53 protein-coding genes (2 of these 53 cut by a window edge) are annotated in these 55,853 nt (G+C 63.1%); 25 read left to right on the top strand and 28 right to left on the bottom strand.

What is annotated here, in order from left to right:
• The 4 genes from KDB76_RS07445 to pcaQ form a co-directional block, all read left to right on the top strand.
• Nucleotides 1-552: the final stretch of a bifunctional nitrate reductase/sulfite reductase flavoprotein subunit alpha gene (locus tag KDB76_RS07445; RefSeq protein WP_038408904.1), read on the top strand. The gene continues 3,474 nt to the left of window position 1, outside the view; 552 of the gene's 4,026 nt are visible here — the last part of the coding sequence; the start codon falls outside the window, past its left edge; it ends in the stop codon at nt 550-552.
• Nucleotides 553-857: 305 nt separating this feature from the next.
• Nucleotides 858-3,410 carry a nitrite reductase large subunit NirB gene (gene nirB, locus KDB76_RS07450; RefSeq protein WP_024086425.1) on the top strand — a complete coding sequence of 851 codons (2,553 nt, stop codon included), beginning with the start codon at nt 858-860 and terminating at the stop codon, nt 3,408-3,410.
• Nucleotides 3,410-3,772 carry a nitrite reductase small subunit NirD gene (gene nirD / locus KDB76_RS07455; protein ID WP_013971405.1) on the top strand — a complete coding sequence of 121 codons (363 nt, stop codon included), beginning with the start codon at nt 3,410-3,412 and terminating at the stop codon, nt 3,770-3,772. The genes nirB and nirD overlap by 1 nt, the downstream gene beginning before the upstream one ends.
• A gap of 151 nt (nt 3,773-3,923) precedes the next feature.
• Nucleotides 3,924-4,856 (top strand): pca operon transcription factor PcaQ, encoded by a 933-nt coding sequence (pcaQ, locus tag KDB76_RS07460; RefSeq protein WP_013971406.1) that lies wholly within the window; start codon nt 3,924-3,926, stop codon nt 4,854-4,856.
• 107 nt (nt 4,857-4,963) lie between these two features.
• Here the strand turns inward: pcaQ and KDB76_RS07465 are convergent, their stop codons facing one another.
• Nucleotides 4,964-5,911, bottom strand: a complete 948-nt coding sequence (locus KDB76_RS07465; RefSeq protein WP_041506185.1) for an IS110 family transposase — start codon at nt 5,909-5,911, stop codon at nt 4,964-4,966.
• A gap of 459 nt (nt 5,912-6,370) precedes the next feature.
• On the opposite strand from KDB76_RS07465, the gene KDB76_RS07470 reads away from it, so the two are divergent.
• The 4 genes from KDB76_RS07470 to KDB76_RS07485 all read left to right on the top strand — a co-directional run bounded on the left by KDB76_RS07470 (nt 6,371) and on the right by KDB76_RS07485 (nt 8,683).
• Nucleotides 6,371-7,135 (top strand): FKBP-type peptidyl-prolyl cis-trans isomerase, encoded by a 765-nt coding sequence (locus tag KDB76_RS07470; RefSeq protein WP_003257347.1) that lies wholly within the window; start codon nt 6,371-6,373, stop codon nt 7,133-7,135.
• A 292-nt stretch (nt 7,136-7,427) separates the two neighbouring features.
• Nucleotides 7,428-7,868 carry a YkvA family protein gene (locus KDB76_RS07475; protein ID WP_015269270.1) on the top strand — a complete coding sequence of 147 codons (441 nt, stop codon included), beginning with the start codon at nt 7,428-7,430 and terminating at the stop codon, nt 7,866-7,868.
• Nucleotides 7,869-7,979: 111 nt separating this feature from the next.
• Nucleotides 7,980-8,318, top strand: coding sequence for a helix-turn-helix transcriptional regulator (locus KDB76_RS07480; RefSeq protein WP_023661508.1), 339 nt, complete (start codon nt 7,980-7,982; stop codon nt 8,316-8,318).
• The gene (locus KDB76_RS07485) at nt 8,315-8,683 is read left to right on the top strand and encodes a hypothetical protein (protein ID WP_013971408.1); all 369 of its coding nucleotides are present in this window, start codon (nt 8,315-8,317) and stop codon (nt 8,681-8,683) included. The genes KDB76_RS07480 and KDB76_RS07485 overlap by 4 nt, the downstream gene beginning before the upstream one ends.
• 48 nt (nt 8,684-8,731) lie before the next feature.
• Here the strand turns inward: KDB76_RS07485 and KDB76_RS07490 are convergent, their stop codons facing one another.
• Nucleotides 8,732-9,712 (bottom strand): EAL domain-containing protein, encoded by a 981-nt coding sequence (locus KDB76_RS07490; protein ID WP_038408906.1) that lies wholly within the window; start codon nt 9,710-9,712, stop codon nt 8,732-8,734.
• A gap of 116 nt (nt 9,713-9,828) precedes the next feature.
• Complete coding sequence (locus KDB76_RS07495) at nt 9,829-11,910, bottom strand: carboxy terminal-processing peptidase (RefSeq protein WP_031324292.1); 2,082 nt, start codon at nt 11,908-11,910, stop codon at nt 9,829-9,831.
• Nucleotides 11,911-12,054: 144 nt separating this feature from the next.
• On the opposite strand from KDB76_RS07495, the gene KDB76_RS07500 reads away from it, so the two are divergent.
• Nucleotides 12,055-13,017 carry an NAD(P)H-quinone oxidoreductase gene (locus tag KDB76_RS07500; protein WP_023660768.1) on the top strand — a complete coding sequence of 321 codons (963 nt, stop codon included), beginning with the start codon at nt 12,055-12,057 and terminating at the stop codon, nt 13,015-13,017.
• 123 nt (nt 13,018-13,140) lie between these two features.
• On the opposite strand, the gene KDB76_RS07505 is transcribed toward KDB76_RS07500, so the two are convergent.
• The 6 genes from KDB76_RS07505 to KDB76_RS07530 form a co-directional block, all read right to left on the bottom strand.
• Entirely contained in the window at nt 13,141-13,794 is a 654-nt protein-coding gene (locus KDB76_RS07505; RefSeq protein ID WP_013971412.1) for an HAD family hydrolase, read from the bottom strand.
• Between the two features lie 14 nt (nt 13,795-13,808).
• Nucleotides 13,809-14,798, bottom strand: a complete 990-nt coding sequence (locus KDB76_RS07510) for an ABC transporter ATP-binding protein (protein ID WP_013971413.1) — start codon at nt 14,796-14,798, stop codon at nt 13,809-13,811.
• A 1-nt stretch (nt 14,799) separates the two neighbouring features.
• A complete protein-coding gene (locus KDB76_RS07515; RefSeq protein ID WP_013971414.1) occupies nt 14,800-15,594 on the bottom strand; it encodes an ABC transporter permease in 795 nt (264 codons plus the stop codon).
• Nucleotides 15,584-16,435: an ABC transporter permease subunit gene (locus KDB76_RS07520; RefSeq protein ID WP_013971415.1), complete on the bottom strand. Its 852-nt coding sequence runs from the start codon at nt 16,433-16,435 to the stop codon at nt 15,584-15,586. Before KDB76_RS07520 ends, KDB76_RS07515 begins: the two co-directional genes overlap by 11 nt.
• Nucleotides 16,432-17,238 carry an alkaline phosphatase family protein gene (locus KDB76_RS07525; RefSeq protein WP_013971416.1) on the bottom strand — a complete coding sequence of 269 codons (807 nt, stop codon included), beginning with the start codon at nt 17,236-17,238 and terminating at the stop codon, nt 16,432-16,434. Before KDB76_RS07525 ends, KDB76_RS07520 begins: the two co-directional genes overlap by 4 nt.
• Nucleotides 17,239-17,385: 147 nt before the next feature.
• Entirely contained in the window at nt 17,386-18,450 is a 1,065-nt protein-coding gene (locus KDB76_RS07530) for an ABC transporter substrate-binding protein (RefSeq protein WP_013971417.1), read from the bottom strand.
• A gap of 315 nt (nt 18,451-18,765) precedes the next feature.
• Here KDB76_RS07530 and phnR point away from each other — a divergent pair, with 315 nt between their 5' ends.
• A complete protein-coding gene (gene phnR, locus KDB76_RS07535; RefSeq protein ID WP_013971418.1) occupies nt 18,766-19,479 on the top strand; it encodes a phosphonate utilization transcriptional regulator PhnR in 714 nt (237 codons plus the stop codon).
• A gap of 100 nt (nt 19,480-19,579) precedes the next feature.
• On the opposite strand, the gene KDB76_RS07540 is transcribed toward phnR, so the two are convergent.
• The 7 genes from KDB76_RS07540 to minC all read right to left on the bottom strand — a co-directional run bounded on the left by KDB76_RS07540 (nt 19,580) and on the right by minC (nt 26,295).
• Nucleotides 19,580-21,709: a mechanosensitive ion channel domain-containing protein gene (locus tag KDB76_RS07540; protein ID WP_013971419.1), complete on the bottom strand. Its 2,130-nt coding sequence runs from the start codon at nt 21,707-21,709 to the stop codon at nt 19,580-19,582.
• A 44-nt stretch (nt 21,710-21,753) separates the two neighbouring features.
• Nucleotides 21,754-21,921, bottom strand: a complete 168-nt coding sequence (locus tag KDB76_RS07545; RefSeq protein ID WP_003260099.1) for a hypothetical protein — start codon at nt 21,919-21,921, stop codon at nt 21,754-21,756.
• Nucleotides 21,922-22,109: 188 nt separating this feature from the next.
• Nucleotides 22,110-23,399, bottom strand: coding sequence for a M18 family aminopeptidase (locus KDB76_RS07550; protein WP_013971420.1), 1,290 nt, complete (start codon nt 23,397-23,399; stop codon nt 22,110-22,112).
• Between the two features lie 169 nt (nt 23,400-23,568).
• Nucleotides 23,569-24,204, bottom strand: a complete 636-nt coding sequence (locus KDB76_RS07555; protein WP_011532730.1) for an RluA family pseudouridine synthase — start codon at nt 24,202-24,204, stop codon at nt 23,569-23,571.
• 160 nt (nt 24,205-24,364) lie between these two features.
• Nucleotides 24,365-24,619, bottom strand: a complete 255-nt coding sequence (gene minE / locus KDB76_RS07560; RefSeq protein ID WP_003252572.1) for a cell division topological specificity factor MinE — start codon at nt 24,617-24,619, stop codon at nt 24,365-24,367.
• A gap of 3 nt (nt 24,620-24,622) precedes the next feature.
• Nucleotides 24,623-25,435: a septum site-determining protein MinD gene (minD, locus tag KDB76_RS07565; RefSeq protein WP_013971423.1), complete on the bottom strand. Its 813-nt coding sequence runs from the start codon at nt 25,433-25,435 to the stop codon at nt 24,623-24,625.
• 101 nt (nt 25,436-25,536) lie between these two features.
• Nucleotides 25,537-26,295, bottom strand: a complete 759-nt coding sequence (gene minC / locus KDB76_RS07570) for a septum site-determining protein MinC (protein WP_023660587.1) — start codon at nt 26,293-26,295, stop codon at nt 25,537-25,539.
• Nucleotides 26,296-26,406: 111 nt separating this feature from the next.
• Here minC and KDB76_RS07575 point away from each other — a divergent pair, with 111 nt between their 5' ends.
• Both KDB76_RS07575 and KDB76_RS07580 read left to right on the top strand, forming a co-directional pair.
• Nucleotides 26,407-27,342: a lipid A biosynthesis lauroyl acyltransferase gene (locus KDB76_RS07575; RefSeq protein ID WP_023660588.1), complete on the top strand. Its 936-nt coding sequence runs from the start codon at nt 26,407-26,409 to the stop codon at nt 27,340-27,342.
• Nucleotides 27,343-27,491: 149 nt separating this feature from the next.
• Nucleotides 27,492-28,640, top strand: a complete 1,149-nt coding sequence (locus KDB76_RS07580) for a patatin-like phospholipase family protein (RefSeq protein ID WP_038408909.1) — start codon at nt 27,492-27,494, stop codon at nt 28,638-28,640.
• A 79-nt stretch (nt 28,641-28,719) separates the two neighbouring features.
• On the opposite strand, the gene KDB76_RS07585 is transcribed toward KDB76_RS07580, so the two are convergent.
• On the bottom strand, nt 28,720-29,544 hold the full coding sequence (locus KDB76_RS07585; protein ID WP_013971427.1) for a VacJ family lipoprotein: 825 nt from the start codon (nt 29,542-29,544) through the stop codon (nt 28,720-28,722).
• Entirely contained in the window at nt 29,537-30,835 is a 1,299-nt protein-coding gene (locus tag KDB76_RS07590; RefSeq protein WP_003260096.1) for a hypothetical protein, read from the bottom strand. Before KDB76_RS07590 ends, KDB76_RS07585 begins: the two co-directional genes overlap by 8 nt.
• Before the next feature lie 190 nt (nt 30,836-31,025).
• Here KDB76_RS07590 and KDB76_RS07595 point away from each other — a divergent pair, with 190 nt between their 5' ends.
• Together KDB76_RS07595 and KDB76_RS07600 are read left to right on the top strand one after the other, a co-directional pair.
• On the top strand, nt 31,026-31,388 hold the full coding sequence (locus tag KDB76_RS07595) for a hypothetical protein (RefSeq protein ID WP_023663555.1): 363 nt from the start codon (nt 31,026-31,028) through the stop codon (nt 31,386-31,388).
• A gap of 249 nt (nt 31,389-31,637) precedes the next feature.
• Entirely contained in the window at nt 31,638-32,585 is a 948-nt protein-coding gene (locus tag KDB76_RS07600) for an IS110 family transposase (RefSeq protein WP_038408539.1), read from the top strand.
• 63 nt (nt 32,586-32,648) lie between these two features.
• Here the strand turns inward: KDB76_RS07600 and KDB76_RS07605 are convergent.
• The 3 genes from KDB76_RS07605 to KDB76_RS07615 form a co-directional block, all read right to left on the bottom strand.
• A protein-coding gene (locus KDB76_RS07605; protein WP_249206221.1) for an IS3 family transposase occupies nt 32,649-34,000 on the bottom strand; the annotation gives its coding sequence in 2 pieces (ribosomal slippage) (nt 32,649-33,523 and nt 33,523-34,000; 1,353 coding nt in all).
• A 114-nt stretch (nt 34,001-34,114) separates the two neighbouring features.
• The gene (locus KDB76_RS07610) at nt 34,115-35,062 is read right to left on the bottom strand and encodes an IS110 family transposase (protein WP_038408539.1); all 948 of its coding nucleotides are present in this window, start codon (nt 35,060-35,062) and stop codon (nt 34,115-34,117) included.
• 248 nt (nt 35,063-35,310) lie between these two features.
• The gene (locus KDB76_RS07615) at nt 35,311-36,876 is read right to left on the bottom strand and encodes a beta-1,6-glucan synthase (RefSeq protein WP_038409022.1); all 1,566 of its coding nucleotides are present in this window, start codon (nt 36,874-36,876) and stop codon (nt 35,311-35,313) included.
• Between the two features lie 197 nt (nt 36,877-37,073).
• Between KDB76_RS07615 and KDB76_RS07620 the strand changes: the two genes are divergently transcribed.
• From KDB76_RS07620 to KDB76_RS07630, 3 genes are all read left to right on the top strand, one after another.
• Nucleotides 37,074-37,934, top strand: a complete 861-nt coding sequence (locus KDB76_RS07620; RefSeq protein ID WP_013971431.1) for a glycine betaine ABC transporter substrate-binding protein — start codon at nt 37,074-37,076, stop codon at nt 37,932-37,934.
• A 242-nt stretch (nt 37,935-38,176) separates the two neighbouring features.
• Nucleotides 38,177-38,488 (top strand): DUF485 domain-containing protein, encoded by a 312-nt coding sequence (locus KDB76_RS07625; protein ID WP_003260090.1) that lies wholly within the window; start codon nt 38,177-38,179, stop codon nt 38,486-38,488.
• Nucleotides 38,485-40,149, top strand: coding sequence for a cation acetate symporter (locus KDB76_RS07630; RefSeq protein WP_013971432.1), 1,665 nt, complete (start codon nt 38,485-38,487; stop codon nt 40,147-40,149). The genes KDB76_RS07625 and KDB76_RS07630 overlap by 4 nt, the downstream gene beginning before the upstream one ends.
• Before the next feature lie 56 nt (nt 40,150-40,205).
• On the opposite strand, the gene KDB76_RS07635 is transcribed toward KDB76_RS07630, so the two are convergent.
• The gene (locus KDB76_RS07635; RefSeq protein ID WP_013971433.1) at nt 40,206-40,358 is read right to left on the bottom strand and encodes a DUF3309 family protein; all 153 of its coding nucleotides are present in this window, start codon (nt 40,356-40,358) and stop codon (nt 40,206-40,208) included.
• 312 nt (nt 40,359-40,670) lie between these two features.
• Between KDB76_RS07635 and KDB76_RS07640 the strand changes: the two genes are divergently transcribed.
• Both KDB76_RS07640 and csrA read left to right on the top strand, forming a co-directional pair.
• Nucleotides 40,671-41,480: an SDR family oxidoreductase gene (locus KDB76_RS07640; RefSeq protein WP_038409024.1), complete on the top strand. Its 810-nt coding sequence runs from the start codon at nt 40,671-40,673 to the stop codon at nt 41,478-41,480.
• Between the two features lie 120 nt (nt 41,481-41,600).
• A complete protein-coding gene (csrA, locus tag KDB76_RS07645; protein ID WP_023662751.1) occupies nt 41,601-41,789 on the top strand; it encodes a carbon storage regulator CsrA in 189 nt (62 codons plus the stop codon).
• 114 nt (nt 41,790-41,903) lie between these two features.
• Here csrA and KDB76_RS07650 read toward each other — a convergent pair whose 3' ends face one another.
• From KDB76_RS07650 to mnmC, 5 genes are all read right to left on the bottom strand, one after another.
• A complete protein-coding gene (locus KDB76_RS07650; RefSeq protein WP_013971435.1) occupies nt 41,904-42,131 on the bottom strand; it encodes a YheU family protein in 228 nt (75 codons plus the stop codon).
• Nucleotides 42,132-42,213: 82 nt separating this feature from the next.
• The gene (locus tag KDB76_RS07655; RefSeq protein WP_013971436.1) at nt 42,214-43,398 is read right to left on the bottom strand and encodes an osmoprotectant NAGGN system M42 family peptidase; all 1,185 of its coding nucleotides are present in this window, start codon (nt 43,396-43,398) and stop codon (nt 42,214-42,216) included.
• A 128-nt stretch (nt 43,399-43,526) separates the two neighbouring features.
• Nucleotides 43,527-45,272, bottom strand: a complete 1,746-nt coding sequence (gene ngg / locus KDB76_RS07660) for an N-acetylglutaminylglutamine synthetase (RefSeq protein ID WP_013971437.1) — start codon at nt 45,270-45,272, stop codon at nt 43,527-43,529.
• Nucleotides 45,273-45,275: 3 nt separating this feature from the next.
• The gene (locus KDB76_RS07665) at nt 45,276-47,063 is read right to left on the bottom strand and encodes an N-acetylglutaminylglutamine amidotransferase (RefSeq protein ID WP_023663291.1); all 1,788 of its coding nucleotides are present in this window, start codon (nt 47,061-47,063) and stop codon (nt 45,276-45,278) included.
• 165 nt (nt 47,064-47,228) lie between these two features.
• Nucleotides 47,229-49,193 carry a bifunctional tRNA (5-methylaminomethyl-2-thiouridine)(34)-methyltransferase MnmD/FAD-dependent 5-carboxymethylaminomethyl-2-thiouridine(34) oxidoreductase MnmC gene (gene mnmC, locus KDB76_RS07670; protein WP_038409027.1) on the bottom strand — a complete coding sequence of 655 codons (1,965 nt, stop codon included), beginning with the start codon at nt 49,191-49,193 and terminating at the stop codon, nt 47,229-47,231.
• A gap of 153 nt (nt 49,194-49,346) precedes the next feature.
• Here mnmC and pap point away from each other — a divergent pair, with 153 nt between their 5' ends.
• Nucleotides 49,347-50,840 carry a polyphosphate:AMP phosphotransferase gene (pap, locus tag KDB76_RS07675; RefSeq protein ID WP_013971440.1) on the top strand — a complete coding sequence of 498 codons (1,494 nt, stop codon included), beginning with the start codon at nt 49,347-49,349 and terminating at the stop codon, nt 50,838-50,840.
• A 254-nt stretch (nt 50,841-51,094) separates the two neighbouring features.
• Nucleotides 51,095-52,057, top strand: coding sequence for a DMT family transporter (locus KDB76_RS07680; RefSeq protein ID WP_038409029.1), 963 nt, complete (start codon nt 51,095-51,097; stop codon nt 52,055-52,057).
• Nucleotides 52,058-52,180: 123 nt separating this feature from the next.
• Here KDB76_RS07680 and KDB76_RS07685 read toward each other — a convergent pair whose 3' ends face one another.
• Nucleotides 52,181-53,575: a class II fumarate hydratase gene (locus tag KDB76_RS07685; protein WP_013971442.1), complete on the bottom strand. Its 1,395-nt coding sequence runs from the start codon at nt 53,573-53,575 to the stop codon at nt 52,181-52,183.
• Between the two features lie 155 nt (nt 53,576-53,730).
• On the opposite strand from KDB76_RS07685, the gene KDB76_RS07690 reads away from it, so the two are divergent.
• The 4 genes from KDB76_RS07690 to KDB76_RS07705 form a co-directional block, all read left to right on the top strand.
• Nucleotides 53,731-54,255: a DUF2059 domain-containing protein gene (locus tag KDB76_RS07690; protein WP_003259051.1), complete on the top strand. Its 525-nt coding sequence runs from the start codon at nt 53,731-53,733 to the stop codon at nt 54,253-54,255.
• Nucleotides 54,256-54,265: 10 nt separating this feature from the next.
• Complete coding sequence (locus tag KDB76_RS07695; RefSeq protein WP_003252644.1) at nt 54,266-54,562, top strand: BolA family protein; 297 nt, start codon at nt 54,266-54,268, stop codon at nt 54,560-54,562.
• Between the two features lie 219 nt (nt 54,563-54,781).
• Entirely contained in the window at nt 54,782-55,714 is a 933-nt protein-coding gene (locus tag KDB76_RS07700; protein WP_038409031.1) for a rhodanese-related sulfurtransferase, read from the top strand.
• A 3-nt stretch (nt 55,715-55,717) separates the two neighbouring features.
• A protein-coding gene (locus KDB76_RS07705; RefSeq protein WP_013971444.1) for a DsbA family protein crosses the window boundary here: on the top strand, nt 55,718-55,853 show its start. 497 nt of this gene lie beyond the right edge of the window; the window shows 136 of its 633 coding nt (coding positions 1-136); it begins with the start codon at nt 55,718-55,720; its stop codon lies off the right edge, out of view.

The raw sequence follows: 55,853 nt of genomic DNA on the forward strand, positions 1-55,853 counted from the left end.
GGCGCGCGCAAAGGGGTGTGTTCAAGCTTCCTTGCCGACCGTGCGCAGGCGCTGAAGGTAGCCATCTTCCCGCAAGTGTCGAAGCACTTTCGCCTGCCCGAGGACGACAGCGTGCCGGTGATCATGGTCGGTCCCGGCACCGGCATTGCGCCGTTCAGGGCCTTCCTCGAAGAACGAGAGGCACGTGGGGCGAAAGGGGCTAACTGGCTGTTCTTTGGCGAGCAGTATGCGGCCACCGATTTCTATTACCAGGAGCAGCTACAGGCTTGGCAGGCTGCAGGGCACTTGCGTCTGGACACGGCGTTTTCACGCGACCAGGCCGAGAAGGTCTATGTGCAGCAGCGCATGCTCGAACAGGGCGCGCAGTTGTGGCAGTGGCTGGAGGCGGGCGCGTACTTCTATATGTGTGGCGATGCGCAGCGCATGGCCAAGGATGTGGATGCGGCGTTGCGGGCGATCGTGGCCGAGCATGGCGGCATGGATGCCGCGGTGGCTGCGGCTTATGTCGAAGCGCTGGGCAGGGCCAAGCGGTATCGGCGGGATGTTTATTGATGTGCACCGGGATGGGGTGTTGTGCACTGCGAATGTGCATGACCTGTGCCGGCCTCTTCGCGGGTAAACCCGCTCCCACAGGTACTGCACCGGTCTGAAAATTGTGGAGATCCCTGTGGGAGCGGGTTTACCCGCGAAGAGGCCGGCACAGGCAACCCAGTTGGCACACTCCCTGCTTTACCCTAGTTACAACAAAGCCCACTGATCAACGGCGATCAACCCGGGCCCCCTACCGTGATGAATACAGGCAAAGGCGCCTGGAGCTTCGGCTCCAGGCGCTTTTTTTTTTGATCGAGGATCGGCTTATGAAGGCAACAGCGAGCAGCGGGCAACGAGAGCGACTGGTCATCGTCGGCAACGGCATGGTCGGCCACCATTGCGTCGAACAACTGGTCAGCCGCGGCGCCTTGCAGCGCTTCGAAGTGCATGTGTTCGGCGAAGAGCGCCAGCGTGCCTACGACCGCGTGCACCTGTCCGAGTACTTCGGCGGCAGCTGTGCCGAAACCCTGGCTCTGTGCGGGCAGGACTTCTACGGCGCCAACGGTGTGCACCTGCACCTCGGTGAAGCGGTGCTGGAAATCGACCGTGAGCACGCCGAAGTGGTTACTGCCGAGGGCCGTTACGGCTACGACCAATTGGTGCTGGCCACGGGTTCCTATCCCTTCGTGCCACCGATCGAAGGTTCCAGCGGCAATGCCCGCCTGGTCTACCGCACCCTTGACGACCTCGACGGCATCCGCGCTGCCGCAGCCAGTGCCCGACGTGGCGTGGTAGTGGGCGGTGGCTTGCTTGGCCTGGAAGCAGCCAACGCTCTCAAGTCGCTGGGCCTGGAAGCCCACGTGGTGGAATTCGCCCCACGGCTGATGCCGGTGCAGCTGGACGGCGAGGGCGGTGCCGCGCTCAAGGCACAGATCGAAGCGCTGGGTGTTGGCGTGCATCTGTCGCGGGCCACCCAGTCGATCAGTGCGGGTGAAGACTACCGCTACCGCATGAACTTCGATGGCGGCGAGCATCTGGAAACCGATCTGATCGTGTTCTCCGCAGGTATCCGCCCGCAGGATGCCCTGGGCCGTGCCTGTGGCCTGGACATCGCCGCGCGTGGTGGCGTGGTGATCGACAACCACTGCCGCAGCAGCGACCCACGCATCTTTGCCATCGGCGAGTGCGCCTCGTGGAACGGCAGCGTGTTCGGCCTGGTCGCCCCGGGCTACAGCATGGCGCGCAACCTGGCGGCATTGCTGATGGGTGAAGCCGCTGGCGAATTCACCGGTGCCGACATGTCGACCAAGCTCAAGTTGCTGGGCGTGGATGTCGGCTCTATCGGCGATGCCCATGGCGCCACCCCGGGCGCACGCAGCTACCGATTCATCGACGAAGCCAACAGCGCCTATCGCCGGCTGGTGGTGGATGCCAGCGGCAAGCACGTGCTCGGTGCGGTGCTGGTGGGCGACAACAGCTACTACGACACCCTTCTGCAATACGCCCAGAACGGCATCGCCCTGCCAGCCGACCCCGCGGCACTGATCCTGCCGCAAGGCGGCGGCGCACCGGCCCTGGGCGCCGATGCGCTGCCCGACAGCGCGACCATCTGCTCGTGCCACAACGTCAGCAAGGGCGCGGTCTGCGCCGCCATAGACAGCGGCTGCGGCGACCTTGCCGCAGTCAAGGGCTGCACCAAGGCCGCCACCGGTTGTGGTGGTTGCGCGGCACTGCTCAAGCAGGTGTTCGAGCACGAGCTGACCGCCCGCGGCGTGGCGGTGGACAAGAGCCTGTGCGAGCACTTCGCCTACACCCGTCAGGAGCTGTACGGGCTGGTGCGGGTAGAGGGTATCCGTACCTTCAACGAACTGCTCGAACGCCACGGCAAGGGCCACGTTGGCTGCGACATCTGCAAGCCGGCGGTGGGCAGTATTCTCGCCTCGTGCTGGAACCAGCCGATCATGGACCCGGCGCTGGTGCCGCTGCAGGACACCAACGACACCTTCATGGCCAACATGCAGAAGAACGGCACCTACTCGGTGGTGCCGCGCATCCCCGGTGGTGAAATCACCCCCGACAAGCTCATCGTGATCGGCCAGGTGGCGAAAAAGTACGACCTGTACACCAAGATCACCGGCGGCCAGCGCATCGACCTGTTCGGCGCCCAGTTGCACGAGCTGCCGCTGATCTGGGGCGAGCTGATCGAGGCCGGCTTCGAAACCGGCCACGCCTACGGCAAGTCGACCCGCACGGTAAAGTCGTGCGTCGGCAGCACCTGGTGCCGTTATGGCGTGCAGGATAGCGTCGGCATGGCCCTGCGCCTGGAAGACCGCTACAAAGGCCTGCGCAGCCCGCACAAGCTAAAGTTCGCGGTGTCCGGCTGCACTCGCGAATGCGCCGAGGCACAAAGCAAGGACATCGGCGTGATCGCCACCGACAAGGGCTGGAACCTTTACGTATGCGGCAACGGCGGCATGCGCCCGCGGCACGCCGAACTGTTCGCCACCGACCTCGACGACGAAACCCTGGTGCGCCTGATCGACCGCGTGCTGATGTTCTACATCCGCACCGCCGACAAACTGCAGCGCACCTCGGTGTGGCGCGAGAACCTGGAAGGTGGGCTGGACTACCTGAAGCAGGTGATCCTCGACGACAGCCTGGGCCTGGCCAGCGAGCTGGAGGCGCAGATGCAGCATGTGGTCGACCAGTATGAATGCGAATGGGCCAACGCCCTCAACGACCCCGAGAAGCTCAAGCGCTTCCGTACTTTCGTCAACGACCGCCGCGCCGACCCGGACGTGCACTTCGTGCGCGAACGCGAACAGCGCCGGCCTGCTGCGCCACTGCACCTGATCCCAACCGTCGAGGAGGCTGTCTGATGAACTTGTCCAATGCTGCTGTGAAAACCCACGAGAACTGGCAGGTGGTGTGCCAGGCCGATGACCTGGTGGCTGATTCCGGGGTGGTGGTCTGGCTCGACGGGGCCCAGGTGGCGCTGTTCTACCTGCCGGGGCAGGCGCAGCCGCTGTACGCGGTGGACAACCGTGACCCGCGATCCGGCGCCAACATCATCGGCCGCGGCCTGGTTGGCAGTGTGCAGGGCGAGCTGGTGGTGGCCGCGCCGTTGTACAAGCAGCACTTCAGCCTGGAGAGCGGGGAGTGCCTGGAGGATAGCGGGCAGCGCCTGCGGGTGTGGCCGGTGCGGTTGAACGGGGAGGCGGTGGAGTTGGCTGTGGCCTGATATTCATCTGCCGCCTGCACCGGCCTCTTCGCGGGCACGCCCGCTCCCACAGGTACTGCACAGGTCTGGAGAACTGCGGAGATCCCTGTGGGAGCGGGTTCACCCGCGAAAGGGCCGGTACAGGCTATCTGCATGCGGTAAGCTTGAGCCCATGAACCTCGACACCCGCATCAAGTACCGCCACCTGCTGTGCTTCCTGGAGATTGCCCGGCAGGGCAGCCTGGCCAGGGCTGCCGACATCCTGGCAATCAGCCAGCCAGCCATCTCCAAGACCCTCAAGGAACTCGAAGACCTGCTGGAAACGCGCCTGTTCGCGCGCAGCCGTCAGGGCGTCGAGCTGACCCCGGCCGGCACGCGTTTCATGCGCTACGCCGGGCCCAGCGTGCAGGCCCTGCGCGATGGCGTCAGCAGCCTGCGTGGCGAGGCGCGGGCGCCGTCGCAGGTGCGTATCGGTGTGCTGTCCACGGTCGAAGGCCTGCTCATGCCCGAAGTGCTGTGCCGCCTGCACCAGCGGCATGAGGCGCTGGTAATCAGTGTGGTCACCGGGGTCAGCGCGCAGCTGCTCGGCCAGTTGCGCCTCGGCGAACTGGAACTGGTGGTCGGGCGCATGACCGACAGCCCGCAGATCCAAGGCCTGTCGTTCGAGCACCTGTACAGCGAGTCGATGAGCCTGGTGGTGCGGCCAGGCCACCCGCTGCTGGCCTGCAAGCCAGTAGAGCGCGGGGAGGTTGGACATTACCCGCTGGTGCTGCCGCCAGCCGGCACCACCATCCGCCAGCATGCCGACAGCCTGTTCGTGCAATGTGGCATCCAGATGCCCGCCCAGCGCCTGGAAACCCTGTCGCTGGCGCTGAGCCGGCGCTACCTGCTGGGCAGTGATGCAGTGTGGGTTGCGCCGCGCGATGCGGTGTTGCTCGACCTGCGCCGGGGCGAGCTGGTCGAGCTCGACCTGGGTGTGCGCGAGCCGGGCGGCTCGGTCGGCATCTGTCGCAATGCTGCCTTGCCGCAGAGCCTGCCTGGGCAGTGGGTATGCGAGGTGTTGCGCGAGGTAGCGGGGCAGTACCGAGAGGGCAGCTACCCCTGAACGCAGGTATTTTTGGCCCTTTCGCCGGCAAGCCACACACAGGGATAGCAACTGCTTCCGGGCCTGTGGTGAACCTGTGGGAGATTCTATGGTTTTAGGGAAGTTTTTTAAGCGGCTTTTGACCGATACTCATCTCCGCTTTTCAGTAGGGCAAATACTACTCGCGCCAATTTGCGTGCGAGCATGACAAGCGATGCTGTCGTGCTAAAACCACGTGCCAGGCGCTCTTCGTAGTACGATTTCCATACTGCCGTGCGGCATGCCGACATGGCTGCGTTGTGAAGGAGGCGTCGAGCTTCGGGGTCTCCTCGCTTCGTGAGCTTGGATTGCCCTTTTTTCTGCCCCGACTGCGCAATCCTCAGATCCATACCCAAAAAGGCGATAAACGCATCACCCCCGCTGAAGTTGCCACGCTGAAACGTCGCAGTCAGGCGTGCAGCCGTTAGAAAACCAATCCCCTCGACCTTCATGCAGCGCTTTACCTGAGGCATCAGTCCGGCCTTTTCCAGCAGACCCTTGATCATCTTCTCCACCAGCAGCTCAAGCCGCTGCATCGCACGCAGATGTGTCTTGAAGGCGGCTCTAAGTAGCGGTTCATTAGCCCATCCCTGAGACAGGCTGGTTCGTGCCTGGACCAGTCCCGCACGTCGCCGAAACAGGCTCAGAAGTTGTCGATAGATAGCCGGTGGCGGCGCCCAAGGCGTAAGGTCCTGTCCTTCGTTCTTCAGATAGCGGGCCAACAGCTGGGCATCAATTGCATCTGTCTTAGCGCGTACGTTGACGCCTTTGCGGTAATGGCTCAGGGCGTAACCATCTACCACGTAGATCGTATGCCCAAACTCAAAGGCCAGATCCGTAAACAGAACGTGATAAATGTTGGTCGCCTCGATGGCCACGGACATCGCACCCGAGAAGCCTTTGAGCCATTTCTTAATAGCTGCTTTGGTATTGGGGATTGCTATGAGCTCTGCTGATTCATCGTCCCAGATGACCAGTTCCGCTTTGGCCACATCCACGCCAATCAGCCGCTTTGAATCAGCAACCACCATTGCCATGAGCAACTCTCCTCGATAGTGTTGAAGCACTTGAAGGGTCACCCAGAGGCGCTGGCTTGTGTCTTTCGTCGGTCTGAGCCCGGAAGCATTCTTTATCGGCGCTTGGGTGAAAAGGGAGGAGGGGCGAGATCTCCCACGGTCTGTACTGCGCTAACAGTCAGAAGCTGGCTTTGTCCCTCCTCCTCCCTTCAAGTCTAACCATACAAGCTGGCTTGCCGGCGATAGGGCCAGTGCAGGCTTTTCAGCATTCAGCTAAATAAATCCGCCGCAAAACCGGGCAAAGGCGCCGCAACCGATCAATACTGGCCAGTGGCTGCACATCCTTTGATGAATAAGCGTTTAACTACTGAACTTCCTTACCAAAACCCGCTCCTATGCCGGTAGCCATTGGTCATGGCCGCCTGCTAAGCTCGCGGCTTTACCCTGATTGCCCTTTTGGCGCATGAACAAGGAAATAGCATGAAACAGCATCGTTTGGCGGCTGCGGTTGCCCTGGTAGGCCTGGTACTGGCTGGCTGTGATCAACAGACCAGCAGCCCCGAGCTGAAGACTCCGGCACAGAAAGCCTCCTACGGTATCGGCCTGAACATGGGCAAGAGCCTGGCTCAGGAAGGCATGGAAGACCTTGATTCGAAAGCAGTAGCCCTCGGCATCGAAGACGCCGTTGGCAAGAAGGAACAGCGCATCAAGGACGAAGAGCTGGTAGAGGCCTTCACCGCGCTGCAGAAGCGTGCCGAAGAGCGCCTGGCCAAGGCCAGCGAAGAAGCCGCCTCCGCCGGCAAGAAGTTCCTCGAGGAAAACGCCAAGAAGCCAGGCGTGGTCACCACTGCCTCGGGCCTGCAGTACGAAGTGGTCAAAAAGGCCGACGGCCCGCAGCCCAAGGCGACTGATGTGGTCACCGTCCACTACGAAGGCAAGCTGATCGATGGCAAGGTGTTCGACAGCTCCGTCGAGCGCGGCAGCCCGATCGACCTGCCGGTCAGCGGCGTGATCCCGGGGTGGGTCGAAGGCCTGCAGCTGATGCACGTCGGCGAGAAGTACAAGCTGTTCATCCCGGCTGAACTGGCCTACGGTGCGCAGAGCCCAAGCCCGCTGATCCCGGCCAACTCGGTACTGGTATTCGACCTGGAACTGATCGCCATCAAGGATCCGGCCCAGCTGCAAGGCGCCGAGCCAGAAGCGGAAGCTCCTGCCGAGGCCCCGGCCGAAGCGCCTGCCAAGTAACACTGGCTGGCCCACGCAAAACGCCCCGTCCCGACGGGGCGTTTTCGTTTGTGCCGGGTAGTTGGACGAACCTGCAACTGCTGATACTGTCCGAGGAAATGCAGCGTGAAGCAGCAGGATGCTTCTGACGCAAATCGTTTGCGGCGTACGCACCCACGGTGTGAAACGACTGTGTAAAAAACGCCCGATCTGACCGAGGCCCTTGCCTGGCAGGCACCTGGGGTCAGAAACGTCGCCCTGTTCACAAGGTTATCCACAATAAATGTGGATAACCTTTTCCTCTGGAGGCTCCATGAGCGCACCCTGGAATTTTGCCCGTTTCCTGCCGTTGGCCGAGCGCCTGCTCAGCCGCGGCCGGTTGCCCGCCTTGCTGTTCGCGGTAGCTCGCAAAGGCCCGCGCATCGGCCAGCTGCGCGAAGACGTGAAGCTGCTGCAGTCGTTGTGCCTGGCCTGGTGGCGCGGCGAGTACCGTGCCATCAGCCCCAAGGCGCTGGTCACCATCGTCGCCGGGCTGCTGTATTTCGTCAGCCCCATCGACGCCATCCCCGACTGGCTGCTGGGCGTGGGTTTCCTCGACGACATCGCGGTCCTGGGCTGGGTACTGAAGACCGTGGCTGACGAACTGGCGCGCTTCAAGGCCTGGCGCGACAGCCAGGCGCCCGAACGGCTGCGCGTGGTCGAGCGCCTGCCGGCTACCCCCGAAGCGCTGCGGTTGGAACGCAACACGCAGTGAAACTGGCCGCAACCGCAGCGCAACTGCACAGACCCCAGAGTTGGTAATATAATTGGCATAAGGGTTATGCCTACGGATTACATGCTGTAATCCTTTTTAAAGGGGTTTGTAATGGGTATTCAGGTCATCAGCCGGGACGGTCAACCCGAGTACGCCGTCGTTCCCTGGGAACAGTACCAGGCACTGCTCAGGGCCGCTGGGCAGGCACCAGCCGAGGTGCTTGCCAGTGAAGTGCAGGGCGATGTGGCCAGTGCGCCATTGCCGGCCTTCAGCGAAGTGGCACAGATTCGCCAGGCCAAGGGCATTGCCCCTGAGCAACTGGCGCGCAATGTCGGGGTAAGCCCGGCATACCTGGCCATGATCGAATCAGGTGAACGCCAGCCGGATGCTGCTATCCGCCGTGCTCTGGCCTGGCATCTGGGGGTGGCTGGCTGGAGCGAACCATCATGAGCCAGGTCAGGATCAGCCGTCAGCACTGGGATAACCTGCTGGGCGAGCTTGACCTGGCCCGTCGTCAACGTCACTTGCTGACCTATCGAGCGCTGATCGAGCGTTTGCAGTTGCCCAGCCCGGCCATGCAGACGCTGACAGCCGCGCTGGAGTACCTGGCGGTGCTGGATGCCCGCGCAGAGCAGCCATTGCGCAGCTCGCTGGTGATCAGCCAGGGTGCCAGCCGTTTGCCGCGTACCGGGTTTTTTGAGTGCGTTGAACGGTTGGGCCGATTTTCCGGGCCGGTCGACGGCATGGAAGCGGCCTCATGGCATGCCTCCGAGGTGGTCAGGGTGTTCGAGTACAGCTATCCCGAAACGGCCTGATTCGTTGCCTGTCCCGGCCTCTTCGCGGGTAAACCCGCTCCCACAGGTTCACCACAGGTCTTGAGCCTTGTGTTGTACCTGTGGGAGCGGGTTTACCCGCGAAGAGGCCGGAACAGGCAAAGCATCTCTGTGGATCAGCCCACAAGCCCTGCCATCGGCATCTACCACCTCCAATACCTCCAGGTGCCGGTGCCGGCCAAACAACTCCAGCAACTGCCCAATCGTCGCGTTGAGCCGCACCGTCGGCTGTTCGGCCTGCGGAACGTTCATCAGCGCCGGTAGTGGCCGGCTTTCGCGCGCCCCCAGCTCCTGCGGCCGCCCCAGCAGGTAGCCCTGCACCAAGTCCACCCCCATCTCCACCAGCACCGCCAGCTCCTCCGCCATCTCGATGCCTTCGGCAATTACCTGCGCCTTCGACGCCCGGGCAATCTGCAATATCGAACCGACGAACTCACGCTTGAGCGGGTCGCGGTGGATGCCGTCGATGAAGTGGCGATCGATTTTCACATATTCGGGGCGCAGCTCCGACCACAGGCGCAGGCTCGAATAACCCGCTCCCAGATCGTCGATGGCAATCGAGAAGCCCATGTCCCGGTAGTGGTGCAGCGCATTGGACAGCAGCTGAAAGTCGTCGGTCGGGGTATGTTCGGTCAGCTCGATCACCACCCGGCTGGGTGGCAGGCCGACTTGTTCGAGCAGTTTCAGGGTCTGCCCGGAGGGGTAGTGCAGCTCCAGCAGCGATTCAGGCGAGATGTTGAGAAACAGCTTGCCCTGCAACTGCTGTTCGCTGAAACGCCGGCAGGCGCTTTCCCGGCAGGCAGCCTCCAGTTCGGTCAGGCGGCCGGCCTGGCGGGCGATGGTAAACAGGTTCAGCGGTGCGTGCAGCGGGCTGTTGGACGGCCCGCGGCTCAACGCCTCATGGCCGAAAACCCGTTGCTCGCTCAGGCACATGATCGGCTGGAACAGACTGTGGATGCTGCGTTGAGCCAGGATGGCACTCAAGGCACTGAGCTGTTCGGCGACGGTCATGGCGTATTCCTGAAAATGAAAGGGCCGGGCGATTCCGCGCCCGGCCCCTCTATTTCACGACAGCGCGATGACTGTTTGATGACAAGTAAAGCTAATTTGCCATCATTGCCACAGTCTTACTTCTTGGCCACCTTGGTGCTTGCACTCAGGTAGTCGATAAGGATGCGGCCGGTTTCCGACAGGTAGGCATCGTCTTCCGGCTTGGTGTTTTCATCCTCGGTCGGCAGCGCGTCCTCGTCCTCTTTCTTCAGCTCCTTCAGCGGCTCTTCACCCTTGGCCTTGCGGCGGATGTTCTCCAGTGCCAGCTGCTTGGCCTCGATTGCATCGTGGCGTGCACGACGGTCCTGCTCGTTGAGGCTGACGGTCTTTTCGTTCATCAGCTTCTGGGTCAGGGCCAGGCGGTCGCGGATGTAGGTGAACTCTGCATCCTTGTCGCTGCGCGCTTCATGCTGCGCCTTGAGTTGGGCCAGGAACGGCTTGAACGGGTCGGCCGCCGGCTTGACCACCGGGCGAATGGTGTCCCACGGCATGGCCTCGGGCAGGGCGCTCTCGCCGATCTCCTTGGTATCGATGATCGACGGGTAGTCGATGTCCGGCAGCACGCCCTGATGCTGGGTGCTCTGCCCGGAAACCCGGTAGAACTTGGCCAGGGTAAGCTTCAGCTCGCCATGGTTGAGTGGCTGGATGGTCTGCACGGTGCCTTTGCCGAAGGTCTGGCCGCCGATGATCAGCGCACGGTGGTAGTCCTGCATGGCACCGGCGAAGATCTCCGAAGCCGAGGCCGACAGGCGGTTGACCAGCAGTGCCAGTGGGCCCTTGTAGAAGGCACCGGGGTTTTCGTCTTCCAGCACGTCGACACGGCCGTCGCTGTTGCGCACCAGCACGGTCGGGCCTTTCTCGATGAACAGGCTGGTCAGCTCGGTGGCTTCCTGCAGCGAGCCGCCGCCGTTGTTGCGCAGGTCGATGACCACGCCGTCGACTTTTTCTTTCTGCAGCTCGGTCAGCAGCTTCTTCACGTCACGCGTGGTGCTCTTGTACTCCGGGTCACCGGCGCGATAGGCCTTGAAGTCGAGGTAGAAGGCCGGGATCTCGATGATGCCCAGCTTGTAGTCACGCCCGTCCTGCTTGAGCTTGAGCACCGACTTCTTCGCTGCCTGCTCCTCGAGCTTCACCGCCTCGCGGGTGATCGACACGATCTTGCTGGTCTGGTCGCTAGGCGCGTTACTGGCGGGGATGATCTCCAGGCGCACCACCGAGCCTTTCGGGCCGCGGATCAGCTTGACCACTTCGTCCAGGCGCCAGCCGACCACGTCGACCATCTCCTTGTTGCCCTGGGCCACACCGATGATCTTGTCGGCCGGTGCCACCTGCTTGGTCTTGGCCGCCGGGCCTGCCGGCACCAGACGCACGATCTTGACCTGGTCGTTGTCGCTTTGCAGTACTGCGCCGATGCCTTCCAGCGACAGGCTCATGTTGATGTCGAAGTTTTCTGCGTTGTCCGGCGACAGGTAGTTGGTGTGCGGGTCGTAGGACTGGGCGAAGGTGTTGATGTAGGCCTGGAAGATGTCCTCGGCACGGGTCTGGTCCAGGCGCGACAGTTGGTTCTTGTAGCGCTTGGTCAGGGTTTCCTGGATCTGCTTGGGTTCCTTGCCGGCGATCTTCTGGCGCAGCACTTCGTCCTTGACGCGTTTGCGCCACAAATCGTCGAGCTCGGCCTGGTCCTTCATCCACGGGGCGTCCTTGCGGTCGATCAGCAAGGTTTCCTTGGCGTTGAAGTCGATCTTGTCCACGCCCTTGTTCAGCTCGGCCAGGGCGAAGTCCAGACGTTGCTTGACGCGGTCCAGGTAGCGTTTGTAGATGGTGAAGCCCGGGTCCAGGTTACCGCTCTTGAGGAAATCGTCGAATTGCGTTTTCCATTTGTCGAATTCGGCGATGTCGGCAGCGGTGAAGTAGCTGCGCGCCGGGTCCAGCAGCTTGATGTAGCTGTCATAGATGATGACCGAACGGGCGTCGTCCAGCGGCGGCTTGCTGTAGTGGTGGCGCTTGAGCAATTCCACCACGTTGAGGCTGGCGACGATCTCGTCGCGGTCCGGCTGCAGGTTGTCCCATTTGTTGGCGGCCGCCGCATTGCCGCCGAGCGTGAGGCTGCCCAGGCCGATCATCAGCGCCAGGGCGGTGCTTGGGAGGAAATGCTTCATGCTGATTCGACGTGGAGACAATTGATCACGCATAGTAGGCCGTCTTTTCTGTTCACCGGTTGCAAAAAACCGGATGCATACTGCAAAAAGCCTGGGGACTTGGCGTTCCCAGGCTCGGTCATATGATTCAACTATGGAGGCACTGTGAAGGCATTGCAAGGCGTTGACGGACATGTGGCTTGGGTCGAGGCCGAGCGCCCGGCCTGCGACGCGGGTCAAGTGCGCATTCGCGTGGCTGCTGCGGGGCTGAACCGCGCCGATCTGCTGCAGATGAAAGGTTTGTACCCACCACCGCCAGGCGCCAGCCCGTACATGGGCCTGGAGTGCTCCGGGGTGATCGAGGAAGTGGGGGCCGGTGCCGACTGGCGGGTGGGTGACCGGGTGTGCGCACTGCTGGCCAGCGGCGCCATGGCCGAGGAAGTGGTGGTGGATGCCCGCCACGTGCTGCCGGTGCCCGAAGGCCTGAGCCTGCACGAAGCGGCGGCGTTGCCGGAGGTATATGCCACTGCCTGGCTGAACATCTTCCAGCTGGGTGGCGTGAAAGCTGGCGAGAAGGTGCTGGTGCACGCTGGCGCCAGCGGCGTTGGCTCGGCCGCCATCCAGCTGTGCAAGGCGTTCGGCAGCCCGGTATGGGTAAGCGTCGGTTCCCAGGACCGCCTGGCCTACTGCGAGGCGCTGGGCGCCGCCGGTGGTGTGGTACGTAACGAAAACCTGGAAGCGCTGGAAGGTTTTGGCCCGTTCGACGTGATTCTCGACCCGGTGGGCGCCAGCTACGGCGAGCTCAACCTCAAGTTGCTGGCGCGTGACGGGCGCTGGGTGATCATCGGTCTGATGGGCGGGCGCAAGTTCGAGCTGGACCTGGCACAGGTACTGGGCAAGCGCCTGGAGATTACCGGTTCCACGCTGCGTAACCGCGATGACGGCTTCAAGGCCGAACTGCTGCGCGAGTTGCAGCAGCAGGTGTGGCCGCTGTTTGCCGAAGGGCGCCTGTCGCCGCAGTTGGTGGACACCTACCCGGTGGAGTTTGCCCAGGCGGCGTATGCCGAGCTTGAGACCAACCAGGTGTCGGGCAAGCTGGTGATGGTGATAGACCCTAGCCTGATGTAAGCAGGCCTGGCCTCTTCGCGGGTGAACCCGCTCCCACAGGGATTACCACAGGCTTGAAAACTGTGTGGTCCCTGTGGGAGCGGGTTTACCCGCGAAAGGGCCGGTGCAGGCAATGCGATTACCTCAGGCCCAGCTCAGGATCGGCCACTTGTTGATCTCGGCATGCTCCCGCAACACCGCATCCGGGTTCACCACATGCGGATGATCCACCTTCAGCAACAGCGGCAAATCGTTGCGCGAGTCGGAATAGAAAGTCGCTCCTTCCAGGTTCTCCTGCTCCTGGTCCAGCCATTCCAGCAACCGCGTGATCTTCCCTTCGCGGTAGGTCAGCACCCCGTGGGTCTTGCCGGTATAAACCCCGTTCACCGCCTCCAGTTCGATCGCCAGGTATTCGTCCACCCCCAGCCGCGCCGCAATCGGCCCGACCAGGTGCGTACCCGACGCCGAAATGATCAGGATGCGATCCCCGCGCTTGCGGTGCTCGGCAATGCAGCGGCAGGCGTCGCCGTAGATGATTGGCTCGATCACCTCTTCGACCCACGGTGCTACCAGGTGCTCGACCTCTTCCAGGGTGCGCCCGGCAATCGGCTCCAGGCTGAAGGCCATGTAGTCCTCCATCCGCAGGTGGCCCTTGCCATAGGCTTCCATCAACTCATGGTCGCGGCGCAGGAAGGCTTTACCGTCGACCCAGCCTAGCCGGGCCATCTGCTCGCTCCACAGTGAGGCGCAGTCGCCGTGGATCAGGGTTTCGTCCAGATCGAAAATTGCCAGTGCCATGGTGTTGATTCTCCTTAGGCCACTTCCCGTAGCGCCGTGGGGTCGATCGACAAGCTTACCCGTTGCCCGTCCGCGTGCAGGTCGGACGGTGAGCGGTTGAGCACGTCGACCACCAGTTCCACCTCGCGCACCCGCACCCGGTAGCGGATCACGTTGCCCAGCAGGCTGTGGCTGCGCACTTCGGCGTCCAGTTCACCGTTGATGCCCAAGGTAATCGACTCGGGGCGTATCGCCAGGCGGCTGGCCACCGGGCGCTGCAACAGGCGGCTGGCGCTGTCGGCGTCGAGCAGGTTGTAGTTGCCGATGAAGCCGGCGGCAAACAGGTCCACCGGCGCGGTGTAGAGGGTTTCGGCATCGCCGCTCTGGACGATGCGCCCCTGGTTCATCAGGAAGATGCGATCGGACATGGTCAGCGCCTCCTCCTGGTCGTGGGTGACGAAGATGGTGGTCAGCCCCAGCTCGCGCTGGATGGCGCGGATCTGCTCGCGCAGGTGCTTGCGGATGCGCGCATCCAGCGCCGACAGCGGCTCGTCGAGCAGCAGCAGGCGCGGGCGGGTGACCAGCGAGCGGGCCAGGGCAACGCGCTGGCACTGGCCGCCGGACAACTGGTGCGGGTAGCGCCCGGCGAAGTTGCCCAGTTCCACCAGTTCCAGCGCCTCGCGTACCCGGGCCTGGCTTTCGTCGGCCTTGACCTTCTGCATGCGCAGGCCGAAGGCGACGTTCTGCTCCACGGTCATGTTGGGGAACAGCGCATAGCTTTGAAACACCATGCCGATGCCACGCTTTTGCGGGCTCAGCGGTACGATGTCATGGCCGTCGAGCAGGATCTGCCCGCTGTCCACCGGGGTCAGCCCGGCGATGCAGCGCAGCAGCGTGGACTTGCCGCAACCGGACGGGCCAAGCAGGGTGACGAACTCACCGCGTTCGATATGGCAGTCGATGTTCTCGAACACCGGGCTGCCGGCGTAGCTTTTTTGCAGTTTCTGTACGCTGACGAAGCTCATGTCAGGTCTTGTCCTTGTTCAGGCGGTTGGCGACCCAGGTCAGTACCAGCACGAAGGCGAAATACGAGATCACCAGCGCGCTGTTGAAGTGGCCGCTGCTGTTGCGCATGTTGTTCAGGTACACCTGCAGGGTCTCGTAGCGGGTGCCGACCAGCAGGTTGGCGAACACGAACTCGCCGAACAGGAACGAGAACGACAGCAGCAGTGCCACCATCAGGCCCTTGCGCAGGTTCGGCAGCACCACCAGCAGCGCCGCCTGCCAGGTGCTGGCGCCCAGCAGCTGGGCGGCGTCCATCAGGTCGCGCAGGTTGATCGCCTGCAGGTTGTTGGTAATGGCCCGGTACATGAACGGCAAGGCGATGGTGAAATAGCAGCCGATCAGGATCCACGGTGTACCGACCATGGCCATGGGCCCGCTGCCATACAGCTGCAGCAGCCCCACCGACGACACCACCGGCGGCACCGCGAACGGCAGCAGGATGAGGATGTTCATCAGCGCATCGAGCCTCGGGAAGTGGTAGTGCACCACGAACAGCAGCGGCAGGATCAGTACCACCGACAGCAGCAGCGCGCCCACGCACACCAGCAGCGACTGGCCGAAGGCGGCCAGGAAGCGCGGCTCGCTCCACAGCGCGATGTACCACTTGAAGGTCAGGCCGCTGGGCAGCAGGCTGGCCGACCAGCTGGTGGCCAGCGAGTAGAGCAGGGTGCCGGCCAGCGGCAGCAGCAGGATGAGGAACAGCAGGTAGACCACGGCGCGGTGGTACCAGCCGCCGGAACGGGCGTCAGCGCGCATGGTAGCTCCTTTTCAGCAGCCATTGGTGCATCACCGTGACCAGCGTCATCAGCCCCACCAGTACCATCGCCAGGGCGCTGGCCAGGTTGGGATCGAGGCTGATGTCACCGGCCACCAGGCCGGCGATGCGGATCGGCAGTACGTTGAAGTTGCCGGTTGTCAGCGCGTACACGGTGGCGTAGGCACCGAGGGCGTTGGCCAACAGGATGACGAAAGTGCCCAGCAGTGCCGGGGTCAGCACCGGCAGGCCGATGTGTCGCCAGAATTGCCAGTGGCTGGCCCCCAGCAGTGCGGCCGACTCGCGCCAGTCTTCGCGCAGTGCGTCGAACGCGGGGTACAGCAGCAACACGCCAAGCGGGATCTGGAAGTAGGTGTACACCAGGATCAGCCCGCTCTTGGAATAGATACTGAAGTCCTCCAGCAGGCCGACCTGCTTCAGCAGCAGGGTCAGCGCGCCGTTGAAACCGAGCAGGATGATGAAGGCGAAGGCCAGCGGCACCCCGGCGAAGTTGCTGGTCATGTTGGCGAAGGCGCTGACGAAGTCGCGCAGCTTCGAGTCCACCTGGCGCAGCGAGTAGGCGCCCAGAGTGGCGATGACGATGCCGAACAGGCTCGACCAGAAGCTGATCTCCAGGCTGCGTTGCAGGGCCTGCAGGTAGAACTTCGAGGCGAATACCTTGCTGAAGTTGTCCACGCCCCAACCCGCTTCCGATTGCAGGCTGTTGATCGCCACCCAGGCCAGCGGGGCGATCTGGAAGATGACGAAGAACACGGCGAACGGTAGCAGGCAGAGCAGGGCCAGGTAGCGGCCACGGGTGTTGCTGCTCTTGGGTGTGGTCACTTCAGCAGCTCCCGGCAGACGGTCTTGTCATGCGGCGCGCCGAGCAGCTCGCAGATGGTCCCGCACAACTCGGTCTGCAGCGGTTTGGCCGCAGGGTCGAGGCTGAAGGCATCGCCGAAGACGAACAGCGGCACTTCGCGCTCCTCGGTCAGCAGGCCATTGTGCGAGCGGTCGTTGTTCATGCCGTGGTCGGCGGTGACCAGTACCTGGTAGCCCTCTTCGAGCCAGCCTGGCAGGTAGTCGGCCAGCAGGATGTCGGCGCTGCGCGCGGCGTTGCGGTACTGGCTGCTGTCCAGGCCGTGATGGTGGCCGACATCGTCGATGCTCATCGGGTGCACCAGCAGGAAATTGGGGGCGTGGCGGCGGCGCAGGTATTCGCCATCGGCCAGCAGGTGCGAATCGGGGTAACGGTCGTCCCAGTAGAACAGCCCGTGCTGGATCGGCAGCTTCGGTGCGTGGGTATGGCGGTCGCGCTGCGGGTCGAAGGGCGAGCGGTTGTACAGCTCGCTCATCCAGTGATAGGCCGCAGCCGCAGTGCCCAGGTTGGCCTCGCGGGCGTAGTGGAACACGCTGCGCTGGTTGGACAGACGGTTGACGTTGTTGTGCACGATGCCGCTGTCGATCGGCGGTACACCGGTGAGGATGCACTCATACAGCGGCCGCGACAGCGACGGCAGTTCGCATTCCACGCGGTATAGCGCGGCACGGTCGGCCTCGACGTAGGCGTGCAGGTGGCCCATGGCATGATGCGCGACCTGGTAGTTGAGGCCGTCGAGCAGGACCAGAATGACGTTGTGTTGCATGGTGGCTCCAGTCATAAACCGCGTTGGCTTCTTCGCGGGTAAACCCGCTCCTACAGGGTCATGCGCCGGCCTTGAGGTGTGCGCTGTACCTGTGGGAGCGGGTTTACCCGCGAAAGGGCCCGTCCAGGCGCTAGAGAAACTAGCCCCTTACTCCATCTCGATGATCACCTGCTCCTGCCACATCTGCGGCAGTTTCTTCGAGCTCGCTTCCCAGGCCTCGGCATTCTTGATCGGCTGTGCAGCCTTGTACTGTTCGTTGGGCAGCAGCTTGGCCTGCACATCGTCCGGCAGCTTCAGGTGCTCGGCACGGATCGGCCGCGCATGCCCTTTGGCCAGGTTGATCTGCCCGGCATCGCTGAAGATGTATTCACGTGTCAGCTTGGCCGCATTCGGGTGCTTGGCGTACTTGTTGATGATGGTGGTATAGCCGGAGATCACCGAGCCATCCGACGGGATCAGCACTTCGAAACGCTTGGGGTCGATCTGTTCACGGTAGCTCAGGCCGTTGAAGTCCCACACCACGCCCACTTCCACCTCGCCCTTCTCCAGGGTCTGGATGGTCGGGTTGGCCAGCGACAGGCGCTTCTGCTGGGCCAGCTTGGTGAACAGTTGCAGGCCCGGTGCCAGGTTGGTCTCGTCACCCTTGTAGGCGATAGCCGCTGCCAGCACGCCGTTGGCGGCCTGGGCTGCGGTGCCGACGTCACCGATGGCAACCTTGTACTTGCCTTTTTCCAGGTCGTGCCAGGTCGTTGGCCGCTCGCCTTCCTTGACCAGGTCCTTGTTGATGATGAAGGCGATGGTGCCGGTATAGGCCAGCGCCCAGTGGCCGTCCTTGTCCTTGGCCCAGGTCGGCACCTGGTCCCAGGTGCTCGGCTTGTACGCTTGGCTCACGCCCTTGCTCACGGCGATCGGGCCGAAGGCGGCACCCACGTCGCCGATGTCGGCGCTGGCGTTGTCCTTCTCGGCTTCGAACTTGGCGATTTCCTGGGCCGAGCTCATGTCGGTGTCGCTGTGCTTCAGGCCGTACTTGCTGGCCAGGTCTTCCCAGGTGCCTTTCCAGTTGGCCCAGGCATCGGGCATGCCCACGCTGTTGACGTTGCCTTCCTTGCGGGCGGCGTCTTCCAGGGCCTTGAGGTCGGTATCGGCGGCCATTGCCGTGGTACACAGGGCGATGGCCGAACCGAGCAGTGACGCCATGAACAACTTTTTCATCCGAAGCTCCTTGGTGGGTGCCTTTAGCGATGGTTGTTATGAGTGAAGCCGTTGTCTGGTGACCGTTGGTCTAGGTCAGCAAACCTTGAGCCAAGGTAGGCTGCTTGCGTGACAGTTTGATGTAGGGAAGGGCCGATGAAGGCCCTGAAGCTACAGCGTAGACCACTGAACCGCCCCGGTTCTGCTGGCTTGGCGCGTTTCTGGCAGTGTCTGGTCAAAGCCTTGTCACAGGATGTTCATCAGCCCTGCCTAGGCTTGCACTATTCTCCAAGTGCCCTGTTCTGGGGCTGGACTAGTCCAGATAGGTAACCTTTGATGCAGCCGATGCCACCGCGTGCGGTAACAGCCATCTGTCACGCCCTGCAGGAACAGATAGAGCACGGCCTGCTGGCGCCGGGCGGCAAGCTGCCGGCCGAGCGCAAGCTCAGCGAGGTGTTCGATACCACGCGCATTACCCTGCGTGAGGCGCTGGTGCAGCTGGAAGCCCAGGGGCTGATCTACCGCGAAGAGCGTCGCGGCTGGTTCGTCGCGCCCGAGCGGCTGACCTATGACCTGATCGAGCGCAGCCACTTCCATGCCATGGTCCGCGACCAGGGGCGGGTGCCCAGTACCGAACTCTTGTCAGCTCGGCTGCAGCCGGCGTCGGCGGCCATCTGTGCGCGCTTGCAACTGCCGGCGTTGTCCAGCGTGGTACGTATCTGCCGGTTGCGGCGGATCGATGGGCGGGCGGTGCTGTATGCCGAGCACTACCTCAACCCCCGGTACTTCCCGGAGATTCTCGAACAGGACCTGGCCCAATCGCTGACCGAGATTTATGGGCGGGTGTACGGTATCCAGTATGGGCAGGTGTGCTTCGAGATCTTGCCGACGGCGTTGCCGGTGGAGGCAGCCGGTGCCTTGAAGGTGTCGGCGGGAAGCCCCGGGTTGCATATCACCCGGGTCAACAGTGACCAGCATGGGCACCTGATCGACTGCGACCTGGAGTATTGGCGGCATGATGCCATCCGCATCCGCGCCCAGGCGGGTTGAGGTGTTGGCTTCTTCGCGGGCTCGCCCGCTCCCACTGGGGCCGCACAGGTTTCAGCCTTTGCACAGTACTTGTGGGAGCGGGTTCACCCGCGAAGAGGCCCTAACTGGAGGAACCGGCAGTCACTACCTGCACTGACAACCGTGGCGTTGCCAAATCCAGCCCCGCCTCATCCAGTTGCCGCTTCAACGCCAGGTTGAAGGCCCGCGACACTTCCCACTGCTTGATCGGCGCAGTCTTGAACCGCGCTCGCAAGATCGCCGACCCCGACTCGAAGCTCTCCACCCCTTGCAGCTCCAGCGGCGACCAGATGTTGCGGCGCATCAGCGGGTCGTTGCGCAGCTTCTGCCCCACTTCGCGAATCAGCGTGATGGCCTGGTCGATGTTCATGCTGTGCGGGATCGCCACGCGGAAGATCGCGTAGCCGAACTCGCGCGAGTAGTTCTTGATGCTCTTGATCTCGCTGAACGGGATGGTATGCACGATGCCGTCGATGTCACGCAGGCGTACGGTACGGATGGTCAGCCCCTCCACCGTGCCCAGGTGGCCGCCCACATCCACGTAGTCGTCGATGGCCAGCGAGTCCTCGATGATGATGAACAAGCCGGTGATCAGGTCGGCCACCAGCGACTGGGCACCAAAGCCGATGGCCAGGCCGATCACACCGGCACCCGCCAGCAGCGGGGTGACGTTCATGCCCATGTTGGCCAGGGCGACAATCACCGCGATGATGAAGATGACCACGAACATCACATTGCGGATCAACGGCATCATGGTTTGCGCGCGGGCGTTGGCCAGGCCCCGGCGCGAACGCACCAGGGCGTGGTGCACGGCGGTGTCGGCAAGGATCCACACCAGCCAGGCGACGATCAGCGTGCCGGCCAGGCCCAGCAGGCGCACGCTTATGTCGTGGCCGTCGCCCTCGGCGAAGCTGATCATCGACAGGCCCCACACACGCAGCCCCAGTTCGATGAACACCAGCCAGATGAACAGGTGCACCAGCAGGTAGCCGAAGTTGCGCAGGCGTTCGGCGTACACCGCCTGGCGCTTGCTGGCGCGCTTGGGGTTGGCGGCGTGGCGGCGCACCAGGCCGTTGAGCACCATGCACACCACCACCAGCACCGTGCACATCAGCGACTGGCGCAGGGCGGTGCTGGTGTCGCCGGCCGAGATAAAGGTAGCGAACAGCGAAATCGCCACCAGGATCAGTGCTGGCACGAACCAGAAGCTGCCGAGGATCTCGATGGTGTCACTGAGGGTGCGCCGGGTCAGGCGCCGTGACAGCGGCTGGTTGCGGATCAGGTGGGCGATCGGGCGACGGAAGCGCAGGATGAACAGCCCGGTGCACAGCGCCGCGATCACGTTGGCCAGGGTAGCCAGGGCGTGGGCCAGGTGGGTGCCGAGGGCGACCATCAGGCGCGGATCGCTCATCGCTTCGCCAAACGCGGCGAAACTGCCGATCAGCCACAGCGGGCGGAAGGCCTGGTGGCGCAGGATGTACAGGGCGCGGTGGCGGTGGGGGCCGTCGAGCAGCGAGAAGGCAATCACGCAGATGGCCGAGAAGCAGGTGCCGACCACCAGTGCGTAGGCCAGCACCATGGCCAGCGACTTGCCCAGCGACGGCGGCAGCACGAAGCTCAGGTAAACGGTGAACACCAGCGCCACCAGCCATGGGCCCAGCTTGCGCAGGGCAAAGCGCACCAGATCCCAGGTGCGTGGGTGCTGCGGCAGTTCCTCGCTCAGGCCAAAACGCAGGCGTACCCGATGCCCGACCCAGTTGAAGGCGTAGGCCAGCACGCTCCAGACGGCGATGACGGCGGCAAAGCCGAACAGAATGGCCGGCCACTGGTGCACCGGCACCATCAACTCGGTCAGTTCGGCCTGGGCCTGTTCGATTTCCGCGGCCCAGCGATGGAACGGGCTGGCATCGCCGCTGAACTGCTTTTCGAAGTCCTGCAGGGCGCCGCCGATCAGGCCGAGCACGCCCTGTTCGACGGTGGGTTGCGATTGCCTGGTGGCGTCGCGCAGCTTTTTCAGGTCGGCCAGGAGCTTGGCCCGCTGCTGGTCGTTTTCCAGGTTCTTGATCACCTCGTCCAGCGACTTGCCCAGCGGTTCGCTGGCTTCTGGCTGCGCGGGCGCGCTGCCACCCAGCAGGCCTGGCAGGCCCGCAGCCTGTAACGGGGTGACAAACAGGAACAGCAGCAGGAACAGGCAACGCAGGAGAGCAGGCACTGGCAAAACTACCTCAGGTCAAACGATTGACCGAGTGTAGAGGTTCACGACGGCAGTTGCTCCAGGATTTTCCAGCAGGTGAGGCCGAAGATACCCAGTGTGCCGACCCACATCATCACAACGCCGATATTGCGCTCGCGCAGGCTGAAACCGATGGTCAGCAGCAACAGGAACAGAAACACCGGCACGAACAGGGACAGGAACGGGGACATGGACAGCAATCCTTTTGCAGTGGGGCCATGTAACAAGCATAGCGGGTAGCGGGCGAAGCGGGATTGACCTTCAGCAGGTGCAAGCAGGCCCGGCCTCTTCGCGGGTGAACCCGCTCCCACAGGAACTGTGCGGTACCTGTGGGAGCGGGTTTACCCGCGAAGAGGCCGGGCCTGCTTGCATCAAGGCATCAGGGCAACTCGCGGCAACGGTAGAAGGCGCTCAGCACCTTCACAAGGTGCGCCAGGTCATGGCTGCCGCACAGTTCGCGAATCGAATGCATGGCAAAGGTCGGCAAGCCGATATCCACCGTACGCACGCCCAGGTGGCTGGCCGCAATCGGCCCGATGGTCGAACCACAGCCCATGTCGCTGCGTACCACGAAGCTCTGCACCGGCACTTCCTCGGCCATGCACAGGTGACGGAAGAACCCGGCGGTTTCGCTGTTGGTAGCGTAGCGCTGGTTGTTGTTCACCTTGATTACCGGCCCGGCGTTGAGCTTGGGCCCGTGGTTGCCGTCGTGCTTGTCGGCGTAGTTGGGGTGCACGCCGTGGGCGTTGTCGGCCGACACCATCAACGAGCGCTGAATGGTGCGCACGTAGGCGTCGCCATCCGGCAGCAGGCGTTGCAGGGTCTGCTCCAGCATCGGCCCGTCGGCGCCACAGGCCGAGCAGCTGCCGACTTCTTCATGGTCGTTGCACACCAGTACGCAGGTCTCGTCGCTGTCGGCGGCCAGCAGTGCCTGCAGGCCGGCATAGCACGACAACAGGTTGTCCAGGCGCGCGCCGGCGATGAAATCGCCGTTCAGGCCGACCAGCGCGGCGTTTTGGGTGTCGTAGAAGCTCAGCTCGTAATCCAGCACCACGTCGGCGATCAGCTCGTGCTCGCGGGCCAGTTGCTCGGTGAGCAGGGCGCGGAAGTCGATGCGCTCGTCACCCGCCACCTGGGCCAGGATCGGCGGCAGCTCGTTCTGCGGGTTGATCGCCCAGCCTTCGTTGGCGGTGCGGTTGAGATGGATTGCCAGGTTGGGAATGACCGCGATCGGCAGCTTGAAGTCGATCAGCTGGCTTTCGACCTTGCCGTCTCGGCGATATGTGACCCGGCCGGCCAGCGACAGGTCGCGGTCGAACCATGGCGCCAGCAGGGCGCCGCCATACACTTCGACGCCCAGCTGCAGGAAGCCCTGGCGCTGCAGCTCGGGCTGCGGCTTGACCCGCAGGCACGGGCTGTCGGTGTGGGCACCGACCATGCGGATGCCGTTCAGCAACGGTGCCTGCTTGCCCAGCTTGATGGCGATGATCGACGAGTCGTTACGGGTGACGTAGTAGCGGCCGCCAGGTACCGTGACCCAGCTGTCGCGCTCGTCCAGGCGCTGGTAGCCGGCAGCTTCCAGGCGCTGGGCCAGGCTGGCGGTGGCATGGAAGGGCGTGGGGGAGGCCTTGAGGAAGTCGATAAGGCCAGAATTCAGTGCGTCGCGCATAGCTCACTCCAGACAGCAGTGGCGCGAGTTTAGCGTATTAGGTCGACAAATTGTGTCTGCCTCTTCGCGGCTGAAGCCTCTCCCACAGGTACTGCACAACCGTCGAAAGCGGTGCGGTCCCTGTGGGAGCGGCTTTAGCCGCGAAGAGGCCAGTACAGGCTGTACACAATCAGAAGGGCGCAGGGCACTCGAACTTCAACCGCTCCCCGGACACCGGGTGGGTAAAGCTCAGCATCGAGGCATGCAGGCACAACCGCTCATGGGCAGCCAGTGCCTCGGGGTTGGCATACAGCCGGTCGCCCAGCAGCGGGTGCCCGATCGACAGCATGTGCACGCGCAACTGGTGCGAACGCCCGGTAATCGGTGTCAGCTCTACCCGGCAGTAATCACCGCAGCGCTCGACGATGCGCCAGAAGGTCAGCGCATGCTTGCCCTGCTCGTGGTCCACCACATGCCGTGGCTTGGTCGGCGGGTCGTAGCGCAGCGGCAGGTCGATGCTGCCGCTGTCCAGCGCCGGCTGGCCCCAGCACAGCGCGGTGTAGGCCTTTTCGGTTTCGCGGTCGTGGAACTGGCGCGACAGCTCACGATGGCTGTCGGCATCCCGTGCCAGCAGGATGATGCCGGAAGTTTCCCAGTCCAGGCGGTGCACGATCAGCGCGTCGGGGTAGCCGTTTTCCTGCAGGCGAGTGATCAGGCAGTCCTTGTTGTCCTCGGCGCGGCCGGGTACCGACAGCAGCAGGGTCGGTTTGTTGATCACCAGGATGGCGGCGTCTTCGTGCAGGATCTGGATGTTGGACAGCGGCATTGCTTGGTCTCGGTTATATCGGGGAAAACACTGGGGCCGCCTTGCGGCCCATCGCGACACAAGGCCGCTCCTACAGGGGAAATGCATAACCCTTGTAGGAGCGGCCTTGTGTCGCGATGGGCTGCAAAGCAGCCCCAATGATCAAAACCTGGTCGCCGGATCAGCGATCCGGCAAGGTGATGTTCAGCTCCAGAATCGAGCAGCTACCCTGGTTTTCCAGCTCGATATGCACATCATCGTTGCCGATGTTCACATATTTGCGGATCACTTCCAGCAGTTCTTTCTGCAGCGCTGGCAGGTAGTCCGGTTCGCTGCGTTGGCCGCGCTCGTGCGCCACGATGATCTGTAGACGCTCTTTCGCTACCGACGCGCTGGTCTGTTTCTGTCTGCCACGAAAGAAGTCAAAAAGGTTCATGGTTTACTTGCCTCCAAACAGGCGCGCGAAGAATCCTTGCTTCGGCACTTCGATGAACCGCAGGGGCTTTTCTTTGCCCAGCAGACGGTCGACGGTATCGCTATAGGCCTGGCCGGCATCGCTCTGGTCGTCGAGGATGACCGGGATACCCTGGTTGGAAGCCTTGAGCACTGCCTGGCTCTCGGGGATCACACCCTTGAGCTTGATCGCCAGGATCTCTTCGACGTCGGCGATGCTCAGCATTTCGCCCTTTTCCACGCGCTCCGGGTGGTAGCGGGTGATCAGCAGGTGTTCCTTGATCGGCTCTTCGCCGTTCTCGGAGCGGCGCGACTTGCTCGACAGGATGCCCAGCATGCGGTCGGAGTCTCGTACCGAGGATACCTCGGGGTTGGTGACCACGACGGCTTCGTCGGCAAAGTACATGGCCAGGTGTGCGCCTTTCTCGATACCGGCCGGCGAGTCACAGATGACGAAGTCGAAGTCTTTCTTCAGCTCCATCAGGACCTTTTCCACGCCTTCCTGGGTCAGCGCGTCCTTGTCACGGGTCTGGCTGGCGGCCAGCACGTACAGGTTCTCGAGGCGCTTGTCCTTGATCAGGGCCTGTTGCAGGTTGGCTTCGCCGTTGACCACGTTGACGAAGTCGTACACCACGCGGCGTTCGCAGCCCATGATCAGGTCGAGGTTACGCAGGCCCACGTCGAAGTCGACGATGACGGTCTTGTGGCCACGCAGTGCGAGGCCGGTACCAATGGCGGCGCTGGTGGTGGTCTTGCCCACACCCCCCTTGCCGGAAGTAACCACGATAATCTTGGCCAAGGTGTTTCACCCCTAAAATAATCGGGACACACGTCCCTGCAAAAATACAAATAAATGGCAACGGTAAGAAAAGTTGCACTAAAAATGCTGGCAAGTATCCGTTAAAGACGGGTGATGTTCAACACGTCGCCAGACAGGCTGACTTGCACGCCGGTGCCCCACAGCGGGTCGCGGCGCAGGTCCTCGCAGACCTTGTACTGGCCGGCGATGGAGACCATTTCGGCGGTCATCTGCTGACAGAAGATACGTGCCTTGGTGTTGCCTTTGATGCCGGCCAGGGCGCGGCCGCGCATGGCGCCGTACACATGGATGTTGCCATCGGCCAGAAGTTCCGCCCCCGGGCTGACCGAAGCGGTCACCACCAGGTCGCCGCCCTGGGCGTAGATCTGCTGGCCGCCACGTACTGGCGCAGTGATGATGCGGGTCGGGCGCACCTCGGGTTCGAGGATTGGTGGCGGGACAGGGGCTGGCTCTGGCTTCTTCACCTCGGGTTCGGGCTCCAGCGGCCGCTCGCGCGCGCCGGATGGCGGCAGCACCGGCAAGTCGATGGCGATGGCGGCGGCGATGTCCTCGATGCGGTTGGCACGGATGGCCAGGGTACGCAGGCCGTGGTGGCGGCAGATCCGCATCAAACCGGGCAGGTCGATTGCCCCCTCGTCGGCCGGCAGCTTGTCCAGCGCCAGCACCAGTGGCGTGTTGCTGAAGAAGTTCGGTGCCTGGGCGACTTTGGCCGCCAGTTGGCGGTCGAGGGCTTCAAGGTCATTGCGCGCCAATTCCAGCACTGTAATGGCGAGCATGCTGCCCTTGAGCTGGAACACGGAGGCGGTGTCGGGTGTGTGGTTTGGGCTCATGGTCTGCATAGACGGCTTGTTGCGAAAAAAGTGCCCTGACTTATAACGATAAGACCGGTTGCCCGCAACATGCGCTGATCCGTTGTAGAATGCGCGGCCTTTGTCTTTCCGGAAGCTTCAATGGAACGCCCGCGTTTTCGTCCCTATTTCCTTCACCCACGTTTCTGGGGCCTGTGGCTGGGCCTGGGCCTGCTGTGGCTGGTGGTCCAGTTGCCGTACCGGGTCCTGTTGAAAGTCGGTGCCGCGCTGGGAGCGGTGATGTACTGCTTTGCCGGTGAGCGGCGGCGCATTGCCGCGCGCAACCTGGAGCTGTGCTTCCCGGAGCTGTCGGTCGACGAACGGCAGCGCCTGCTCAAGGCCAACTTCGCCTCCACCGGTATCGCCTTCTTCGAAATGGCCATGAGCTGGTGGTGGCCCAAGGCCCGGTTGGCGCGCCTGGCCCATGTCGAGGGGCTGGAGCACTTGCAGGCCGCCCAGCAGGCGGGGCAGGGGGCCATTCTGATGGCGGTGCACTTCACCACCCTGGAGATCGGCGCCGCACTGCTGGGCCAGCATCACACCATCGATGGCATGTACCGTGAGCACGGCAACCCGCTGTTCGACTTCATCCAGCGCAGCGGCCGCGAGCGGCATAACCTCGACTCGCTGGCGGTGGAGCGCGAGGACGTGCGCGGCATGCTTAAGCTGCTGCGTTCGGGCCGGGCGATCTGGTACGCACCCGACCAGGACTACGGCGCCAAGCAGAGCCTGTTCGTGCCGCTGTTCGGCATCCCGGCGGCGACGGTGACCGCTACCACCAAGTTTGCCCGGTTGGGCAAGGCGCAGGTGATTCCGTTCACCCAGAAGCGCCTGGAGGACGGCAGTGGCTATCGCCTGGTGATCCACCCGCCGCTGGCGGATTTCCCCGGGGAGAGCGAAGAGGCTGATTGCCTGCGAATCAACCAGTGGGTGGAAAGCGTGTTGCGCGAATGCCCCGAGCAGTACCTGTGGGCGCATCGCCGGTTCAAGTCGCGGCCCGAAGGGGAGCCGCGGCTGTATGACAAGAAGAAGCGCTGAATTTTGTTTTGCCTGTGCCGGCCTATTCGCGGGCGCGCCCGCTCCTACAGGTATTGCACAGCCTTCAAGGCCGGTGAAGAACCTGTAGGAGCGGGTTTACCCGCGAAAGGGCCGGCACTGACAGCCCACCAACCCCAGGAAGGACTCCTATGGCCCCACCCCCGGTAACCGGTCTTATCCTTTCTGGCGGCGGCGCCCGCGCCGCCTACCAGGTGGGCGTGCTGGCCGGCATTGCCGAGTTGCTGCCCGCCGGCGCGCACAACCCGTTCCCGGTCATCGTGGGCACCTCCGCCGGGGCTATCAACGCCGTCACCCTGGCCAGCGGCGCCACCCATTTCAGCGATGCCGTACAACGGCTCACCGCCTTCTGGCAGAACTTCCGCAGCCACCTTGTCATCCGCAGCGACTGGCCCGGTGTGGTCCGCCAGGCCAGCCGCTTCGTCGCCCACAACCTGCTGGGCGTGGGTGGCCCGGCGCCAGTGGCGCTCCTGGACAGCAGCCCATTGCGCGGCTTGCTGCAGGCGCACCTGAACCTGGACGGTATTGCCCACTCCCTGGCCGCCGGGCAACTGCGCGCCGTCGCGGTGACCGCGTTTGGCTACGAGTCCGGCCAGGCAGTGACCTTCTACCAGGGCCGCGGCACCATCGAAGCCTGGTTGCGCCATCGCCGTATCGGCATGCCCACACCATTGACCATCGATCATCTGCTGGCCAGCGCGGCCATCCCGTTGCTGTTCGCCCCGGTGCGGCTGGGTGATGAATATTTCGGCGATGGTGCGGTGCGCCAGTCGGCACCGATCAGCCCGGCCCTGCACCTGGGCGCCAGCCGGGTACTGGTAGTCGGGGTCAGTGGCAACCCGCAGCGGCCGGCGCCACCGTTGCCGACCCAGCGCGTGTTCAGCGGCCAGCAGCCGAGCCTGGCGCAGATCGGCGGGCACATGCTCAACAGTACGTTCATTGACAGCCTGGAAGACGACATCGAGCTGCTGCAGCGCCTCAACCACCTGAGCCACCTGTTGCCGGCGCACCTGGACGCCCGGCGCTTGGGCCTGGCGCCGATCGACGTGCTGGTGGTGGCGCCCAGCCAGCCGCTGGACGAGATTGCCGCGCGACATCGGCGCGAGTTGCCGGCGGCGTTGCGCATGTTCCTGCGTGGGCCGGGGGCGACGCGTACCAGCGGGGCGGGGGTGTTGAGCTATTTGCTGTTCGAGGCCAGTTACTGCAGCGAGCTGATAGAGCTGGGGCGAAAGGATGCCTTGGCCAAGAAGCGGGAGCTTTGCCAGTTCCTGGGGATTTGATGTTGCTTGTGCCGGCCTCTTCGCGGGTAAACCCGCTCCCACAGGGATCGCACGATACCCGCGAAGAGGCCTGGCCTGCCTACTCGGCTATCTGCAACTTGCGCGCCTGGGTATACACATACCGCACCTTCTCGTACTCGAACGGCGAGTTGAGCTGGCCATAGCGGAATTTGGTGCTGTAGCGCTTGTCCACCACGCGCAGCACGGAGATTTCCGGGTGGTCGCTGCTGGCTTCGGCCACGTTCAGGTAGTTGATCGCCTGTTCGCCTGCATAGTCCACCACCAGCCCGGTGGTATCGCGCAGGTTCGAAGGCCCCAGCACCGGCAGCATCAGGTACGGCCCGTCCGGTACGCCATAGAAGCCCAAGGTCTGGCCAAAGTCTTCACTTTGCCGCGGCAGGCCCATCTTGGTTGCCGGGTCCCAAAGCCCACCCACGCCGATGATGGTGTTGAACATCAGCCGCGCGGTGATCTCGGCCGAGCGCTTGGCCTTGAGCTGCAACACGCTGTTGAACAGGTTCGGCACGTCGCCCAGGTTGTTGAAGAAGTTGGTCACCCCGGTGCGCACGAAGCGCGGGGTGACGTATTGGTAGCCGCTTACCATCGGCAGCAGCACCCATTGGTCCAGACGGTAGTTGAAGTGATAGACGCGCCGGTTGATCGACTCCAGCGGGTCGTACACGTTCAGCGCTTGCAGGGTGGAGCGCTCGAACTCGCGCTGGTCCAGCCCCGGGTTGAATTTCAGCTCACGCAGCGGGTCGAGGAAACCATCGGTCTCGGGCGCCAGTGGCGCTTCGGTGACTTGCGGGTCGGCCTCGACCACGCTGGCCCGGGGGGCGGTTTCGGCAGCCAGGGCGTGGCCGGCGGCGAACAGGGCAGTGGCGAAGAGGAGTTTGTTAACCACGGAAGAACTCCAGCATGGCGTCACTGTTGACGCGGTAATTGAGGTTGCCGCAATGGCCGCCATGGGGGTAAAGGGTCAGACGCTCACCGAACACCTTGCGCAGGAAGCCGATGTCACCAGGGCCGAGGATGACGTCGTCGGCGTTGTGCATCACGGCGATCTTGTCGCTGCTGCTCAGGTAGTCTTCAAGTGCATACAGGCTGACCTGGTTGACCAGTTGCAGGATGCTGTTGCCGTCGGTCCGGGCGCGCCACATGGGGATGACCTGCTCGGTCATGTAGCAGTCGAAGTCGCACTGCAGGGCACGCTTGAAGAATGGCGTGAGGCTGCTGCCCTCGGTGATCGGGAACTTCGGCGGAATGATCAGGCCGCGGCGGTTGATCAGGTCGGAGGTAAAGGCAATGTCGGCTGCCGAGAAGCGGAACGAGGTGCCGATCAGCATGGCCATCTGCTCGTTGGACAGGTGCTGGCGCGACTGCTGGAAGTCGTACAGCAAGGCCTCATTGAGGTCGATGTAGCCCTTTTCCTGGAAGTAGCGGGTCAGCTTGGCCAACATCAGCTCGTAGAAGGTGGTGCTGCGGTCGATGCCCTTGACCTGGGTCTGCACCAGCTTGTCCAGGTTGTTGATCGAGGTGTACAGGTTGACCGGCGGGTTCAGCAGCAGTACACGCTTGAAGTTGAAGCTGCGGCGGGTTTCGTCCAGGTGGCTGACAAAGGCAGCGTCGAGTGCGCCCAGGCTGTAGCCGGTGAGGTAGAACTCGCTGATCGGCAGGCGCGGGTGCTGGGCACGCACGGCCTGCATCACCCGGTACATGTCTTCGGCATCCTCCTGGCTGACGCCTGGGGTGGCGAAGCGCGAGGCGGCGCTCATGAAGTCGTAACTGGTTGGCGACGACAGCTGCACCACGTGGAAGCCGGCCTGGTAGAACAGCTTCTTCAGGTATTCGTTGATGCTGCTGGTGTAGGGCGCACCGGTGCCGGCGATGATGAAGATCAGCGGCGCCTCGCGGTCCTGGCGGGCCAGGCGGTACTTGAGCTTTTTCACCGCCCAGAAATTGTCCGGCAGAGTGAATTCACGGTCCGGGCGCAGGTTGAGGCTGTAGTCGGACTGGTTGATTTCGTCATCTTCGGGCAGGGTGGGGCGCTGGTCCGGTGGCGTGGTGGCGATGGTTGCCTCGAACGGGTTGGTCAAGGGGAAACCATAGCTCGCGGCGTCGATATCCCGCGCCGAAGCGGCCACAGCCATGAGCAGGCCACCGAGCAAGGCAGCGAGGCGCAAAGATCGAAGCATGTAATCCCCCAAAAGAACGCAAGGTCGAGCAGTGTGCAGGCTAGGACCACAACGGGCCGGGCAAAGTTGCCAGGTGCGGTGGTCTTTGGTGTGCTTGTTATCTGCAACATAGCTGCAGGGATGTGATTTTGCCTTACAACTGGGCATAAGCGATCATGGATGCTTTCGATTACCGCTATTGGAGAGCTGGATGTCTCGTTCGCTGCCGGCTGCGCTGCTTGTGCTGTTTCTGGGGCTCTGGCTTGCTGCCAGTTATGGCGTGCGCTATGGGCTGATGGAGGACGGGCAGTGGGTGGGGCTGTGCACGGCGCCGGCGGCGTACTGGCAGTGTGAGGTACGGTCGTTGCTGGGGCTGGGCATTCATCATCAGGTGATGGCCTGGGGCGGGCTGGGGCTGGCGCTGCTGGCGCAGTTTGTTGCCGGGCGTGGCGGCTGGTGGCTGGCAGTGGTGGCGTTGGTGTTCGCGGTGCCGGCACTGGTGCTGTATACCGCCAGCATTGCCGTGTTCGCGCTGGTGCTGGCGGGGTTGCGGCTGGTCAGGTCGCCGGAGTAAGGCTGAAAGGGGCCGCTTTGCGGCCCATCGCAGGCAAGCCAGCTTGTATGGTTAGACTTGAAGGGAGGAGGAGGGACAAAGCCAGCTTCTGACTGTTAGCGCAGTACAGACCGTGGGAGATCTCGCCCCTCCTCCCTTTTCACCCAAGCGCCGATAAAGAATGCTTCCGGGCTCAGACCGACGAAAGACACAAGCCAGCGCCTCTGGGTGACCCTTCAAGTGCTTCAACACTATCGAGGAGAGTTGCTCATGGCAATGGTGGTTGCTGATTCAAAGCGGCTGATTGGCGTGGATGTGGCCAAAGCGGAACTGGTCATCTGGGACGATGAATCAGCAGAGCTCATAGCAATCCCCAATACCAAAGCAGCTATTAAGAAATGGCTCAAAGGCCTCTCGGGTGCGATGTCCGTGGCCATCGAGGCGACCAACATTTATCACGTTCTGTTTACGGATCTGGCCTTTGAGTTTGGGCATACGATCTACGTGGTAGATGGTTACGCCCTGAGCCATTACCGCAAAGGCGTCAACGTACGCGCTAAGACAGATGCAATTGATGCCCAGCTGTTGGCCCGCTATCTGAAGAACGAAGGACAGGACCTTACGCCTTGGGCGCCGCCACCGGCTATCTATCGACAACTTCTGAGCCTGTTTCGGCGACGTGCGGGACTGGTCCAGGCACGAACCAGCCTGTCTCAGGGATGGGCTAATGAACCGCTACTTAGAGCCGCCTTCAAGACACATCTGCGTGCGATGCAGCGGCTTGAGCTGCTGGTGGAGAAGATGATCAAGGGTCTGCTGGAAAAGGCCGGACTGATGCCTCAGGTAAAGCGCTGCATGAAGGTCGAGGGGATTGGTTTTCTAACGGCTGCACGCCTGACTGCGACGTTTCAGCGTGGCAACTTCAGCGGGGGTGATGCGTTTATCGCCTTTTTGGGTATGGATCTGAGGATTGCGCAGTCGGGGCAGAAAAAAGGGCAATCCAAGCTCACGAAGCGAGGAGACCCCGAAGCTCGACGCCTCCTTCACAACGCAGCCATGTCGGCATGCCGCACGGCAGTATGGAAATCGTACTACGAAGAGCGCCTGGCACGTGGTTTTAGCACGACAGCATCGCTTGTCATGCTCGCACGCAAATTGGCGCGAGTAGTATTTGCCCTACTGAAAAGCGGAGATGAGTATCGGTCAAAAGCCGCTTAAAAAACTTCCCTAAAACCATAGAATCTCCCACAGGTTGGACTGCCCCCGAAAAGTTGGACAGTTTTAGCCAGTGGCCTGAGTCCTGTAGCTGACAGGGCTCAGGCCATTGAGTTTCAGCCTGATGCGGTCATGGTTGTAGTAATGGATGTACTCCTCCAGGCCCGCCTTCAGCTGTTCGACGCTTTCAAAGCGCTTCAGGTAGAAGAACTCTGACTTCAGTGTGCCGAAGAAGCTTTCCATCGCTGCATTATCCAGACAATTGCCCTTGCGAGACATGCTCTGCTTCACACCGCGCGCTGCGAGCTTATGGCGGTATTGGGGCTGCTGGTAATGCCATCCTTGGTCTGAGTGGATCACTAGCTTGGGCTTTTCACCCAACCCATCGAGCGCCTTTTCCAGCATGTTCCCGACCAAGCCATAAGTAGGCCGGCAAGCTGTTTCATAGGCGATGATCTCACCGTTGTACAAGTCCATCACGGGCGACAGGTAGAGCTTTTGTTGGGCCACTTTGAACTCAGTGACATCGGTCACCCACTTCTGGTTGGGGCGTTGCGCGACGAAATTACGCTCCAGCAAATTCATTGCCATCTTGCCGACAATGCCGCGATAGGATCGATACTTCTTCGGGCGTACAACGGACTGCAAACCAAGCTCAGCCATCAACCGTTCAATGACCTTCTTGTTGACCAAGGTCCCCTGATTCCTGATGGCAAGGGCAATGCGGCGGTAGCCATACAGCCCTTTCTCCTCGTGATAGACACGCTGCACCAACTCCTTGAGCGAGGCGTGCCTGTCCGGCTTTTGCTGGCACTTGATCTGGTAATAAAAGGTACTGCGTGCCAACCCCACCATCTGCAAGAGATCAGGCAGCGGATATTTATGTCTGAATTTACAGACGATCAGGGCTTTTTCGTCCGTGTTCGCTCCTTCTCCTCTCGCAGAGCCTTTAACTCCTTTAGGACATCATTCTCCATGCGCAGATACTCGAGCTCGCTCAACAACTGCTCACGAGATTTCTCTGCGTCATTGGTATCTGTCGGCTTGATGGGCTTAATTTTCTTCGGCACGGCTGATTTTCTTTGTTTGGCGAGAGTGGCTTCAGGACTGCCACTGTAGTGCTGCCGCAGCCAAATGCCTATCTGTGAGGACTGTCCAAGGTCAAAGTGCGCCGCTGTTTGGCGCAGGGACAGGCGATGCTCAAGCATGTACTTGAGCACCCGCCGCTTGAATTCCTCGGTGTAGCGGCGACCATGCGAGCGAGGGCCGAGGCTGGCATCGACTTGGTAGCCAGCAACCCAGCGCCGAAGCAGGCTGAAATCGATGCCAAAGTGTTGTGCCACCTTGCGAAAGCCCCGGCTGCCCTCTAGGTAAGCGGTGATAGCCGTGAGCTTGAACTGCTCTGTGTATTTACCCATAGATCCCCCAAGGGTTGGATTGGTGTCCAACTTCTTGGGGGCAGTCCAGGGACCGCGCCGATTTCGTAGGCAGCATAACTCCTGTGGGAGATTCTATGGTTTTAGGGAAGTTTTTTAAGCGGCTTTTGACCGATACTCATCTCCGCTTTTCAGTAGGGCAAATACTACTCGCGCCAATTTGCGTGCGAGCATGACAAGCGATGCTGTCGTGCTAAAACCACGTGCCAGGCGCTCTTCGTAGTACGATTTCCATACTGCCGTGCGGCATGCCGACATGGCTGCGTTGTGAAGGAGGCGTCGAGCTTCGGGGTCTCCTCGCTTCGTGAGCTTGGATTGCCCTTTTTTCTGCCCCGACTGCGCAATCCTCAGATCCATACCCAAAAAGGCGATAAACGCATCCCCCCCGCTGAAGTTGCCACGCTGAAACGTCGCAGTCAGGCGTGCAGCCGTTAGAAAACCAATCCCCTCGACCTTCATGCAGCGCTTTACCTGAGGCATCAGTCCGGCCTTTTCCAGCAGACCCTTGATCATCTTCTCCACCAGCAGCTCAAGCCGCTGCATCGCACGCAGATGTGTCTTGAAGGCGGCTCTAAGTAGCGGTTCATTAGCCCATCCCTGAGACAGGCTGGTTCGTGCCTGGACCAGTCCCGCACGTCGCCGAAACAGGCTCAGAAGTTGTCGATAGATAGCCGGTGGCGGCGCCCAAGGCGTAAGGTCCTGTCCTTCGTTCTTCAGATAGCGGGCCAACAGCTGGGCATCAATTGCATCTGTCTTAGCGCGTACGTTGACGCCTTTGCGGTAATGGCTCAGGGCGTAACCATCTACCACGTAGATCGTATGCCCAAACTCAAAGGCCAGATCCGTAAACAGAACGTGATAGATGTTGGTCGCCTCGATGGCCACGGACATCGCACCCGAGAGGCCTTTGAGCCATTTCTTAATAGCTGCTTTGGTATTGGGGATTGCTATGAGCTCTGCTGATTCATCGTCCCAGATGACCAGTTCCGCTTTGGCCACATCCACGCCAATCAGCCGCTTTGAATCAGCAACCACCATTGCCATGAGCAACTCTCCTCGATAGTGTTGAAGCACTTGAAGGGTCACCCAGAGGCGCTGGCTTGTGTCTTTCGTCGGTCTGAGCCCGGAAGCATTCTTTATCGGCGCTTGGGTGAAAAGGGAGGAGGGGCGAGATCTCCCACGGTCTGTACTGCGCTAACAGTCAGAAGCTGGCTTTGTCCCTCCTCCTCCCTTCAAGTCTAACCATACAAGCTGGCTTGCCTGCGATGGAGCGCGAAGCGGTCCCAAGGATATCAGGCCGGGCGCAGGCGCAAGCTCCGCCACAAGGCCGCGGTCATCAGCACACTCACCCCGGCCCACCCCCAGGCCTGTTGGTTCTCCAACCCTTCCACAAACAACTGCGGCGCCACCCCGGCACCGACGATGAACGCCAGCAATGCCACCTCCGCCCGCCGCGCCGGCACCGGCCACAGTGCAAATACCAGCGCCGGCAACGCCAACGCTGCGCTGGGGAAGCTGCGATAGCGTGGGTCGAACACCATCGCCAGCATGCTCACCGCCGCGGCAAAACCCGCTGCCAGCAACAGCCAGCCGGCCCGCGCCTGCAGCCAGGCGTACAGGCGCTCGCGCCAGCCCGTGCGCCGCGCCAGGGCCAGCACGGCATGGGCCAGCACCAGCAGGTTCAGCCCCGCCAGCAGCACCGCCCACAGCCACTCCCCGGTAAAGCGCGCATGGGTGCGCATTAACTCGCCCCAAAGCCCCAGGCAGCCTGCCCCAAACGCCGCCAGCAACGGCAGCAGCATGGCCGCCGCCGGGGTGGCGGGGCGCCCGGCAAGCATCAGCATCAGCACCATCAGCAGGGCACTGGCCAGCAACCACTGCGGCCAGTAAGGCAGGTTGCTCACTGGCCCTTCGAGTACGCCCTTGTCCTGCCGGTCGGCATCGTAAAGCCCCCAGTAGCCGCCGACCGCCCCCTCATTGGCGCGCTTCCATGGCTGGTCGAACGCCTCGATCAGGTTGTAGTGCCAGCCGTTGCTTTCAGCCATGGCCACGAAGCCGCGAATGAAACGCGCCTCGTTGACCCGGCTGGGCTCCGCGGTTTCGCGCTGGCGGCCTTCGCTGGGCCAACCGGTTTCGCCTATCAGGACGTCCTTCGGCGCGAAGCGTGTGCCGAACACCCGGCGTACATCGGCGACATGGGCCAGGGCTTCGTCGATGCCACGCGGGTCGTCTTCCCAGTAAGGCAGCAGGTGGATAGTCAGGAAGTCCACCGCAGGCGCCACCTGCGGGTGCTGCAACCAGAACTCCCACACATCGGCGTAGGTCACCGGTACCTTGACCTGGCTTTTCACCCGGGCGATCAGCGTGGCCAGGTGCGCGCCGGTCACTTCCTTGCGCAGCAGCGTCTCGTTGCCGACGATCACCGCGCTGACCACGTCGGGGTTGGCATTGGCGGCGGCGATCAGCAGCTCGATTTCTTTCTCGGTGTCGGCCGAGTGGGCGTTGACCCAGGCACCCAGCATCACCTTCAGGCCATGCTTGCGTGCCAGCGCCGGGATTGCCTCGAGACCGGTCTGGGAATAGGTACGGATGCACTGAAAACGCTCGGCCAGCAACGCCAGGTCGGCATCCATGCGCGCCGGGCGCAGGCGCAACGGCCGGTCGTAGGGCGACTGGTCCTTGTCGAACGGGGTATACGAGGCGCATTGCAGCTTGTGCGTCGCGCTGGCCGCGTCCGGCAGTTGCACCGGCTTGCCAAGCCCGTACCAGAGCCCTCCGAGCCCGAGCAGGGCGAGCAGGCAGGCAAGCAGGTACAACGGCAGCAGCAGGCGGGTAGAACTGGGCATCGGGCGGTCCATCGTCAGGTGCAAAAGGGTAGATAGTAGCCCGGCGCCAAACTTTTGGCATGCAAGGATCGCGCAGGGCGGCATAGGCCGATGGCGCTAATGGCATAGTGCTGTCGCATATGGGGCGGATATAGGTCGTAGCTGGAGCAGGTCGACTATTGTTGCAGGACGATGATGCAAATTCCGAGACCTGACGAGGGGATGCTTTGATGGCTGCTAATACAAAAATGCGACGTTTCCTGGGTGTGGGCACCGCCATGGTACTGGCCATGAGTGCGGCACAGGCAATGGCCAAAGAAGTCAGCATTGGTTACGTGGATGGTTGGGCTGACAGCGTGGCGACCACCAACGTGGCTGCCGAAGTAATCAAGCAGAAACTCGGCTACGACGTGAAGTTGCAGGCCGTGGCCACCGGGATCATGTGGCAGGGCGTGGCCACCGGCAAGCTCGATGCCATGTTGTCGGCCTGGTTGCCGGTGACCCATGGCGAGTACTGGGCCAAGAACAAGGACAACGTGGTCGACTACGGCCCGAACTTCAAGGACGCCAAGATTGGCCTGATCGTCCCTGAGTACGTCAAGGCGGTGAGTATCGCCGACCTCAAGACCGATGACACCTTCAAGCAGAAGATCGTCGGCATCGACGCCGGCTCCGGCGTAATGCTCAAGACCGACCAGGCAATCAAGGACTACGACCTGACCGGTTACAAGCTGCAGGCCAGTTCCGGCGCGGCGATGACAGCAGAACTGGGCCGTGCCTATGCCAAGCAGCAGTCGATTGCGGTGACCGGCTGGGTACCGCACTGGATGTTCGCCAAGTGGAAGCTGAAGTTCCTCGAAGACCCGAAAGGCGTGTATGGCGCCGCGGAAACCGTGAACAGCATCGGCAGCAAGGAACTGGCCACCAAGGCACCGGAAGTGGCGGAGTTCCTGAAGAAGTTCAACTGGCAGTCGAAGGACGAGATTGGCGAAGTGATGCTGGCTATCCAGGAAGGCGCCAAGCCTGAAGCGGCGGCCAAGGACTGGGTGGCCAAGCACCCTGATCGCGTGAAGGAGTGGACTGGCAAGTAACAACCCGTCAGGGCCAGTTTTGCTGCTTCGCGGGTGAACCCGCTCCTACAGGGATATCACTGCCTTCCGGGCTGGTGATGCCCCTGTGGGAGCGGGCGTGCCCGCGAATGGGTCATCACTTTGTTACGCAACCGGTAAAACACCGTTGCATCTAAGACTAAGGTCGTCTGGTTGGCGTCCGATAGCCGCATAAAGTAAGGGTCGTGGGTTCCACCCCTATCTGTGCTGCTAGGACAAAAACAATGAACGACAGCATTTACCTCTCGATACAAAACAGCCCCCGCTTCAAGGAGCTGGTCACCAAACGCGAACGGTTCGCCTGGATTCTCTCGGCGATCATGCTCGGCCTGTACTGCGCCTTCATCCTCCTGATCGCTTACGGTCCTCAGATTCTGGGCACCAAGCTCAGCCCTGAGTCGTCGATTACCTGGGGCATCCCCCTGGGCGTCGGCCTGATCGTTTCGGCATTCGTCCTGACCGCCATCTACGTACGCCGCGCCAACGGCGAATTCGATGAGCTGAACAAGGCCATCCTGAAGGAGGCGCAACAATGATTCGCCACGCCAAAGCCCTGGCCGTACTGGCCTGCGGAGCCTTCGCACCCGCCGTGTGGGCCGCCGATGCCCTGACCGGCGAGGTGCAGAAGCAACCGCTGAACGTCTCCGCGATCGCCATGTTCGTGGCCTTCGTCGCCTTCACCCTCGGTATCACCTACTGGGCCTCCAAGCGCAACAAGTCGGCGTCGGACTACTACGCCGCCGGTGGCAAGATCACCGGCTTCCAGAACGGCCTGGCGATTGCCGGTGACTACATGTCGGCCGCCTCGTTCCTGGGTATTTCCGCACTCGTGTTCACCTCTGGCTACGATGGCTTGATCTATTCGATCGGCTTCCTGGTCGGTTGGCCGATCATCCTCTTCCTGATCGCCGAACGCCTGCGCAACCTGGGCAAGTACACCTTCGCCGACGTGGCCTCGTACCGCCTCGGGCAGAAGGAGATCCGCACCCTGTCGGCCTCCGGTTCGCTGGTGGTGGTGGCGTTCTACCTGATCGCGCAGATGGTCGGTGCCGGCAAGCTGATCGAGCTGCTGTTCGGCCTGGACTACCACGTGGCGGTGATCCTGGTGGGTATCCTGATGTGCCTGTACGTGCTGTTTGGCGGCATGCTGGCCACCACCTGGGTACAGATCATCAAGGCCGTGCTGCTGCTGTCCGGTGCCAGCTTCATGGCGCTGATGGTGATGAAGCACGTGGGCTTCGACTTCAATACCCTGTTCTCCGAGGCAATCAAGGTGCACGCCAAGGGCGAGGCGATCATGAGCCCGGGCGGCCTGGTCAAGGACCCGATCTCGGCATTCTCGCTGGGCCTGGCGCTGATGTTCGGTACCGCCGGCCTGCCGCACATCCTGATGCGCTTCTTCACCGTCAGTGACGCCAAGGAAGCGCGCAAGAGCGTGCTGTACGCCACCGGCTTCATCGGTTACTTCTACATCCTCACCTTCATTATCGGCTTTGGCGCCATCCTGCTGGTCAGCACCAACCCGGACTTCAAGGACGCCGCTGGCGCCCTGCTGGGTGGCAACAACATGGCAGCGGTGCACCTGGCCAACGCCGTGGGTGGCAGCGTGTTCCTCGGCTTCATCTCGGCTGTTGCCTTCGCCACCATCCTGGCGGTGGTCGCCGGCCTGACCCTGGCCGGTGCCTCGGCGGTGTCCCACGACCTGTACGCCAGTGTATGGCGCAAGGGCAAGGCCAACGACAAGGACGAGATCCGCGTGTCTAAGATCACCACCGTCGCCCTGGGCGTACTGGCGATCGGCCTGGGTATCCTTTTCGAGAAGCAGAACATCGCCTTCATGGTCGGCCTGGCGTTCTCCATCGCTGCCAGCTGCAACTTCCCGGTACTGCTGCTCTCGATGTACTGGAAGAAGCTGACCACCCGCGGTGCCATGATCGGCGGCTGGCTGGGCCTGGTGAGTGCGGTGACGCTGATGATCCTCGGTCCGACCATCTGGGTGCAGATCCTCGGCCACGAGAAGCCGATCTACCCGTACGAGTACCCGGCTCTGTTCTCGATGCTGATCGCCTTCGTCGGTATCTGGTTCTTCTCGGTCACCGACAAGTCCAAGGCTGCCGAAGACGAACGTGCGCTGTTCTTCCCGCAATTCGTGCGTTCGCAGACTGGCCTGGGCGCTTCGGGTGCTGTTTCGCACTGATCCTTCCGGCAATGAAAAAAACCGCGCTTCGGCGCGGTTTTTTTGTGTTTTCGCTGCTAGATCATGCCTAGTAGCAACAAAACCAGCAGAACTACCAGCACCACGCCGATGATGCCAGACGGGCCATAGCCCCAGCTGCGCGAGTGCGGGAAGACCGGTAAGCCACCAATCAGCAGAAGGATCAGGATGATGATGAGAATCGTGGTCATGACGGAGTCCTTGCGTGGTTGAGGGTCAAGGGCCTCGGACTGCTGGCCTCTTGTAAATAAGGACTGGTGGTGAACGTTAAAGATTCCATTTGAATGGTTGCCAGTACCGGCCTCTTCGCGGGTAAACCCGCTCCCACAGGGACAGCGCAACCCTCAGGCTTGTGATGATCCTGTGGGAGCGGGTTTACCCGCGAAGAGGCCGGTACTGACCACACAGTCATGCCCCTCCATTCACTACCTTGATGAACCCTGCCTGCCCCCCAGGCCTTGATTAGACTGGTTGCACAACCCATCAGAACAAGGCCAGCCACCATGCAAAACCGCATCATGATCACCGGCGCCGGGTCCGGCCTCGGTCGCGAGATCGCCCTGCGCTGGGCGCGCGAGGGCTGGCGCCTGGCGCTGGCCGATGTCAACGAAGCCGGCCTGCGCGAAACCCTGGAGCTGGCCCGCGCAGCCGGTGGCGATGGCTTTGCCCAGCGTTGCGACGTGCGCGACTACAGCCAGCTCACCGCCCTGGCCCAGGCCTGCACCGAGCAGTTCGGTGGTATCGATGTGATCGTCAACAACGCCGGCGTTGCTTCGGGCGGGTTCTTCGCCGAACTGTCGCTGGAGGACTGGGACTGGCAGATCGCAGTCAACCTGATGGGCGTGGTCAAGGGCTGCAAGGCCTTTCTGCCGCTGCTGGAGCGCAGCAAGGGGCGTATCATCAACATCGCCTCGATGGCTGCGCTGATGCAGGGGCCGGGCATGAGCAACTACAACGTGGCCAAGGCCGGCGTACTTGCCCTGTCGGAAAGCCTGCTGGTCGAGCTACGCGAACTGGAAGTGGCGGTGCACGTGGTGTGCCCGTCTTTCTTCCAGACCAACCTGCTGGACTCGTTCCGCGGGCCGAACCCGGCGATGAAAGCCCAGGTTGGCAAGCTGCTTGAAGGCTCGCCGATCAATGCGGCGGACATCGCCGAATACATCCACCGGCAGGTTGCCGCTGGTGAGTTCCTGATCCTGCCCCATGAGGCCGGGCGCCAGGCCTGGCAACTGAAGCGTCAGGCACCTGAGCGGCTGTATGACGAGATGGCTGAGATGGCGGTGAAAATGCGGGCCAAGGCTCGGTCGCGATGATCCGTCTGTAAGGAAAGTTACCGGCAGATGTAGGGTGCTTCTGAATCACGGCAGAACTATTGAGTAGCCCTATGCCGTCAAGGCAGGCTCTGGTTTTCCCTTTCGCTGGAGGAACGGAGCATGCTGGTAATAGGGCGCGAAGTGGGAGAGATCATCGTGATTGGTGATGACATTCGGATCATGGTCGTGGCAACGCGGGACGGGATGGTGCGCTTTGGCGTGGACGCACCGCGGCAGGTACCGGTGCATCGGGCCGAGGTGTACAAGCGCATCAAGGAAGGGCAGCAGGCCAAAGCCCGCAGGGTTTGATGTTGCCTGTGCCGGCCTCTTCGCGGGCACGCCCGCTCCCACGGGTACTGCACCGCCCTCAAGACTTGTGAAATGCCTGTGGGAGCGGGCGAGCCCGCGAAGAGGCCAGGCCTGTTAGTCGAGCAGCTCGCGGGGCACATCATGCTTGGCCAGCAACTGGCACTGCTGGCTTTCCGGGTCGAACAGGATGAACGCCTGGCCCTTGGCCAATGCCTGGCGCACCCGCAGCACGCGGGTTTCCAGCGGGGTGTCGTCGCCGTTGTCGGTACCGTCACGGGTGACGAAGTCCTCGATCAGGCGGGTCAGGGTTTCGGCTTGCAGTTGGTCGTAAGGGATCAGCATGTTGGCGTTGCCTAGGGTGTTGGTGGGGGCATGCTACGCGAAACATTCGAGATTTTGGGGCTGCAACACAGCCCCCATGGCCTCAAGCCTTGTTGCCAACCAGGCTATCCACCGCCGGCACCCGCGTATCGCTCTCCATCTGTGCATCATGTTCCAGCTGGTGGCTGAAGCGCTCCAACGACGCATTGGCCGGCTGCGAATCACTGGCAAACACCGGCGGGCTAAGCAGGTACGCCGACAACAAGCGGCTCAACGCCGCCAGGCTGTCGATGTGTGTTCGCTCGTAGCCATGGGTGGCATCGCAACCAAAGGCTACCAGCGCGGTACGAATATCGTGCCCCGCCGTCACTGCCGAATGGGCATCGCTGAAGTAGTAGCGAAACAGATCGCGCCGCACCGGCAGGTCGTGGTCGCCGGCCAGTTTCAGCAGGTGCCGGGACAGGTGGTAGTCGTAAGGCCCCGACGAGTCCTGCATGGCCACGCTCACCGCATGCTCACTGGAGGCCTGCCCAGGCGCCACCGGGGCGATGTCGATGCCGACGAACTCGCTGACGTCCCAGGGCAGGGCGCCAGCCGCTCCCGAGCCGGTCTCTTCGGTGATGGTGAACAGCGGGTGGCAGTCGATCAACGGTTGGCGGCCGCTTTCCACCACGGCTTTCAGCGCCGCCAGCAGCGCTGCCACGCCGGCCTTGTCGTCCAGGTGGCGGGCGCTGATGTGGCCGCTTTCGGTGAATTCGGGCAGCGGGTCGAAGGCAACGAAATCACCGATGCTTACACCCAGCGCCTCGCAGTCGGCGCGGGTGGCGCAGTAGGCGTCCAGGCGCACCTCAACGTGCTCCCAGCTGACCGGCATCTGGTCGATGGCGGTGTTGAAGGCATGCCCGCTGGCCATCAGCGGCAGCACGCTGCCCCGGTATACGCCGGTATCGGTGAACACGCTGACCCGGCTGCCTTCGGCGAAGCGGCTGGACCAGCAACCGACCGGCGCCAGGGCCAGGCGGCCGTTGTCCTGCAACTGGCGCACGCTGGCGCCGATGGTGTCCAAGTGAGCGGATACGGCGCGGTCGGGCGAGGTCTGGCGGCCCTTGAGGGTGGCGCGGATGGTGCCGCGGCGGGTCAGTTCGAAAGGGATGCCCAGTTCGTCCAGGCGCTCGGCCACGTAGCGCACGATGGTGTCGGTGAAGCCGGTGGGGCTGGGGATGGCGAGCATCTCCAGCAGCACGCGCTTGAGGTAGTCGAGATCGGGTTCGGGATGTCGGTCGGACATGGTTGGGGACTCCTTTACTCCTGAGCCGGCCTCTTCGCGGGTAAACCCGCTCCCACAGGGCCCCACAGAGCCCGAGTGCAGCACCGTACCTGTGGGAGCGGGTTTACCCGCGAAGAGGCCGGCAGCGGTTACGCCAAAGGCCGGCTATGCGGAAACAGCAGATCGATAAAACGCTCGGCGGTCGGTTGCGGTTCATGGTTGGCCAAGCCGGCACGCTCGTTGGCCTCGATGATCACGTACTCCGGTTGCCCGGCATCACGCACCATGAAGTCCAGCCCCACCACCGGGATCTCCAGCGCCCGCGCCGCGCGCACGGCGGCGTCGGCCAGCACCGGGTGCAGGCGTTCGGTCACGTCTTCCAGGGTGCCGCCGGTGTGCAGGTTGGCGGTGCGTCGCACGGCCAGGCGCTGGCCGGCGGGCAACACGTCGTCGTAGCCAAAGCCCGCCGCACGCAGGGTGCGCTCGGTTTCGTCGTCCAGTGGAATGCGGCTTTCGCCACCGGTTGCGGCCTGGCGCCGACGGCTCTGGGCATCGATCAGCTCGCGGATGCTGTGCTTGCCATCGCCCAGCACTTGCGCTGGGTGGCGGATGGCTGCCGCCACCACTTCATAGCCGATCACCACGATGCGCAGGTCATGCCCGGCATGGAAGCTTTCCAGCAACACGCGGCTGTCGAACTGGCGGGCATGCGCCACGGCTTGGGTGATGTCGTCGATGCAGGTGAGGTTCACCGCCACGCCCTGGCCTTGCTCGCCATCGACCGGCTTGACCACCACCGCGCCATGCTCTTCGAGAAACGCCAGGTTGTCGTCGGCATTGCCGGCCAGCTGCTGCGCCGGCACCTGCAGCCCGGCATTGTGCAAGGCATGTTGGGTAAGGCGCTTGTCCTGGCACAGGGTCATGGTCACGGCGCTGGTCAGGTCGCTGAGCGACTCACGGCAGCGAATGCGGCGCCCGCCCAGGCTGAGGGTGAACAGGCCGCCAGCGGCATCGTCAACTTGTACCTCGATGCCTCGACGCAGCGCTTCGTCGACGATGATGCGTGCGTAGGGGTTGAGGTCGGCTTGAGGCCCCGGCCCCAGAAACAGCTGTTCGTTGATGCCGTTCTTGCGCTTGACCGCGAAGGTCGGCAGGTTGCGAAAACCCAGCTTCTGGTAAAGGCGCTTGGCCTGGCGGTTGTCGTGCAGCACCGACAGGTCCAGGTAGGCCAGGCCGCGGCTCATGAAGTGTTCGATCAGATGGCGAACCAGCACCTCGCCCACGCCGGGGCGGGTGCAGTGCGGGTCTACCGCCAGGCACCAGAGGCTGCTGCCGTGCTCGGGGTCGTCGAACGCCTTGGCGTGGTTCAGGCCCATGACGCTGCCGATCACCGCGCCGCTGTCTTCGTCCTCGGCCAGCCAGTACGCCGGGCCGCCCAGGTGCAGAGGCGTAAGCAGCTCGGCGTCGACCGGCAACATGCCGCGCGCCTGGTACAGGGTGTTTATCGCCTGCCAGTCGCCCGGGTTCTGCGCCCGGCGCACACGAAAGCCGCGGAACACCCGCTGCGCCGGGCGGTAGTCGGTGAACCACAGGCGCAGGGTGTCGGACGGGTCGAGGAACAGTTGCTGCGGGGCCTGGGCCAGCAACTGCTGCGGCGCGGCCACGTACAGGGCGATATCGCGCTCGCCGGGGCGTTCTTCCAGCAGGTCGGCGGCCAGGTCGGCCGGGTTGGGGTAGGTGTGGCCAATCAGCAGCCGGCCCCAGCCGCAATGTACGGCGCGCGGCTGGTCGTGGGGCTGGCTACCGTCGCCGGCCAGGCGCGCCTGCAGGCGCTCGTAGGACGGCGCCTGGCCGCGCAGCAGGCGCTGACCGTAAGCGATTTCATGGGCTTTCATCGGTCAAATTCCTTGTTCGCTCAGCCACAGGTTCAACGCCGCCAGCTGCCACAGCTTGGAGCCGCGTAGCGGTGTCAGCTGGCCGTGCGGGTTGCTCAGCAGGCGGTCGAGCATGGCCGAGTTGAACAGCCCGCGGTCCTGGCTGGGGTCGGTCAGCAGTTCACGTACCCAGCCGAGGGTGGCGCCTTCCAGATGCTTCAGGCCCGGCACCGGGAAGTAGCCCTTCTTGCGGTCGATCACCTCGTGCGGGATCACCCGCCGCGCCGCCTGCTTGAGCACCTGCTTGCCGCCGTCGGGCAGCTTGAAGCGTGCCGGAATGCGTGCCGAAAGCTCCACCAGCCGGTAGTCGAGGAATGGCGTGCGCGCCTCCAGGCCCCAGGCCATGGTCATGTTGTCGACCCGTTTGACCGGGTCGTCGACCAGCATCACCGTGCTGTCCAGGCGCAGCGCCTTGTCTACCGCATCGGGGGCGCCAGGGCGGGCGAAGTGTTCACGGACGAAGTCGCCCGCTGCGTCGCTTTCCAGCAGCCAGGGTGCCTGCACGGTGTCGCGGTACTCGGCGTGGCTGCGATCGAAGAAGGCTTCGCGGTAGGCGGCAAAGGCATCCTCTGCGCCGTCCACCTGCGGGTACCAGTGGTAGCCGGCGAACAGCTCGTCGGCGCCCTGGCCGCTTTGCACGCCCTTGCAGTGCCTGGCCACTTCCCGCGACAGCAGGTAGAAGGCGATGCAGTCATGGCTGACCATGGGTTCGCTCATGGCGCGGAAGGCGGCTGGCAACTGGTCGATGATTTCGTGCTCGGCAATGCGCAGCTGGTGGTGACGGGTGCCGTAGTGCTTGGCGATCAGGTCGGAGTACTGGAACTCGTCGCCGCGTTCGCCACCGGCATCCTCGAAACCGATGGAGAAGGTCGACAGGTCATCCACGCCCACTTCGCGCAGCAGGCCGACCAGCAGGCTGGAATCGACCCCGCCAGACAGCAGTACACCTACGTCCACCGCTGCCCGTTGGCGAATGGCCACGGCGTCGCGGGTGGCGTCGAGCACGCGGGTGGTCCAGCCTTCCAGGTCCAGCTCACGTTCATCGGGGTTGGCGCCGTAGTGCAGCTGCCACCAGGTCTGGCGTTCCACTTCGCCATGACGATCGATGCGCATCCAGGTACCGGGTTCCAGCTTTTGCACGTTGGCCAGCAGGGTGCGTGGCGCCGGCACCACGGCGTGGAAATTCAGGTAGTGGTTGAGTGCCACCGGGTCGAGCATCGGGTCGATGTCACCACCCTTGAGCAGCGCTGGCAGGGTCGAGGCGAAGCGCAGGCGCTCGCCGTTGCGCGACAGGTACAAGGGCTTTACGCCCAGGCGGTCGCGGGCGAGGAACAGGCGCTGGTTGTCGCGTTCCCAGATCGCCAGGGCGAACATGCCATTGAGCTTGGGCAGCAGGGCCGCGCCCCAGGCGTGGTAGCCCTTCAGCAACACCTCGGTGTCGCCGTCGGACCAGAAGCTGTAGCCCAGGGCCTGCAGCTCCTGGCGCAGTTCGGGGAAGTTGTAGATGGCGCCGTTGAAGGCCAGCGACAGGCCCAGGGTGTTGTCCACCATCGGCTGGGCAGAGCCGTCGGACAGGTCCATGATTTTCAGGCGCCGGTGGCCGAGGGCGATCGGGCCTTGGCTATGGAAGCCCCAGGCATCCGGGCCACGGGGCGCCAGGTGGTGGGTTATGCGCTCTACCGCAGCCAGGTCGGCTGGGCGAGGGGCTTGGTCGATGGGTGTAAAACGCAACTCTCCTGCTAATCCGCACATAGGTCCTTACCGGTTTTTCCGTTGGGGAGGGGGTGCCCCGGATTAGGGCACCTTAAGGAACTGACCCATGTGGTTTGCGAGAGTTTTAGATCGATCTGTTATATGGAGCTGCTGCGCAGCCCTTCGCGGGCGAGCCCGCGAAGGGCCGCACAGCGGCCCCAACCCCTATTTCCCGCGAATCAACCTGCGCAAGGCAAACCGATTCGGGTGGCACGCCTCCGCCACCGCCCGTGGCAACGGCAGCGGCTCCCCGCACACCCACGCCGCCACCAGTTCGCCGCTCAACGGCGCCGTGATCAACCCGCGCGAGCCATGCCCGCTGTTCACATACAACCCATCCAGCCAGGGGCAGACCACATCCGGCACCTGCCGTGCATCCCGGCTCAGCACTGCATAGGCCTGGGCGAACGCCTGCGCATCCGCCACCGGCCCGACGATCGGCAGGTAATCCGGGCTGGTGCAACGGAACGCCGCACGCCCCTGCAATTGCCCGGGGTCCAACTCGGCCGTACCCAGGCGCTGGGCCAGATCGCCCGAAATCTCGTCCAGCAATGCCAGGTTGCCCTGGTGCTCGGTCACCGTCGGCGCCAGGTCTGTGCTGTGGAAGTCGAAGCTCGCGCCCAAGGTGTGTTCATCGCCGCGCGGCGGCGCTACATAGCCTTCCGCACACACCACGGTGCGCAGCGCGCGGCTGCTGGGGGTGGCCGGCAGGCGGGTGATCTGCCCGCGGATGCGCTTGAGCGGCAGCTGCGCGCATGGTTCGAAGCGCAGTACGTCGGCGGCACCGGCCAGCACCACCACCGGCGCGCTGGCCAGCAAACGTTCGCCAGCCCAGGCTTGCCACTGCCCGTCGACCTTGCGCAGCTCGAGCACCTCCTGGTGCGTCAGCAGGCGAATACCCGGGTGCTGCAACTGCTGTTGGCACAGCGCCGGCGGGTGCACCCAGCCACCTTCGGGATAGAACAGCCCGCCAGCCGGCAAGGCCACACCTGCGATGGCTTCGGCTTCTGCACGTTCCAGCGAGTGCAGCAGGCCATGTTCGAAGGCCCCAGCCAGTTTGCCCTGGCGTTCGGCTTCCTTGCTGTCGAAGGCCAGTTGCAGCACGCCGCAGGCATCCCAGTCATGGCCACGTTGCAGGCGCTGCAGCTGGCGCCGGGTGTAACCGAAACCGGCCAGGATCATCTGCGACAACGCCGTGCCATGGGCGGACAGCTTGAGGTACAGCACCCCTTGCGGGTTACCCGAAGCTTCCCGAGCCGGCGTGTCGTGGCGTTCCAGCACGGTCACCTGCCAGCCACGCCGTGCCAGGCTGGCGGCGGTGGTGCTGCCGGCGAGCCCGGCGCCTATCACCAGCGCTTCACGCGGCCCCGCAACGGCAGCCGGGCGCGCATACCATGGCGCACCGGGGCTGGGTACAGGGCCGACATAGGCGCCGCTCATCACTTCCCATTTCTTGCCGATGCCCGGCACCTTCTTCATGGCGAAGCCGGCATCGACCAGGCTGCGGCGTACCCAGCCGGTGGTGGTGAAGGTGCCTAGCACCGTGCCCGGGTGTGACAGCCGTGCCAGTTGCGCGAACAGCTCCGGGGTCCACATGTCGGGGTTCTTGGCCGGCGCGAAGCCGTCGAGAAACCACACATCGATCTGCGCATCGAGTTGCGGCAGCTGCTCCAGTACGTCGCCTATCAGCAGGGTGAGGGTGACCCGGCCGTTGTCGAAGGTGAACTGCTGGAAGCCAGGGTGCACCGCCACGTACTGCTCCAGCAGGGGCTGGCTGTAGGCCGCCAGTTCCGGCCACAGGCGTATGGCACGGGCCAGGTCGTCGCGACCGAGGGGGTATTTTTCGACGCTGACGAAATGCAGGCGGGCCTCGGCATGGGCGTGCTGCTCGAACAGTTGCCAGGCGCAGTAGAAATTCATGCCGGTGCCGAACCCGGTTTCGCCGATCACCACGCAGGCGTGCGGGGCGAGGTTGGCAAAGCGCTCGGCCAGACGGGTTTGCCCGAGAAACACGTGCCTGGTTTCTTCGATGCCTTCGTTGACTGCGAAATAGACGTCGTCGTATTGCCGCGAATGGGGGCGGCCCTGGTCGTCCCAGTCGATCTGGGCGTGCTGGAGGAGGGTGGACATGGTTGGCTCGGTTGCAGCGGATGGGCGGATTTTATGCCATCTGAGGATTTTGCGCTGGCTGTGCCGGCCCTATCGCCGGCACGCCCGCTCCCACAGGTACTGCACAAGCCTTCAAATCCGCTAGTCTTGCTTATCCATTGAAGGAGCCAGTGCATGTTCGAATCCGCAGAAATCGGCCACAGCATCGACAAGGAGGCTTACGACGCCGAGGTACCCGCTTTGCGCGAGGCCCTGCTCGAAGCCCAGTACGAACTCAAGCAGCAGGCGCGCTTCCCGGTGATCGTGCTGATCAACGGTATCGAAGGCGCCGGCAAGGGCGAGACGGTCAAACTGCTGAACGAGTGGATGGACCCGCGCATGATCGATGTGCTCACTTTCGACCAGCAGACCGACGAAGAGCTGGCCCGCCCGCCGGCCTGGCGCTACTGGCGGGCCCTGCCACCCAAGGGGCGGATGGGCGTGTTCTTCGGCAACTGGTACAGCCAGATGCTGCAGGGGCGGGTGCACGGGGTGTTCAAGGATGCCGTGCTCGACCAGGCCATCACCGGCGCCGAACGCCTGGAAGAGATGCTGTGCGACGAAGGTGCGCTGATCATCAAGTTCTGGTTCCACCTGTCCAAGAAGCAGATGAAGGCGCGGCTGAAATCGCTCAAGGACGACCCGCTGCACAGCTGGAAAATCAGCCCGCTGGACTGGCAGCAGTCGGAAACCTACGACCGTTTCGTGCGCTTTGGTGAGCGCGTGCTGCGCCGCACCAGCCGCGACTACGCGCCATGGCATGTCATCGAGGGCGTCGACCCGAACTACCGCAGCCTGGCGGTAGGGCGCATCCTGCTGGAAAGCCTGCAGGCGGCACTGGACAACAACCCCAAAGGCAAGCACCAGGGCAATGTCGCCCCGCTGGGCCGCAGCATCGACCAGCGCAGCCTGCTCGGCGCGCTGGACATGACCCTGCGCCTGGACAAGTCCGACTACCAGGAGCAACTGGTCACCGAGCAGGCCCGCCTGGCCGGCCTGCTGCGCCACAAGCACATGCGCCGGCATGCCCTGGTGGCGGTGTTCGAAGGCAACGACGCTGCCGGCAAGGGCGGTGCCATCCGCCGCGTGGCCGCCGCGCTGGACCCGCGCCAGTACCGCATCGTGCCCATTGCGGCACCCACTGAAGAAGAACGCGCGCAGCCATACCTGTGGCGGTTCTGGCGGCACATTCCGGCGCGTGGCAAGTTCACCATCTTCGACCGTTCCTGGTATGGGCGGGTGCTGGTGGAACGTGTGGAAGGCTTCTGCAGCCCGGCGGACTGGATGCGTGCCTACAGCGAGATCAACGATTTCGAGGAACAGCTGGTGAATGCCGGCACGGTGTTGGTCAAGTTCTGGTTGGCGATCGACCAGCAGACCCAGCTGGAGCGTTTCGAAGAGCGCGAGCAGATCCCGTTCAAGCGTTACAAGATCACCGAGGATGACTGGCGCAACCGCGACAAATGGGACGACTATGTCCAGGCGGTGGGCGACATGGTCGACCGCACCAGCACCGAAATTGCGCCGTGGACGCTGGTGGAGGCCAACGACAAGCGCTGGGCGCGGGTGAAGGTGTTGCGCACCATCAACCAGGCGCTTGAGGCGGCGTTTGCCAGGGACAAGAAATAATCGAAGTTCCTGTTTGCCTGTGCCGGCCTCTTCGCGGGTGAACCCGCTCCCACAGGAATACCACAGGGCTGAATCTTGCGTGATCCTTGTGGGAGCGGGTTTACCCGCGAAGAGGCCAGAACAGGCAGCACAACTGCCAAGCCATGCCGCAGAAGAATGACCTGATGAATTCTTTTCCCGGCACCCACCACCGTCCCCGCCCTCCAAGCCCGTAGAATTCAACCACCCCCACCACGGGCTCGATCGAGGATTTTATGCACACCATTACCGGCCGCTGGGGCTATGGCCTTTTCCTGGCACTTTTGACGGCGTTGCTCTGGGGCATCCTGCCGATCAAGCTCAAGCAGGTGCTGCAAGTGGTCGACCCGGTCACCGTCACCTGGTACCGCCTGCTGGTCTCCGGCGGCCTGCTGTTCGCCTGGCTGGCCGCCAAGCGCAGGCTGCCTTCCTTCAGCAAGCTGACGCCCAAGGGCAAAGGCCTGGTGTTAGTGGCCGTGCTCGGCCTGATGGGCAACTACGTGCTGTACCTGATTGGCCTGAACCTGCTCAGCCCGGGCACCGCGCAACTGGTCGTGCAGATCGGCCCGGTGCTGTTGCTGGTGGCCAGCGTGTTCGTGTTCCGCGAGCGCTTCAGCCTGGGGCAGGGCGTGGGCCTGCTGATCCTGCTGGCGGGGTTCGGGCTGTTTTTCAACCAGCGCCTGGAAGAGCTGCTGACCTCGCTCGGCACCTATACCACCGGCGTACTGATCATCCTGCTGGCCACCAGCGTCTGGGTGTTCTATGCGCTCAGCCAGAAGCAGTTGCTGACGGTGTGGCATTCGCAGCAGGTAATGATGGTGATCTACCTCAGTTGCGCCGCGCTGCTGACACCCTGGGCCCACCCGTTGGAGGCGTTGCAGCTGACCCCGGTGCAAGGCTGGCTGTTGCTGGCCTGTTGCCTGAACACCCTGGTGGCCTATGGCGCGTTCGCCGAGGCGCTGGCGCACTGGGAGGCGTCGCGGGTGAGTGCCACGCTGGCGCTGACCCCGCTGGTGACCTTTGTCGCGGTGGCACTGGCGGCCTTGGTCTGGCCTGATTATGTGCACGCCGAGGACATCAATGCCCTGGGCTATGTGGGGGCAGTGACCGTGGTGCTGGGCTCGGCGCTGGTGGCACTGGGGCCTTCGCTGGTGGCCGGGTGGCGCGCCCGCAGGGCGCGGTTGGCCCAGGCTCAATGATCGCCTGTACCGGCCTCTTCGCGGGTGAACCCGCTCCCACAGGCATCCCACAATATTCAGCCTTGTGGTAATCCTGTGGGAGCGGGTTCACCCGCGAAAGGGCCGGTAAAGGCAGTGCACGACTCAGCCCTTGCCCCCCGGAGCCAGCATGTTCTCCGGCCTCACCCACTGGTCGAACTGCTCATTTGTCAGGTACTTCAACTCCAGTGCCGCCTCGCGCAAGGTCTTGCCTTCGCCATAGGCCTTCTTGGCAATTTCTGCCGCCTTGTCATAGCCAATATGCGGGTTCAGTGCCGTCACCAGCATCAACCCCCGCTCCAGGTGTGCCGCCATCTGCTCGGCATCCGGCTCGATGCCCGCCACGCAGTGCTGCTGGAAGTTGCGGCAGCCATCAGCCAGCAATTCGATCGACTGCAGCAGGTTGTGGATGATCACCGGCTTGAACACGTTCAGTTGCAAATGCCCCTGGCTGGCGGCAAAGCCGATCGCCGCGTCGTTGCCCAGCACCTGACAGGCCAGCATCGACAGCGCCTCGCACTGGGTAGGGTTGACCTTGCCTGGCATGATCGAGCTGCCTGGCTCGTTGGCCGGCAGGCGTACCTCGGCCAGCCCGGCGCGCGGGCCGGAACCCAGCAGGCGCAGGTCATTGGCGATTTTCATCAGGGCCACGGCCAGGGTCTTCAGGGCGCCGGCCAGGCTGGTCAGCGGCTCGTGGCCGGCGAGGGCAGCGAACTTGTTCGGCGCAGTGACGAACGGCAGGCCGGACAGCGCCGCCAGCTCGGCGGCGATGGCTTCGGCAAAACCATGCGGGGCGTTGAGCCCGGTACCCACGGCAGTGCCACCCTGGGCCAGTTCGCACACCGCCGGCAGGGTGGCGCGGATGGCACGCTGGGCGTAGTCGAGCTGCGCGACGAAGGCCGAGACCTCCTGGCCGAAGGTGATCGGCGTGGCGTCCATCATGTGCGTGCGGCCGGTCTTTACCAGCTTGTGGTGGCGTGCCGACAGCTCGGCCAGCCCCGAGGACAGCTCGGCGATGGCCGGCAGCAGCTTGTCGTGCACCGCGTGCGCCGCAGCGATGTGCATGGCGGTGGGGAAGCAGTCGTTGGAGCTCTGCGAGCGGTTGACGTGGTCGTTGGGGTGCACGGGCGCCTTGCCGCCGCGGCCCTTGCCGGCCAGTTCATTGGCCCGACCGGCGATCACTTCGTTGACGTTCATGTTGCTCTGGGTGCCGCTGCCAGTCTGCCAGACCACCAGCGGGAACTGGTCGTCATGCTCGCCGCCCAGCACTTCGTCGGCGGCCTGTTCGATCAGCCGGGCGATGTCGGCTGGCAAGTCGCCGTTGCGGTCGTTGACACGTGCCGCGGCCTTCTTGATCAGCGCCAGGGCATGCAGCACCGCGATGGGCATGCGTTCCTTGCCAATGGCGAAGTTGATCAGCGAACGCTGGGTCTGCGCACCCCAGTAGGCGTCCTCAGGAACTTCGACCGGGCCCAGGCTGTCTGTCTCGATACGGCTCATTCTGTACTCACTCCCTTGTAGTTCGAAATCGCAGTTTAGGCCCTGATTCGACCGAGCGGTTCCGTCGCTCGTCGTGCCACTTGAGCACATCGCCACCACGGCGCAGAATGCTCTACTCTGAGGTACCCGCCTCCCTCTCTTCTGAAGGAAATGCAATGACCCGTCTCCGTGTCCTTTGTGCCGCCGTTGCCCTGGCTTGCGCCAGCGGCCAGGTACTCGCTGCCACCGCCAGCCACAACGCTGCTGCCGAGAAATTCCTGACCCTGGCCAACGCCGACAAGCTGGGCACCCCGGTGTACATGCAGGTCCAGCAGATGTTCGCCCAGCGTTTCGCCCAGACCAAGGCCCCGGCCACCAAGCAGCCGGTGCTGGAAAGCTACCAGGCCAAGGCCAACGCCGCGCTGGACAACGCCATCGGCTGGAACAAGCTGAAGCCGAAGATGGTCGACCTGTACACCCAGACCTTCACCGAGCAGGAGCTCAAGGACCTGGTCAAGTTCTACGAATCGCCGCTGGGCAAGAAAGTGCTGCGCGAAATGCCCAAGGTCACCCAGCAGTCGGCCCAGCTGACGCAGCAGAGCCTGGAGCCAGCGGTACCGGTGGTGAACAAGCTGCTGGACGACATGACCAAGGAACTGGACCCGAACGCTGGCAAGGCCGCCGCCCCGGCGAAGAAGTGAGTACGCCGCGATGACCATGCAACAGCGTATCGAACAGCAGCTGGCCGCCCTGGCGCCGCAACACCTGCAAGTGCTCAATGAAAGCCACATGCACAGTCGTGGTCAGGAGACCCACTACAAGGCAGTGATTGTCAGTGAGCAGTTTGCCGGGTTGAACAGCGTCAAGCGCCACCAGAAGGTGTACGCCACCATGGGTGAGCTGATGGGCGAGATCCATGCCCTGGCCATCCACACCTACACCGCCGAAGAGTGGGCCAAGGTCGGCGTTGCACCGGCCTCGCCGGTGTGCGCGGGCGGCGGGCACTGAAACCTTGTTGTTGTTCTGGTAGAATCCGCAACATCCCAAAAGGGGGCTGCTGTGCAGCCCATCGCCGGCAAGCCGGCTCCCACAGGTAAAGTGCCCTTCTTGAGTGTGGCGCAATACATGTGGGAGCTGGCTTGCCGGCGATGGGGCGCGCAGCGGCCCCCTGTTTCTTGTGTAACCCGGTCCGCCCCTTACGAGGGCAACCACTGGAGATCCTGCTTCATGTCCCAACCCATCGTCGTCGCGGCGCTTTACAAGTTCGTCACCCTGAAAGACTACGTCGAGCTGCGCGAGCCGCTGCTCAAGACCATGCTCGACAACAACGTCAAGGGCACCCTGCTGCTGGCCCATGAGGGCATCAACGGCACCGTGTCGGCCACCCGCGAAGGCATCGACGGCCTGCTGGCCTGGTTGCGCAACGACCCACGCCTGGCCGATGTCGACCACAAGGAGTCGTACTGCGACGAACAGCCGTTCTACCGCACCAAGGTCAAGCTCAAGAAAGAGATCGTAACCCTCGGCGTACCGGGCGTGGACCCGAACCAGGCGGTCGGCACCTACGTCGAGCCCAAGGACTGGAACGCGCTGATCAGCGACCCGGAAGTACTGCTGATCGACACCCGCAACGACTACGAAGTGGCCATCGGCACCTTCAAGGGCGCCATCGACCCGAAGACCGAAACCTTCCGCGAGTTCCCCGACTACATCAAGGCCAACTTCGATCCCAGCAAGCACAAGAAGGTTGCGATGTTCTGTACCGGCGGTATCCGTTGCGAAAAAGCCTCCAGCTACATGCTCGGTGAAGGCTTCGAGGAGGTCTATCATCTTAAGGGCGGCATCCTGAAATACTTCGAGGAAGTGCCTCAGGAAGAAAGCCTGTGGGACGGCGACTGCTTCGTCTTCGACAACCGCGTCACGGTGCGCCATGACCTGAGCGAAGGCGAGTACGACCAGTGCCACGCCTGCCGCCACCCGATCAACGCAGAGGAGCGCGCGTCCGAGCACTATTCGCCAGGGGTCAGCTGCCCGCACTGCTGGGACACCCTGAGCGAGAAGACCCGGCGTAGCGCCATCGACCGGCAGAAGCAGATCGAGCTGGCCAAGGCCCGCAACCTGCCGCACCCGATCGGTTACAACTACAAAGCCGAGGCTTGATGCATGTCTGCCCGCCTGATCTATGTGATGGACCCGATGTGCTCCTGGTGCTGGGGTTTCGCACCCGTGGCCGCGGCCCTGATCGCCCAGGCGCGTGACGCAGGCGTGCCTACCCGCCTGGTGCCGGGCGGGCTGCGTA

The sequence above is a fragment of the Pseudomonas sp. JS425 genome (assembly GCF_018223845.1).
GTDB classification, from domain to species: Bacteria; Pseudomonadota; Gammaproteobacteria; order Pseudomonadales; family Pseudomonadaceae; genus Aquipseudomonas; species Aquipseudomonas asiatica.

Bases quoted from the DNA above. Each gene is read 5' to 3' on its own strand.
- nirB (WP_024086425.1), top strand. From the start codon at position 858: ATGAAGGCAACAGCGAGCAGCGGGCAACGAGAGCGACTGGTCATCGTC.
- nirD (WP_013971405.1), top strand. From the start codon at position 3,410: ATGAACTTGTCCAATGCTGCTGTGAAAACCCACGAGAACTGGCAGGTG.
- pcaQ (WP_013971406.1), top strand. From the start codon at position 3,924: ATGAACCTCGACACCCGCATCAAGTACCGCCACCTGCTGTGCTTCCTG.
- KDB76_RS07465 (WP_041506185.1), bottom strand. From the start codon at position 5,911: ATGGCAATGGTGGTTGCTGATTCAAAGCGGCTGATTGGCGTGGATGTG.
- KDB76_RS07470 (WP_003257347.1), top strand. From the start codon at position 6,371: ATGAAACAGCATCGTTTGGCGGCTGCGGTTGCCCTGGTAGGCCTGGTA.
- KDB76_RS07475 (WP_015269270.1), top strand. From the start codon at position 7,428: ATGAGCGCACCCTGGAATTTTGCCCGTTTCCTGCCGTTGGCCGAGCGC.
- KDB76_RS07480 (WP_023661508.1), top strand. From the start codon at position 7,980: ATGGGTATTCAGGTCATCAGCCGGGACGGTCAACCCGAGTACGCCGTC.
- KDB76_RS07485 (WP_013971408.1), top strand. From the start codon at position 8,315: ATGAGCCAGGTCAGGATCAGCCGTCAGCACTGGGATAACCTGCTGGGC.
- KDB76_RS07490 (WP_038408906.1), bottom strand. From the start codon at position 9,712: ATGACCGTCGCCGAACAGCTCAGTGCCTTGAGTGCCATCCTGGCTCAA.
- KDB76_RS07495 (WP_031324292.1), bottom strand. From the start codon at position 11,910: ATGAAGCATTTCCTCCCAAGCACCGCCCTGGCGCTGATGATCGGCCTG.
- KDB76_RS07505 (WP_013971412.1), bottom strand. From the start codon at position 13,794: ATGGCACTGGCAATTTTCGATCTGGACGAAACCCTGATCCACGGCGAC.
- KDB76_RS07510 (WP_013971413.1), bottom strand. From the start codon at position 14,798: ATGAGCTTCGTCAGCGTACAGAAACTGCAAAAAAGCTACGCCGGCAGC.
- KDB76_RS07515 (WP_013971414.1), bottom strand. From the start codon at position 15,594: ATGCGCGCTGACGCCCGTTCCGGCGGCTGGTACCACCGCGCCGTGGTC.
- KDB76_RS07525 (WP_013971416.1), bottom strand. From the start codon at position 17,238: ATGCAACACAACGTCATTCTGGTCCTGCTCGACGGCCTCAACTACCAG.
- KDB76_RS07530 (WP_013971417.1), bottom strand. From the start codon at position 18,450: ATGAAAAAGTTGTTCATGGCGTCACTGCTCGGTTCGGCCATCGCCCTG.
- phnR (WP_013971418.1), top strand. From the start codon at position 18,766: ATGCAGCCGATGCCACCGCGTGCGGTAACAGCCATCTGTCACGCCCTG.
- KDB76_RS07545 (WP_003260099.1), bottom strand. From the start codon at position 21,921: ATGTCCCCGTTCCTGTCCCTGTTCGTGCCGGTGTTTCTGTTCCTGTTG.
- KDB76_RS07550 (WP_013971420.1), bottom strand. From the start codon at position 23,399: ATGCGCGACGCACTGAATTCTGGCCTTATCGACTTCCTCAAGGCCTCC.
- KDB76_RS07555 (WP_011532730.1), bottom strand. From the start codon at position 24,204: ATGCCGCTGTCCAACATCCAGATCCTGCACGAAGACGCCGCCATCCTG.
- minE (WP_003252572.1), bottom strand. From the start codon at position 24,619: ATGAACCTTTTTGACTTCTTTCGTGGCAGACAGAAACAGACCAGCGCG.
- minC (WP_023660587.1), bottom strand. From the start codon at position 26,295: ATGCAGACCATGAGCCCAAACCACACACCCGACACCGCCTCCGTGTTC.
- KDB76_RS07575 (WP_023660588.1), top strand. From the start codon at position 26,407: ATGGAACGCCCGCGTTTTCGTCCCTATTTCCTTCACCCACGTTTCTGG.
- KDB76_RS07580 (WP_038408909.1), top strand. From the start codon at position 27,492: ATGGCCCCACCCCCGGTAACCGGTCTTATCCTTTCTGGCGGCGGCGCC.
- KDB76_RS07590 (WP_003260096.1), bottom strand. From the start codon at position 30,835: ATGCTTCGATCTTTGCGCCTCGCTGCCTTGCTCGGTGGCCTGCTCATG.
- KDB76_RS07595 (WP_023663555.1), top strand. From the start codon at position 31,026: ATGTCTCGTTCGCTGCCGGCTGCGCTGCTTGTGCTGTTTCTGGGGCTC.
- KDB76_RS07600 (WP_038408539.1), top strand. From the start codon at position 31,638: ATGGCAATGGTGGTTGCTGATTCAAAGCGGCTGATTGGCGTGGATGTG.
- KDB76_RS07610 (WP_038408539.1), bottom strand. From the start codon at position 35,062: ATGGCAATGGTGGTTGCTGATTCAAAGCGGCTGATTGGCGTGGATGTG.
- KDB76_RS07615 (WP_038409022.1), bottom strand. From the start codon at position 36,876: ATGGACCGCCCGATGCCCAGTTCTACCCGCCTGCTGCTGCCGTTGTAC.
- KDB76_RS07620 (WP_013971431.1), top strand. From the start codon at position 37,074: ATGGCTGCTAATACAAAAATGCGACGTTTCCTGGGTGTGGGCACCGCC.
- KDB76_RS07625 (WP_003260090.1), top strand. From the start codon at position 38,177: ATGAACGACAGCATTTACCTCTCGATACAAAACAGCCCCCGCTTCAAG.
- KDB76_RS07630 (WP_013971432.1), top strand. From the start codon at position 38,485: ATGATTCGCCACGCCAAAGCCCTGGCCGTACTGGCCTGCGGAGCCTTC.
- KDB76_RS07635 (WP_013971433.1), bottom strand. From the start codon at position 40,358: ATGACCACGATTCTCATCATCATCCTGATCCTTCTGCTGATTGGTGGC.
- KDB76_RS07640 (WP_038409024.1), top strand. From the start codon at position 40,671: ATGCAAAACCGCATCATGATCACCGGCGCCGGGTCCGGCCTCGGTCGC.
- csrA (WP_023662751.1), top strand. From the start codon at position 41,601: ATGCTGGTAATAGGGCGCGAAGTGGGAGAGATCATCGTGATTGGTGAT.
- KDB76_RS07650 (WP_013971435.1), bottom strand. From the start codon at position 42,131: ATGCTGATCCCTTACGACCAACTGCAAGCCGAAACCCTGACCCGCCTG.
- KDB76_RS07655 (WP_013971436.1), bottom strand. From the start codon at position 43,398: ATGTCCGACCGACATCCCGAACCCGATCTCGACTACCTCAAGCGCGTG.
- ngg (WP_013971437.1), bottom strand. From the start codon at position 45,272: ATGAAAGCCCATGAAATCGCTTACGGTCAGCGCCTGCTGCGCGGCCAG.
- KDB76_RS07665 (WP_023663291.1), bottom strand. From the start codon at position 47,063: ATGTGCGGATTAGCAGGAGAGTTGCGTTTTACACCCATCGACCAAGCC.
- mnmC (WP_038409027.1), bottom strand. From the start codon at position 49,193: ATGTCCACCCTCCTCCAGCACGCCCAGATCGACTGGGACGACCAGGGC.
- pap (WP_013971440.1), top strand. From the start codon at position 49,347: ATGTTCGAATCCGCAGAAATCGGCCACAGCATCGACAAGGAGGCTTAC.
- KDB76_RS07680 (WP_038409029.1), top strand. From the start codon at position 51,095: ATGCACACCATTACCGGCCGCTGGGGCTATGGCCTTTTCCTGGCACTT.
- KDB76_RS07685 (WP_013971442.1), bottom strand. From the start codon at position 53,575: ATGAGCCGTATCGAGACAGACAGCCTGGGCCCGGTCGAAGTTCCTGAG.
- KDB76_RS07690 (WP_003259051.1), top strand. From the start codon at position 53,731: ATGACCCGTCTCCGTGTCCTTTGTGCCGCCGTTGCCCTGGCTTGCGCC.
- KDB76_RS07695 (WP_003252644.1), top strand. From the start codon at position 54,266: ATGACCATGCAACAGCGTATCGAACAGCAGCTGGCCGCCCTGGCGCCG.
- KDB76_RS07700 (WP_038409031.1), top strand. From the start codon at position 54,782: ATGTCCCAACCCATCGTCGTCGCGGCGCTTTACAAGTTCGTCACCCTG.